Genomic DNA, 56,764 nt, shown 5'->3' with positions numbered 1-56,764 from the left:
CCGGCAGACCGCCGAAGAAAACCGCAACTACTACGGGCTGCGCCTGTGGGGCAATGTGGGCAAGCTGCGCACCGACTCGTTCGTGACCGTGCAGCGCGGCAGCTACGGCGGGCGCGACCTGCGTGCCTACATGGCCAGCACCTCCAATGCGTGGACGCTGAGCGACAACGGCTGGAAGCCGCGCCTGGGCTTCCATAGCGAAATCGCCTCCGGCGGCGGCGGCACCTCCGGCACCGGCACGCTGCGCAACAACAACTTCCTGTACGGCAATACGATCTACTTCAGCTGGGCGACGTTCTTCGGCCCGGTCAACCTGGTCACCGCCGCGCCCACGTTCACCTTCTCGCCCACGTCCAAGCTCACCGTGAACCTGGAATGGGAAACCCTGTGGCGCCAGACCACCAGCGATGCGATCTACAACAACCAGGCGCGCGCCTACGCACGCACGCAGAACACCGGCGAGCGCCGCATCGGCACCATGCCGCGCATCAACGCCACCTGGAACATCGACCCCAACTGGTCGGTGACCTTCCGCGCCGAACACCTGATGGCAGGGCCCGCGCTGGAAAAAGCCGGCTACGGCGATTCGACCTTCGTGATGGGCTGGTTGAATTTCCGGTTCTAAACAGGGGCATCACACTGATGTAGCGACTGACAACGCCGTCCGGGATCCGTTCCTGGGTGGCGTTGTCCGTTATGCAATCAGCGACGCGTGCTTGCCTGCCCTGGTGTCGCCTTCTGCAGCCGCAAATGTCACGGCTTGCCCTGCATCGCTGCTGCCTGTGCCACCTTGCTTGCCGCCAATGGCACCTGCAGGTTGGCGTGATCGCTGCGCGCGTAACGCGGCAGTTCTAGCGTCTTTCCATCTTCGCCAGCGGTGATGTCGCGCCCTGGTCGGATCAGCGTGGCGGGCAGTTGATCCAGGCGCTGCGCCAGCGTCTGTTGCTCGGCGGGATGCGCACGTAGCCACAGCACTGCCGAGGTCAGCCGCGTTGTCGCGGCCAGATCCTGCAACTGCCATTGATACTGCGCGCTATCCATATGCTCCACGTCGGCGAACAGGCAGCCGATTGCGTTGGCGATACAGGCGAAGGTCACTGTTGGCGCGGCGGGTATGGCACTGGTCGGCACCTTGCGGTCCTGCTCCACCTGCGTGCGCACGTCGGTGTGGCAGGCCCAGGTGTAATACGGCGCGGTCAGTGCACGGGTTCGTTCAACGTCCAGCAGCGGCGGCACCAAACTGTCGTACCAGCGCCGCTGGTCGCCGCCGGCTTCGACGACCGCGCGGTAATTGGCACTGACCAAGCGTGCTTCGCCGCGTAGGCCTCCACACAGGCTGGTCTCATCCATCGTCAACGGCGCAAATGCCGCTTGGCAACGCGCAGGTAACGGCTGGGTCGACGGCAGTTCGCTCAGCATGTCGGTGAACAGCTCGGCGTTACCGCGCAACATGGCTGCCCCGATCATCGTCGCGATCAGTGTGTCCTGACCGCGCAACAGCACGCGCGCCACCTGTGCGTCCGCACACACGCCAGACAACGCAGCCTGCTGGTGGCCCTGGACGAAGTCCAGCGCGTGCTGGGTCATCGGCACACTCAACCCCTGCAACTCCGGCAGCGGTGTGTCGGCACGGGTCGGAAACAGATTGCGGTAATAGTCACGCGATGACAGCGTGGCGGCGCGCTGCAACAGCGGTGCCTGTGACATCAGCGCATCGGCATAGGCTTGGGGCTGAGCGCGCACCTTGTCCAGGCAGTCTGGAGTGGACCAGTTGCACTTGGGCGGTGCGGCGGCTGGCCACGGCGGCGTGCGCGGATAGCGCGCTGCGTCGCTGACAAAACCGGCCGCAGTCCTGGCGTTCGCAAACCGCTGCAGATCGCGTTCCATCACGACGTCCTGTTCGGTAGCCGGGACGACATACGGCAGCAACCAGAGTGCAGCAAATAGATTCGAGCCTGCCGGCGGTGCGGCTGGTGGTTGATCGATCTGCGCCAACGCCTGGCGCTGCGCGTCAGGAATCGGCCAGCGCGCGGAGATCGCGTACAGGGCCACCAGCAGGGCGATCAGGATGCATAGCCCCAGCAGGGCCGACTTGAGAAATTTGGCGAGCATGCGCGGGCACCGTCCGTGGATGAGCTGCGCCATCTTAGAGCGGCCCGGACAGAGCTGCGAGTGGCATACGCCGATGCGCACTTGCCGTCTCCCCGGCGAACAAGGCGCGCCGCGCGCCTGCACCGGGCACGGCCGAATGCCTACAATGCGCGCATGTCCGAATCCCCCCCGCATTCCCGCCCTTCCCTGCAACGGGTCTTCCTGACCGGCTTGCTCACCCTGCTGCCGGTCTGGTTGACCTGGGTGGTGGTGAAGTTCGTGTTCTCGCTGTTGTCGGGCATCAGCAGCCCATGGGTGGTGCCGCTGTCCGAACGCATCGCCGCCTCGTTCCCCGATTATCTGGGCTGGATCAAGGCGCTGTGGGTGCAGAACACCATCGCGCTGATCGCCACCGTGGGCGTGATCCTGTTCGTCGGCATCCTGAGCCGGCGCGTGATCGGCCAGCGCCTGCTGCGCTGGTTCGAGGCGATCATGCGGCGCATCCCGCTGGCCAGCGTGGTCTACGACAGCGCGCGCAAATTGCTCGACATCCTGCAGACCCAGCCCGGCAGCACCCAACGCGTGGTGCTGATCGACTTCCCGCATCGCGACATGAAGTCGATCGGCCTGGTCACGCGGGTGATCAAGGAACAGGGCACCGGCCGCGAGCTGGCGGCGGTGTATGTGCCGACCACGCCCAACCCGACCTCCGGCTATCTGGAGATCGTGCCGGTGGAGCTGCTCACGCCCACCGACTGGAGCGTGGACCAGGCCATGAGCTTCATCATCTCCGGCGGCGCAGTGGCGCCCGACTCGGTTCCCTTCACCCGCACGGCGGATCGCTGACGCAATGACACGGCCGCGTACCCTCGACGATCGTGCGGTCCGCCTGTTCATTGCGCTGGCCGCGTTCTTTTGCGTCAACGCGGCATTGGCCGAGTTCATCGGCGTCAAGATCTTCGCGCTGGAAGACACGCTCGGCATCGCGCCGTTGAACTGGAACCTGTTCGGCCAGACCGGCTCGCTCAGCTTCACCGCCGGCACCTTGCTGTGGCCGGTGGTGTTCATCATGACCGACACCATCAACGAGTTCTTCGGCAGCCGCGGGGTGCGTTTCATCTCGTGGGTGGCGGTGGTGCTGATCGGCTACGGCTTCGTGTTCGCGTTTGCCGCGATCGCATTGGCGCCGGCAGCCTGGTGGGTCACTGCGGCGCAGGGCCAGGGCGTGCCCGACTACCAGGCGGCCTTTGCGGCGGTGTTCGGCCAGGGCCTGTGGACGATCGGCGGCTCGCTGGTGGCGTTCCTGTTCGGCCAGTTGATCGACGTGTCGGTATTCCATCGCATCCGCCGCGCCACCGGCGAAAAGCACGTGTGGCTGCGTGCCACCGGCTCCACGGCGGTGTCGCAACTGGTGGACAGCTTCGTGGTGATCTACATCGCCTTCGTGCTCGGACCGCAGCACTGGTCCATCGACCAGTTTCTGGCGGTGAGCACGCTCAACTACGTGTACAAGATGGGCTTTGCGATCGCACTGATCCCGCTGCTGTATCTGGCGCGCCGCGCCATCGGCGCATACCTGGGCGCCGAGCGCGCCGAGCAGCTACGCGAAGAAGCCGCCTCCGGCTGACAACGCGGAAGCCTGCCGGCCGCATCGCTGCAGGGCAACCATCGGCGCCCGGGGCGGCGGCATCGAACCGGCCCCTTGGTCTTGCGCGCAGCCCGCCCGCCGCCCGTTCGCTGCGCTTGCCGATCATGCGACGGCCGCAGCGGCCGCCCATCGAAATTTTGTTCAATCCGCGGCTGCGGTCGCCAGCCATGCTGGTGCGCCCCGCTACGGATTCCGCGCCATGGACCATCTTGTCGCAATGGCCAGCTTTGCGCTGGTGTGCTCGATTTCGCCCGGCCCGGTCAACCTGGTCGCGTTGAGCACCGGCGCCAGTGCCGGCGCGCGTGCCGGGCATGGCCACGTGATCGGCGCCACCGTCGGCTTCGTCGCGCTGCTGCTGTTGGTGGGCCTGGGACTGCAGCAGGTGTTGCTGCGCTGGCCGCTGCTCGGCCGTGCCTTGCATCTGGCAGGGGTGGGGTTCCTGCTCTACATGGCCTGGCGCCTGCTGCGCGACGATGGCGTCATCGAAACGGCCAGGCCGCGCACGGCCGCCTCGTTCTGGACCGGTGCGGCGATGCAATGGCTCAACCCCAAGGCCTGGTTGGCGGCGACCTCCGGCGTTGCGCTGTATGCAACGACAGGCACCACGCAACTGGCGGGCTTTGCGGTGGTGTATGCGCTGGTCTGCTACCCCTCGCTGGCGTGCTGGTTGCTGGCCGGCGCAGCGCTGCGCCGGCATGTGCAGGTGCCCAAACAGCTGCGGCGCTTGAATCGGGTGTTGGCTGCGCTGCTTGTACTGAGCGCGGTCTATCTGCTGATGGAACTAGGGACCGCATTGCGATAACGCCCCGGTGTCACCGCCCAGGCGCGTTTGAAGCTGCGCTGCAGGTGCGCCTGGTCGGCGTAGCCATGCGCATAGGCGACTTCGGCGATCTCTCCGCCACGCCGCAAGGCCTCGCGTGCACGCTGGAAACGGCAATCCAGCAGATACGCATGCGGGGTCATCCCGTGGGCCTGGCGAAAGCCGCGAATCAGCCGCGGCGCCGGCATCCCGGCCAGCGTGCACAGTTCGCGCAGCGATACCGCACGCGCGTGATGGGTCTGCAGATACTCGGCCACCCGTCGCATCGGCCCGGTATCGACCGCAAGCGCGCGACTCATCGGCTCCACATGCAGATGCAGCCGCGCCACGAACGCGATCAATGCACTCTCGCGTGCAAGCGCGTCGGCATTGCCATCGGTCAATACGGCATGCATGCGGTCGAAGGCGGCATAGGCTGCCGGGGTCTGGCACAGCGGTGCCGCCAGCAGGTGCACATCGGCGTTGGTGGCCAGGCCGAGTGCGCGCTGTTGTTCGCGCAGCCACGCCACGTCCAGATACAGCATGCGGAACGACCAGTCCTGCTGCTGATCCGGATTGCAGGCATGCACCTCGCCCGGGTTGATCAGGGTCAGCGACCGCGCGCCCACCTGCGCCCTCACGCGTCCATTGCGATAACGCGCAAGCCCGCGGTCGACCGCGCCCACCGACCATTGCTCGTGCGTATGCGCGGCATAACACAGGCTGCGGCTGTTGATCACCTGGCGCAGTTCGACAAAGGGCAACGCCGGATCGCGCCAGAAACCCTGCCCACCCTGCACGGGCACCTGCGTCCCGCATGTCGATTCATCGCTTGGCATGTACGCAAGCCTATCGCACTGCAGCATGCCTGCGCGCCGCAGGCATGCGCAGCGGGCTTCATGAATTCCAGGCGCGCCCCGTGTGCCCGATGGGTGGCCGGAACGGTGCGGATCGGGCAAGCTCCCCGCTCGCTTGTTCCCGGAGCCGGTAATGCCCCTCAGCTTTTCCCGCCTGCTGTCCCTGGCCCTGGCCGCCGTGCTGAGCCTGTCAGTGGCAGCGCCCGCCGATGCGGCCAAGAAGAAAACCGCCAAGGCACAGACCACGCAAACGCGCGCGAAGGCGAGCAAGGGCAAGAAGGCCACCAAGCCGGCCGCCAGAACCAGCAAGGCCGCCAAGGGTGGCAAGGCCGCCAGGCCCAGGCCACGTGCGGTGGCCGCCCCGGTGGTGCTGACCAAGGCGCAGCAGCTCAATTTGCTCTACGACCAGTACTGGGATGCCTCGCTCAAGCTCAACCCGCTGCAGGCCACCTTCCAGGGCGAGACCCGCTACAACGACCAGCTGCCCAACTTCCTGTCGCCGGCGTTCCGGCAGCAGTCGCACGACTTCACCGTGCTGTGGCTGGGCAAGGCCGAGGCGCTGGGGCCGGACGGCCTGAGCGGGCAGGACCTGCTCAGCTACCAGATCTTCGTGCGCGATGCGCGCAGCGCGCTGGCGGCCGAGCAGTTCCCCAGCTGGATGCTGCCGATCAACCAGTTCTACAACATCGCCAGCATCGCGGTGGTGCTGGGCTCGGGCACCGGCGCGCAGCCGTTCAAGACCGTCAAGGACTACGACAACTGGTCGCGGCGTGCGGTGGGCATCCCGGACCTGTTCGACCAGGCCATCACCAACATGCGGGCCGGCATGCAGGCCGGCGTGGTGCAGCCGAAGGTGCTGATGCAGAAGGTGCTGCCGCAGCTGGATGCGATCATCGCGCGCAATGCCGAAGACAGCCTGTTCTGGGGCCCGGTGCGCAACCTGCCGGCAGACATGCCCGAGGCCGACAAGCAGCGCATCACCGCCGAATACAAGCGCCTGATCGAAGTGCGGATCATGCCGGCGTACCGGGCGCTACGCGGCTTCATCGCCACCGAGTACCTGCCGGCCTGCCGTGACACCGACGGCCTGACCGCGCTGCCCAATGGCGCGGCCTGGTACGCCTACGACGTGCGCCAGAGCACCACCTCCGACCTGACCCCGGAGCAGATCCACCAGATCGGGCTGGACGAGGTGGCGCGGCTGCAGGGCGAGATCGCCGCGCTGGCCAAGCAGGTCCGGTTCCGCGGCAACCTGCCCAAGTTCTACAAGTTCATGCAGACCGACAAGCGCTTCGCGTTCCGCAACGAGACCGAATTGCTGGGCTATTACCGTGGCCTGCAGGGACGCGTGCAAGCGGCGGTGCCGCGCCTGTTCAATGTCCAGGGCATGCCGGCGCTGGAAGTGCGCGTGGTGGAACCGCAGCGTGCGCAGTCGGCCGCCAGCGGCTCGTACATGCGCCCCAGCGGCGACGGCAGCACGCCGGGGGTGTTCTACGTCAACACCTCCGACCTGGACGCGCGCAGGACCTGGGAAACCGAAAGCCTGTATCTGCACGAGGCCATCCCCGGCCACCACTTCCAGCTCGGGCTGCAGCAGCAGCTGACCGACCTGCCCAAGTTCCGCCGCCTGGGTGGCGAGACCGCCTACATCGAGGGCTGGGGGCTGTACGCCGAATCACTGGGCCGCGAACTGGGCCTGTATCAGGACCCGTACAACTACTACGGCTATCTGCAGAACGCGTTGTGGCGCTCGATCCGCCTGGTCACCGATACCGGCCTGCACAGCAAGGGCTGGACCCGCACGCAGGCGATCGACTACATGCTCAACAACTCGGCCATGACCCGCACCGATGCCGAGGCCGAGGTGGACCGCTACATGGCCATTCCCGGCCAGGCGCTGGCGTACAAGGTCGGCGAGATGAAGATCGCGCAGTTGCGCGAACAGGCGCAACGCGAACTGGGTCCGCGCTTCGATGTGCGCGCCTTCCACACCGAGGTGCTCAAGGACGGCTCGGTGCCGCTGGATATCCTGCAGGAGAAGATCCAGCGCTGGATCGCCACGCAGAAGGGGTGAGGCGAGCTGGCGTGGCATCACGGTCGTCAAGCAACCGCAGGTAACGCGCTCCGGACCAGGCGCGTCACCTGTGGGCGTGGCCCGAAGCGCAGGCGACCTGACGCGTCTGCCAGTGGCACACACGCGGCTGACAGGCTCGTCCGAGGCGCTGCCCTGCGATCAACGCCGCTGCCCTACCGGCTGCGTTTCAACCCGCCACGCGTGCGGCCGCCAGCGCGGCGATGTCGCGCGGCGTGGTGCGGCAGCAGCCGCCGATCAACCGCGCACCTGCGGCCAGCCACTGCGCATGCTGATCGGCCAGGGTGCACGCCTGCGCGGCGCCGGCGTGCCAGCGCTTGTCGCTGGCGTCGTAGTGTTCGCCTGAATTTGGATACACCACCAGCGGCAGCGTGGTCAGCGCGGACAGGCTTTGCAGCGCGGCGGTGACATCTTCCAGCGCAATGCAGTTGATGCCCACCGCGATCACCTGCGCGCAGGCATCCAGCGCCGGCACGACCTGCGCCAGCGGCGTGCCATCGCTCAAATGCGCCGCATCACGCAAGGTGAACGAGAACCACGCAGGCAGCTGCGGGAATTCCTCCAGCAGCAGCCGCAGCGCGACGATCTCGCTGGCCGACGGCAGCGTCTCGCAGGCCAGCACATCCACGCCAGCCGCGGCCAGCGCGGCGATGCGCGGGCGATGGAAGTCCATCAGTTGCGCCAGCGGCAGTGCATAGTCGCCGCGATATTCCGAACCATCGGCCAGGTACGCACCATACGGCCCGACCGACCCGGCCACCCATAACGGCGCGTCCTGCGGTTGCGCCTGCAGATGATCGGCGCGCGCCTGTGCAGCCAGGGCCACGCTGCGTGCGATCAGCGCCTGCGACTGCGCCAGGTCCAGCCCGCGCGCGGCAAAGCCCAGCGGCGTGGCCTGGTAGCTGGCGGTGATGGCGCACTGCGCGCCGGCAGCGAAATAGTCGCGATGCACCTGGTAGATCAGCTCCGGCTGTTCCATCAGCACGCGCGCCGACCACAGCGCATCGTTGAGATCGCAGCCGCGTTGTTCCAGTTCGGTGGCAAGTGCACCGTCGAGCAGCACGTAGCCGTCGTGCTGCAGCGCCTGGCTGAAAGGCGCCCCGGCGCGCGGCTGGCGGGGAAGAATCGTCATGGGTGTGGCCTCCTGCTGGCAAGCCATTGGGTGAGTGCATGGGCGCCGTAGCACAGCGCCACGAACGGGATGCCGCACCACAGCGCAATGCGCTGCTGCGGATCGAATGCCAGGCCGATGCAGGCCAGCAGGCAGAGCGCAAACCCCAGCAGCGGCGTCCACGGATACCACGGCGCGCGGTAGGCCAGGCTCTCCGGCGCGATGCCGTCGCGCAGCAACTGGCGTCGAAAGACGTAGTGCGAGGCGCAGATGCTCAGCCACACCACCACCACCGCAAAACCGGACACCGCCGAAATCGCCACGAACACGGTATCGGCCGCATAGACGCCGGTGAGCAGCGCCAACAGGCCGCCCAACATGCTCAGTATCAAGGCCGGCAACGGGATGCCGCGACGGGTCAGGCCTGCGAGCCGCGCCGGCAGCGTGCCCTCGTTGGCCAGCGACCACAACATGCGCGCGGCCGCATACAGGCCGGAATTGGCCGCCGACAGGATCGCGGTGAGGATCACCGCATTCAACACATCGGCCGCATACGGGATGCCCAGCAACTCGAACGCGCGCACGAACGGGCTGGTGTCCACTGCCGCCTGCTCGGCCGGCAGCAACGCGGCAAGCACCAGCACGGTGCCGACGAACAACACCACCAGCCGTACCAGCGTGGTGCGGATCGCCAGCGGAATCGCACGCGCCGGCTCCGCGGTTTCGCCCGCGGCCACGCCGATCAACTCGGTGCCGGAAAAGGCAAAGTTCACTGCCACCATCGTCATCAGGATCGGCAGCGTGCCTTGCGCAAACCAGCCGTCGGCGCGCAGGTGGCGCAATCCCGGCGCCGGCGACCCATCGGCCAACGGCAGCACGCCGATCACCGCCGCGCCACCGAGCACGATGAACAGCACGATCGTGATCACCTTGATCAGCGAGAACCAGAATTCGCCTTCGGCAAACCAGCGCGCCGAGACCGTGTTCAGGGCGAAGATCAGCGCGCAGAACAACAGACACCAAGGCCATGCCGGGGTGTGCGGGAACCAGTACTGCATGCAGAACGCCGCCGCGGTCAGGCTCGAGCCCAATGCCACCGTCCAGGTCAGCCAGTACAGCCACGCCACCACGTACCCGGTGGCCGGGCCGAGATACCGCGCGGCATACACATGAAAGGCGCCGGTCTGCGGCATCGCCACCGCCAGCTCGCCCAGGCATTGCATCACCAGGTACACCACCAGCGCGCCGATCAGATACGCGATCACCGTGCCCAACGCACCGGTGCTGGCGATGATGTAGCCGGTATTGAAGAACAGCCCGGTGCCGATGACCCCGCCCAGCGAGAGCATCACCAGATGGCGCACCTGCATGCTGCGCTGGAATTGCGGTGCGGCGGTGGACGACGGGTCGGGCATCGGCGTGTCTGATCGGTGGCAGCGCATCCTGCCATGCGCGCGCAGGCGAGCACAGCCATGCAGTGGCCAGGCGTGACGCACAACCAGGTATTGCGGGATGCCATGCGGCATGTCGCGCCCACGATCGGCCCACGTACGCTTCGCGCTCGGCCCGGCCGGCACGACACGCCCTGGCGCTACCGGGGGTATCCTCGCGACTGCTCATCCGGACTGTTGCCATGCCATACCATCTGCACACACGCACGGCGGCGCAGACGCAGCGCTGGAGCGCATCCCGGCTACCGGCACGTCTGGCAGCCCGGATCGCTGTCGCCGCGCCTCGCGCATCCGTGCCGGCCCCGCAGCAGCGCCCGTGTCCGCAACGCGTGCGAGGCGCCGCATGAAGCTGGCCGGCATCCACCACGTGGCGATCATCGCCGGCGACTACGCGGTCTCCAAGCGGTTCTACTGCGACATCCTGGGCCTGCGGGTGCTCGATGAGCATTACCGGCAGGCGCGCGATTCCTGGAAGCTGGACCTGGCGCTGCCCGATGGCGGCCAGATCGAGCTGTTTTCGTTTCCCGACGCACCGCTGCGCCCCAGCCGCCCGGAAGCCCGCGGCCTGCGCCATCTCGCCTTCCGCGTCGAGGATCTGGACGCGGCCGTGGCGCATCTCGCTGCGCACGAGGTGAGCACCGAGGACATCCGCATCGACGAATACACCGGCCGCCGCTTCACCTTCTTCGCCGACCCGGATGACTTGCCGCTGGAGCTGTACGAGGTCGGTTGAGCGCAGCGGACAGCAGGGTTCGGTCACATCCGCCGCACGGGCACGTCAAACAGGCGTAGTCGATCGTCGCTGTGACTTCCGGCGGATGCGGCGATACCGCAACGTCGTGAAGATCCAACCACCCCAGGACACAGGAACCGTCCATGCTGCAGATCCGCGCGCTGTCCAAGACCTACGCCAATGGCGTGCATGCGCTGCAAGGCGTCACCCTCGACATCCCTCGCGGCATGTTCGGACTGCTGGGGCCAAACGGCGCCGGCAAGTCGTCGCTGATGCGCACGCTGGCCACGCTGCAGGAGCCCGATTCGGGCAGCGTCAGCCTGACCGGCGCCGATGGCAGCAGCATCGACGTGCTCACCGACAAGGACGCGTTGCGGCGCCGGCTGGGCTACCTGCCACAGGATTTCGGCGTGTACCCGAAGGTGAGCGCGCTGGACATGCTCGATCACTTCGCCGTGCTCAAGGGGCTCACCGATCGCGGCCAACGCAAGGAGGTGGTCGAGCGGCTGTTGCAGCAGGTCAATCTGTGGGATGCGCGCAAGCGCAAGCTCGGCACCTATTCCGGCGGCATGCGCCAGCGCTTCGGCATCGCGCAGGCGCTGCTGGGCAACCCGCAACTGGTCATCGTCGACGAGCCCACCGCCGGGCTGGATCCGGAAGAGCGCAATCGCTTTCTCAATCTGCTGGCCGAAATCGGCGAAAACGTCGTGGTGATCCTGTCCACCCACATCGTCGAAGATGTCACCGACCTGTGCCCGACGATGGCCATCATGAACAGGGGCCAGGTGCTGCTGACCGGGCGGCCTGCCGATGCGATCGCCATGCTGCAGCAGCAGGTCTGGCGCAAACAGGTCAGCAAGCAGGCATTGCCCGATTACGAGGCACGCTTCACCGTGCTGTCCACGCGCCTGATTGCCGGCCACCCGGTGATCCACGTGTTCAGTACCGATTGCCCGGAGCCGGGTTTCGAACAGGTCGCTCCCGATCTGGAGGACGTCTATTTCCAACGCCTGCGCACGCAAGCGCTGGCCGCCTGACGGAGCGCTGCGATGATCCTGGCGTTCCTGCGCTTCGAGCTGCGCGAACAACTGCGCTCGCCCCTGCTGTGGCTGCTGGCTGCGTTGTATGCGCTGCTTGCGTTTGCCGCGCTGTCCAGCGACGCGGTGCAGATCGGCGGTGGCATCGGCAACGTGCTGCGCAATGCGCCTACGGTGATCGCCACACTGCTCGGACTTTTCAGCCTGCTCGGCCTACTGGTGACCACCCTGTTCGTCAGCAATGCCTTGCTGCGCGACTTCGACCTGGGCACCGCCGAGCTGGTGTTTTCCACGCCGGTAAGGCGACGCGACTATCTGCTCGGCCGCATCGGCGCGGCGCTGATTGCCGGCATGCTGATGTATGTGGTGATCGCGCTGGGCATGTTCGCCGCCCAGTTCATGCCGTGGATCGATCAGGCCCGGCTCGGGCCGGTCGCCGTACTGCCCTATCTGTGGTCGCTGCTGGTGCTGGTGCTGCCCAACCTGCTGTTCACCACCGCGCTGCTGTCGGTGCTGGCGGTGACCACGCGCAGCATCCTGTGGGTCTATATCGGTGTGATCGTGTTCTTCGTGCTGTACGGCGTGAGCCGTGCGCTGATGGCCGACCTGGACAATGTATGGATCGCCACGCTGTCCGACCCGCTCGGCATTCGCGCGTTGTCGCAGACGCTGCGCTACTGGTCGGTGGAGCAGCGCAATCACCAGCTGCCGCCGCTGACCGGTTACCTGCTCGCCAATCGCGCGCTGTGGCTGGGCATGAGCGGTATGTTGTTTGCCGCCACGTTCGCGCTGTTCCGTACCGAGCGCAGCGGGACGCGGCGGCGCCGTGGTGCGGCGTCGGTTGCGCCTGCTGATGCACCTCCCGCCAGCGCGCGCGTCACCACGACACGCCTGACGGTCACGCCCAGCTTCGGCGCGGCCACCGCATGGCGGCAACTGCTGCGCCAGATCCGTTTCGATACGCTCGGCGTGCTGCGCAGCGCGCCGTTCGTGGTGCTGCTGATGCTGGGCCTGGCCAATTTCATTCCGACCGCACTGTTCACTGCGCGCCTTTACGGTACCGCCGTGCTGCCGGTCACCTCCTTGATGCTGCAGGCGCTGCAGAACAGCTACAGCTTTCTGCTGATCATCGTGGTGCTGTTCTATGCCGGCGAACTGGTGTGGAAAGAACGCAGCAACCGTATCGACGGCATCACCGATGCCATGCCGGTGCCGGACTGGGTTCCCCTGCTGGGCAAGTTTGTGGCCTTGCTGGCGGTGATCGCCAGCTTCCAGCTCGCCGGTGCGGTGACCGCGATCGCGCTGCAGCTGGGCCACGGCTACACCAGCATCGAGCCGCTGCTGTATCTCAAGACGCTGGCGCTGGGCTCGGTACTGTATGTGCTGATGGGCGGCATGGCGCTGGCGCTGCAGGTGCTGAGCAACAACAAGTTCGTCGGCTATGCGTTGCTGATGCTGGTGCTGATCGGGCAATCGGCGCTGTCGATGCTCGACTACACCCAGAACCTCTACACCTTCGGCGGCTGGCCCAATGCGCCGTATTCGGACATGAACGGCTACGGGCACTTCCTGCCCGGCCAGTTGTGGTTCCAGGGCTATTGGGGCGTGTTCCTGCTGGCCCTGCTGTTGCTGTCTTCGGCGTTCTGGCCACGTGGCGTGGGCCATGGCCTGCGCCAGCGTGTGCGGCAGGCGCTGCAGCGCCTGCGCAGCCCGACCGGTGCGGCCCTGGCGGTCAGCCTGCTCGGCTTCGTGGCGGTCGGCGGCTGGCTGTACTGGAACACCAACGTCTACAACAGCTTCCTGTCGCCGGAACAGCGGCTGGACCTGCAGGCGCGCTACGAGCGCGATTACCGCAAATACAAGGATCTGCCGCAGCCGCGCATCATCGCCGTCGACAACCATGTCGACCTGCATCCGGAAACCCAGTCGGTGGTCATCGATGCCACCTGGACGGTGCGCAACACCCACCCCACGCCGATCAGCGAGGTGCACATCGGCATGCAGGGCCGCACGGGGGACCGCAGCCTGGTAAAGGTGGACCTGGGCGGGCAAACGCTGACCCTGCACGACGTGCCGGCCGGCTACCGCATCTATCGACTACAGCGGCCGCTGCAACCCGGCGAAGAGCGCGTATTCCGTTTCCACGTGGACCAGCATCCACATGGCCTCACCGCCGAGCAGGCACAGACCGAACTGGTCGCCAATGGCAGCTTTTTCAACAACACCTTGCTGCCTTGGTTCGGCTACAACACCCGGACCGAGATCAGCGACCGCAACGACCGCCGCAAGCGCGGCCTGGGCGAACCCACGCGTATGCCCAAGCTCGAGGACCAGGCCGCGCGCGCCAACACCTACGTCAGCGACGATGCCGACTGGCTCGACTTTGCCAGCACCGTCTGCACCGCGCCGGATCAGATCGCCCTGGCACCGGGCTATCTGCAGCAGGAATTCCAACGCGATGGCAGGCGCTGCTTCCGCTACGTGATGGACCGGCCGATGCTCAATTTCTACGCCTACCTGTCGGCACGTTGGCAAGTGCGCAAGGCGCGTTACAAGAACATCCCGATCGAGGTCTATTACGACTCCAAGCACCCGTACAACGTGCAGCGCATGATCGAAAGCGTGCAGAAGTCGCTGACCTATTACGAAGCCAACTTCAGCCCGTATCAGCATCGTCAGGTGCGCATCATCGAGTTCCCCGGCTACGCGCGCTTTGCGCAGTCATTCGCCAATACCATCCCCTATTCCGAGTCGATCGGCTTCATCGCCGACCTGCGCGACAAAGACGACATCGACTACGTGTTCTATGTCACCGCGCACGAAGTGGCGCACCAGTGGTGGGCGCATCAGGTGATCGGGGCGAACGTGCAGGGCGCCACCTTGCTGTCCGAATCGCTGGCGCAGTATTCGGCGTTGATGGTGATGGAGCGCGAGTACGGACGCGCCCATATGCGCCGCTTCCTCCGCTACGAACTGGATCGCTATCTGGAAGGCCGTGGTGGCGAAACCATCGAGGAGTTGCCGCTGTATCGCGTGGAAGACCAGCAATACATCCACTACCGCAAGGGCTCGCTGGCGTTCTACCGGCTGCGCGAGGAGCTCGGCGAGCAGGCGCTCAATCGTGCATTGCAGCGCTTCCTGGCGGCCAAGGCATTCCAGCAGCCGCCCTACACCACCTCGGCCGAGTTGCTGCAGGCCATTCGGGCCCAGGCACGCCCGGACCAGCAAGAACTGATCACCGACCTGTTCGAGAAGATCACCTTCTACGACAACCGCGTGGTCAGCGCGCAGGCGCGCAAGCGCCCCGATGGCCGTTTCGAGGTGACCGTGCAAACGCAGGCGGCCAAGTTGCAGGCCGACGGCACGGGCAAGGAGCAGGCGGTGCCGCTGGACGACTGGATCGAGGTGGCGATCTACGGTGCTCCGGCCGGCAAGAACGCACAGGCGCCGGTACTGGCCTTGCAACGGCAGCATGTCACCAGCGCCGCGCCCAGTTTCAGCATGACCGTCGACCGCCTGCCGATCGAGGCCGGCTTCGATCCGGACAACAAGCTGATCGATCGCGTGCCGGCGGACAACCGCAAGCAGGTGACGCTGCAATAGCGGGTGGTTGCTGCCGTGGCTGCTGATCGGTGATCGGCGAGGGCATGCGGGACACACAGCCGGCAGCGCAAGCGAGCCGAACAGCGCCATGACCGCTGACATGAGACATACCCGGCCCCGTCAGCGGACCTGGACCGGCAACGGCACCGGGCGCGCGTGGCATGAACGCATTCCGCAGCGCGCCTTTCCCCCACCATACTCCACGGTATACATTCCGGTCAGGCCGCCGACGGCGGCCACAGCAATCCCTGGGAGGGGACACATGCGCAAGACCTTCAAGACCCTGATGCTGGCCCTGCCGCTGGCCGCCGCCTCGCTGCTGGCCCAGGCCGCCGATTCGCCGGTGGGCCGCTGGAAAACCATCGACGACGAAACCGGCAAGCCCAAGTCGGTGGTGCAGATCGAGCAGCTCGGCAACGGTACGCTGAGCGGCAAGGTGGTCGACATCCTGCAGTCCAACCATGGGCCCAACCCGACCTGCGACAAGTGCGATGGCAACCAGAAGGGCAAGCCGATCAAGGGCATGACCATCCTGTGGGGCCTCAAGCCCGACGGTACCGCGGTGTGGAGCGGCGGCTCGGTGCTCGACCCGGCCAAGGGCAAGACCTACAAGGCCAAGGTCACCCTGACCGACGGCGGCAAGAAGTTGCAGATGCGCGGCTATGTGGGCGTTGAGGCATTGGGCCGCACCCAGACCTGGATTCGTGAATAGCTGGGATTGGGGAATCGGGAGCCGGGATTCGCAAGAGCGGGCGCCCTGCGGGGCGCCTTTTTTGTGCGTCGGCGCATCGTTGAGGGCTTGTCGTATTGGGCGGGATCCTCGGCTGCTGCCGCCGCAGCGATGGCCAAGGCCGCGCGTCTGGACCGGCACGTGGCCTGGTCCTGCCTTGACGAATCCCCAATCTCCCAGCCCCAATCCCGGCTCTCGACTAATGCGATAATCGGCTGTCCCCCGCATTACGCCTGCCATGACCCGCACCGCACTCGTCACCACCGCCCTGCCCTATGCCAACGGGCCGCTGCATCTTGGCCATCTGGTCGGCTACATCCAGGCCGACATCTGGGTGCGCGCGCGCCGCCTGCGCGGCGACAAGACCTGGTTCGTCTGCGCCGACGACACCCATGGCACGCCGATCATGCTTGCCGCCGAAAAGTCCGGGGTCACCCCGGAGGCCTTCATCGCCAGCATCCAGGCCAGCCATGAGCGCGATTTCGCCGCGTTTGGGGTGACCTTCGATCATTACGATTCGACCAATTCGCCGGTCAATCGCGAACTCACCGAGGCCTTCTACACCAGGCTGGAGGCCGCCGGTCACATCAGCCGCCGCTCGGTGGCGCAGTTCTACGACCCGGCCAAGGGCATGTTCCTGCCGGATCGCTACATCAAGGGCATCTGCCCCAATTGCGGCAGCGCCGATCAATACGGCGACAACTGCGAGGTCTGCGGCGCCACCTACGCGCCGACCGAGCTGAAGGAGCCCAGGTCGGTGATCTCCGGTGCCACGCCGGAGTTGCGCGACTCGGAGCATTTCTTCTTCGAAGTGGGCCATTTCGACGGGTTCTTGCGTGAGTGGCTGGCCGGCGATGTGGCACTGCCCGGCGTCAAGGCCAAGCTCAAGGAATGGCTGGACACCGAAGGCGGCCTGCGCGCCTGGGACATCTCGCGCGATGCGCCGTATTTCGGCTTCCAGATTCCCGGCCAGCCGGGCAAGTATTTCTACGTGTGGCTGGACGCGCCGATCGGCTACCTGTGCAGCTTCAAGACCCTGTGCGCGCAGATGGGCGAGGATTTCGAGGCCCATCTGGTCGCCGGCACGCAGACCGAGCTGCATCACTTCATCGGCAAGGACATCGTCAACTTCCACGGCCTGTTCTGGCCGGCGGTGCTGCACGGCACCGGCCATCGCGCGCCGACCCGGCTGCACGTCAACGGCTACCTCACCGTGGACGGCGCCAAGATGTCCAAGTCGCGCGGCACCTTCGTGATGGCGAGGACCTTCCTGGACGTGGGCCTGGAACCGGAGGCGCTGCGCTACTACTTCGCGGCCAAGTCATCCGGCGGCGTGGACGATCTGGACCTGAACCTGGGCGATTTCATCGCGCGGGTGAATGCGGATCTGGTCGGCAAGTTCGTCAACCTGGCCAGCCGCTGCGCCGGCTTCATCGGCAAGCGCTTCGACGGCAAGCTGGCCGACGCCCTGCCCGACCCGGCGCAGTACGACCGCTTCGTCGCCGCACTGGCGCCGATCCGTGAGGCCTACGAGCGCAACGATGCGGCCAGCGCGATCCGCCAGACCATGGCGCTGGCCGACGAGGCCAACAAGTACATCGACGACACCAAGCCGTGGGTGATCGCCAAGCAGGACGGTGCCGATGCGCAGCTGCAATCGGTGTGCACGCAGGGCCTGAACCTGTTCCGGATCCTGGTGGCCGCACTCAAGCCGATCCTGCCGCGCACCTGTGCCGAGGCCGAAGCCTTCCTGTCGGCACCGATGACCAGCTGGGACGACGTCGCGCGCCCGCTGACCGCGCACGTGATCCAGCCCTACACCGCCCTGTTCACCCGTATCGACCCCAAACTGATCGACGCCATGACCGACGCTTCAAAAGACACCATGGCCGCACCTGCGGCACCCGCTGCGACCACCAAGCCCGCACCGGCCAAGGCCGAGACGAAACCGGCGGCCGTTGCGACTCCCCAGTCCCCAACCGCCGCTCCCAGCCTCATCGGCATCGACGATTTCGCCAAGCTCGACCTGCGCATCGGCAAGGTGCTGGTGTGCGAATTTGTGGAAGGCTCGGACAAGCTGCTGCGCTTCGAGTTGGATGCCGGCGAGCTGGGCAAGCGCCAGATCTTCTCGGGCATCCGCGCCAGCTATGGCGAACCGGAAACGCTGGTCGGCCGCAGCGTGGTGTTCATCGCCAACCTGGCTCCACGCAAGATGCGCTTCGGCATCAGCGAAGGCATGATCCTGTCGGCCGGCTTCGACGGCGGCACGCTGGCACTGCTGGACGCCGATGCTGGTGCGCAGCCGGGCATGCCTGTTCGGTGAAGCGGGAATGGGGAATCGGGAGTCGGGAATCGTAGGAGCCAGAGCTGATTGTTGAGGGAGACCTGACACCAGTGCCTGGCCCGTCCCCTCATCCGCCCCTGCGGGGCACCTTCTCCCTGTGGGAGAAGGGAAAGCAGACGCCGCGCCGTTAACCAATCCCCACTCCCGACTGCCCAATCCCAGCCCCTCATGCACCTGGCCCTGTTCGACTTCGACCACACCATCACCACCTGCGACAGCTATGCGCGCTTCCTGCGCAAGGTGGCCACGCCCGCGCAGCTGGCGACGGCGAAGTGGCAGGTCGGCCCATGGGTGCTGGGGTATCGGTTGGGCATGGTGTCGGCTGCGGCGCTGCGCGCGCGGGTCACCCGCATCGTGTTCAGTGATCGCCTGCTGGACGAGGTGGCCGCGCACGGCGCCGATTTCGCGCGCACTGCATTGCCGGGCGTGCTGCGCGCCGAGGTGATGCAGCGCATCGACTGGCATCAGGCGCAGGGGCATGAAGTGGTACTGGTGTCGGCCTCGCTGGACCTGTACCTGCAACCGTGGTGCGCGCAGCATGACCTGTCGTTGATCTGCAACAAGCTGGAACACCACGCCGGCGTGCTGAGCGGGCGCTATGCGGAAGGCGATTGCGGCCCACGCAAGGCCGCGCAGATCCGCCTGCGCTATGACCTGTCGCAATACGAATGCGTGCATGCCTACGGCGACAGCCGTGAAGACAAGCCGCTGCTGGCGCTGGCACAGCAGCGCTGGTATCGCGGCAAGCTGCTGCACTGACATGCACACCGCAACGCCCGCCGCATCGCCCGACCTGGTCGAACGCCTCGACCGCCTGCTGCCGCAGACCCAGTGCGGCCAGTGCGGTTACGACGGCTGTCGCCCGTATGCGCAAGCGATGGCAGACGGCAAAGCGGATGTCGATCACTGCCCGCCCGGCGGCGATGCAGGTGCGCGTGCGCTGGCGCATGTCCTGCAGGTGCCCGCGCGCCCTTACGACCGCACGCGTGGCCTGCAGACACCGGCGCAGGTGGCGTGGATCGTCGAAGCCGACTGCATCGGCTGCACCAAGTGCATCCAGGCCTGCCCGGTGGATGCGATCGTCGGCGGCGCCAAGCACATGCATACGGTGATCGCGCCGCTGTGCACCGGGTGCGCGCTATGCCTGCCGGCCTGCCCGGTGGATTGCATCGTGCTGCGCGCAAGCGGCTAGACCGCTGGCCGGACGCGTGGCGCAGGTGCCAGGCGCGCCCCACCCGGAATCGGGGGTGCCACCTGCACCGCGATGTCTGCACTCCATGCGTGCCTGCACGACGCGTGCGTGCTCGCGGCCGGCCCCCTGAGCCGGCAGACTTGTGTCCACGCCCCGGCTTCCGCACCCGGCTGCGCCCTCGCCCTGGCCGCGCGCGCGCGGCCGGCGCGGCATCGGCAATCCCATGCATGCACCTGCGCTCCGGGCAGCGCCCAACGCCCCAAACCCGTGGCACTGGCCTCCAGGTACGACACCGCGTCAGGAACGTCCTGACGCATCCGGCGCATCCGCACTGCGGATGCGCTCGTATTGGTAGGCACTTCCATCGAGGAATCCGCCGATGCGTCCACTCGCCGCTGCCCTTGCCGCGCTCGCCAGCGTATGCCGGCCGGTTCCGCCGTTGCTGCTGGTGTTGGGCGGCTTGCCGCTGAGCGCGGCGGCAGTCACCCGTGTGGATGGCGATGCCTTCGATGGCGACAGCGGCGCGCTGCGCTATCGCGAGTCGCACTGGTTGCTCGACGATGGCGGGCGCGTCGTGCTGTATCGCTGCGCGGACGGACGCCCGTTTGCGCGCAAGCAGGTCGATGGCGGCGGCAGTTCGCCCGACTTCAGCCTGATCGACGGCCGCGACGGCTATCGCCAGGGCGTGCGTCAGCGCGACGGCGTGCGCGAGATGTTCCAGCAGGAACCCGGCAAGGCCGAGCAACGCACGCCACTGCCGGCCGACGACGGCCCGCGCGTGATCGATGCCGGCTTCGATGCATACCTGCGCAGCCACTGGGATGTGCTTGCCGGCACGCCGCAGCGCGTGGACTTCGTACTGCCAAGCCTGCAACGCCAGCTGGCATTCCGTGTCGAGCGCATCGACGATACCGGCGGCCAGCGCCGTTTTCGCCTGAGCCTGGATGCGTGGTACGGCGCGGCAGTGCCCGCGCTCGAAGTGCGTTATTCGATCGCCGACAAACGTCTGCTGCAATTCCGCGGCGTGGGCAATCTGCGCGACGAGCGCGGCCGCTATCCGCATGTGCGCATCGTTTTTCCGGACACCGCTGCGCGTGCGGTCAGCGCCGATGCGCTGCGCCAGGCGCGCGAGCAGCCGCTGGTCAAGAGCTGCAGCGCCCCGTGAACCAGGTCCGCGCCATCTTCACGTTCGACCACGCGCGGTTGCGTACAACGGCCCGGTCACCTCTTCCCCATACAGGACCATCGCCATGGCCAAGGCCTACCTCTGGATCAACGCAGTGCTCTACGTCGTGCTGGCGATCTGGTGCACGCTCTCGCCGGCCAAGACCGCCAATGCCGTGGGCTACACCCAGCTTTCGCCGGCCGGGCAATCGGAATACCTGGTCATCTATGGCGGCCTGCAGCTGGGCATGGCGTTCCTGTTCGGCTACTTCGCGTGGATCGATCAACCGCGCACCGGCCTGCTGGTCGCACTCGCGTTCTACCTGCCGATCGTGCTGTTCCGCAGCGTCTCCCTGGCGCGCCTGTGGCCCGTCTCCGCGCCCACGGTGGCATTGGCCGGCGTCGAGATCCTGTTGCTGCTCGCTGCCGTCCTGCTGTGGTTTCAGCAGCGCAAGTGAAGGACAGCGTCCGCCCAGTCCGGTAGCATCGCCCCCACCTCAAAAAACGCCCGACCGCATGAGTGCCATCCCTGGCCACGACGACGATGAAACCGGACGACTGCTGACCGCGACCGCGGGTGGCGACCGGCATGCCTTCGAAGCGCTGTACCGGCAGACCTCGCCCAAACTGTTCGGGGTGTGCCTGCGCATGATCCCGCACCGTGCCGAAGCCGAAGAGGTGCTGCAGGACGTGTTCACGCTGATCTGGCACAAGGCCGGGCAGTTCGATCCCACCCGTGCACGCGGGCTCACCTGGCTGGCGATGATCGCGCGCAACAAGGCCATCGACCACCTGCGCGCCAATGCCCCGCAACGCCGCAACGTGGCGCTGGACGATGCCGGCGAATTGCGCGCCAGCGATGCCTCGCCGCTGGAGCGCACCGAGCGCGCCAGCACGCGCCGACGCATCGACCACTGCCTGGCGGAGCTGGAACCGCCGCGCAGCGAATTGATCCGCACCGCGTTCTTCGACGGCATCACCTACGAAGAACTCGCCGCGCGCACCGACACCCCGATCGGCACGGTCAAGAGCTGGATCCGCCGCGGTCTGGCCAAACTCAAGGCATGTCTGGAACGATGAGCACGCCCTTTCCCATCGACCAGGAACCGCCGCGCGACGTGCTTGCCGGCGAATACGTGCTGGGCCTGTTGAGCGCCGACGAGCGCCTGGCTGCCGAACAACGCGTCGCCACCGACGGCCAGTTTGCGCAGGCAGTGACGCAGTGGCAGGAACATCTGGCGCCGTTGCTGGACGAGATCGCCGCCGTGACGCCGCCCGGCCAGGTCTGGGCACGCATCCGCCAGACCCTCGGCTTCGATACGCCATTGCACGCAGTGCCCCCCGCGCCGTCGGCAGCGCCGCCGGCAGGCGCGCCAACGACAGCGGTGTGGAACAGTGTGCGGTTCTGGCGCTGGGCAAGCGCCGGCGGCCTGGCCACTGCGGCCGTGTGCCTGCTGGCATTGTTGAACCTGCGCACGCCACCGGCACCGGTATCGCCGCCGCAGGGCACCGGCCCGGTGGTACAGACTCCGGTCACGCCGCCGGCGGCCACCACCGCGCCGGCGACCGGCATTGCGATGACCTCCACGCTGGCCACCGAAGACGGCCGCCCCGGCTATGTCGCATTGATGGATGCCGACAAGCACACCATCACGGTGACGCCGCTGGATCGCACCGCCACCGCCGACAAGGTACCCGAGCTGTGGCTGATCACGCCGGACGGCAAGGCGCATTCGATGGGCACCTTCGACGACCAGCGTGCACGCCGCGCGCAGATTCCCGACCAGCTGATGCCCATGCTCAGCAACGAGGCCATCCTGGCAGTGACGCTGGAGCCGCCGGGCGGTGCACCGGGCGGCGTCGCCACCGGTACCGTGGTGGCCAAGGGCGGCATCAGCACGCTGGCAATGGCGCCCTGATCCGGCGCGCCTGACGCCGCCTGCGACCACGTTGCAGGCGGCGTCAGGCGCGCAACAGCCTCATCTGCGTCACCCCTGGCTGGCGCGGTTCAATGTGTGCGCAATTGCGCGAATCGTTCGCACCGGCACGCCAAGCGCGCGCACGCATGCGACGATCGAACGCGCTGGTGCATCTGTTTACCGGCAGCGTCCGTAAAGGGTCACCACTACACACGGAGAACCACGCGTGCCGAGTACTGGCTTTGACCCACATGCCGCGCCGCCGCAGCCTGCCGACACCCGCCGACGTGGGTGGATCGCAGCGCGTACCGGCAGCCTGCGTCGTTGGGTGGATTCGCAAACCGACGAACCGCTGGACGAAGCACGCGCAGACCGTATCGACTGGCTGCGTGCCCTGCCCTTCATCGCGCTGCACCTGGCCTGCCTGGCGGTCCTGTGGGTCGGTGCGTCCTGGTTCGCGGTCGGCATGGCGGTGGCGTTGTACGCGCTGCGCATGTTTGCGCTGACCGGGTTCTACCACCGCTACTTCTCGCACCGCGCGTTCAAGACCTCACGCGTGCTGCAGTTCGTGTTCGCGGCCATCGGCGCCACCTGCGTGCAGCGCGGGCCGCTGTGGTGGGCCGCGCATCATCGCAATCATCACCGCCACACCGACACCGGCCGCGATCCGCATTCGCCGGCGCAGCACGGCTTCTGGTGGAGCCATACCGGCTGGTTCCTGACCCCGCGCAACTTCCGCACCGACTGGGAGGTCATCCCGGACCTGCGCCGCTTTGCCGAGCTGCGCTTTCTGGACCGCTTCGACATCGTGATGCCGGTGTTGCTGGCAACCGGGCTATACCTGCTCGGCGACTGGCTGGCGGTTGCCGCGCCCGCATTGAAGACCAATGGCGCGCAACTGCTGGTATGGGGCTTTGTGATCTCCACCGTGGCGCTGTTCCATGCCACCTTCACCATCAATTCGCTGGCACATCGCTTCGGCAGCCGGCGTTTCGACACCCGCGACGACAGCCGCAACAACTGGCTGCTGGCGCTGCTCACCTTCGGCGAAGGCTGGCACAACAATCACCACTTCTTTCCCGGCTCCGCACGCCAGGGCCTGCGCTGGTGGGAGTACGACCTCACCTGGTACGGGCTCACCGTGATGTCGTGGGTGGGCCTGGTCTGGGACCTCAAGCCGATGCCGACATCGCTCACGCGACGTGCCGAGCGGGTGAGCCGATGAGCGAGGGCAGGATTGCCGTGGTCGGCAGCGGGATCGCCGGCCTGGGCGCGGCGTGGCTGCTGTCGCGCCGCTACGAGGTCACCTTGTTCGAGGCCGCCGATTATCTGGGTGGACATACGCACACCCACGACATCCAGCTGGACGGCCAACGCTATGCGGTGGACAGCGGCTTCATCGTGTTCAACCCGCAGCACTATCCGCTGCTCACGCGCATGTTCGCCGAGCTGGACGTGGCCGCGCAGCCGACCACGATGAGCTTCTCGGTGCACGACGCGCGCAGCGGGCTCGAATACAATGCCGGCAGCCTGGGCGGGCTGTTCTGCCAGCGCAGCAATCTGCTCAGCCCGCGCTTCTGGGGCATGCTGGCCGACCTGCGTCGCTTCTATCGGCAGGCGCCGGCGGTGCTGCACAGCCAGGAGCGCTTCAGCACGCTGGGCGCGTATCTGCAGCGGCATGGGTATTCGGCGGCGTTTCGCGACCAGCATCTGGTGCCGATGGCCTCGGCACTGTGGTCATCGCCCTCGCAGCGCATCCTCGAATTCCCGATGGGCCAGCTGATCGGCTTCATGGCCAACCACCACATGCTGCAGCTCAGCGGGCGTCCGCAGTGGCAGGTGGTGCGTGGTGGATCCAGCAGCTACGTGCGTGCGCTGCGCCGGCGCTGGCAGGTGCTCGAGCGCCTGTCCACGCCGGTGCATGCGATCCGCCGCGCGCCCAACGGTGTGGTGCTCAGTTCCCTGCGTGGCGAAGAGCACTTCGACAACGTGGTGCTCGCCTGCCATGCCGACGACGCGCTGGCCTTGCTCAGCGACGCCTCCGCAGCCGAGCGGCAGGTCCTGGGCGGCATCACCTACCAGGACAACGACACCGTCCTGCACACCGACGCCAGCGTGCTGCCACGCGATCGCCGCGCCTGGGCGGCGTGGAATGCGCATGTACCGGCCGACCCGCAGGCGCCGTGCACGGTGAGTTACTGGATGAACGCCCTGCAGTCGCTCAACGCGCCACAGCCGTTCATCGTCAGCCTCAATCGCAACCACGACATCGCCCCGGACAAGGTGCTGCGGCGCATGCGCTACCGCCACCCGGTGCAGAACGCGGCCGCCCTCGCCGCGCAGACGCGCAAGGCCGAGATACAGGGCGTGCAGCACACCTGGTTTGCCGGCGCAGCCTGGGGCTTCGGCTTCCATGAAGACGGCCTGCGCAGCGGCGTGGATGTGGCCCATGGCCTGGGAGTGGACTGGTGATGCAGCTGCTGCGCGACGCCAGCCCCGATGCGATACCGCTGCCTCCGGGCGAGGACAGCGGTGCCGTCAGTGGGGTGGGCGCGATGCGCAGCGCGATCTATACCGGTTGGGTGCGGCACCGCCGGTTTGCGCCCAGGCCGCTGGCGTTTCGCTACCGGCTGTTCCTGATGTACCTGGACCTGTCCGAGCTCGATGTGGTGTTTGCGCGGCGCTGGCTATGGTCGGTGGGGCGCGCCAACCTGGCGCAGTTCCGGCGCAGCGATTATCTCGGTGACCCGGACATTCCGCTGGACCAGGCGGTGCGCGACTGCGTGCAGGCCCAGACCGGCGAGCGCCCCGATGGCGCGATCCGCCTGCTCACGCATCTGCGCTACTTCGGCCATGTGTTCAATCCGGTCAGCTTCTACTACTGCTTCGACCGCCATGGGGGCCTGCGCTGGGTCGTGGCGGAAATCACCAATACGCCGTGGCAGCAGCGCCACACCTACGTGCTGCCGGTCGCGCAGGCGCGCACGCATCGCCAGGTGCATGCATGGCGCTTCGACAAGCGCTTCCACGTCTCCCCCTTCATGGGCATGCAGCACCAGTACGACTGGCGTTTCAGCGTGCCCGAGGCGCAGTTGCGCGTGCATATGGACGTGCTGGATGCGCCTGGCGGCGACGCGCCGGGCGGCATCCCCGCGGCCGAGGCCGATGGCGCAGGCAGCGGTGCACGCCGCTTCGATGCCACCCTGGTCCTGCAGCGCCAGCCGCTCAACGCGCGCACCCTGGCACGCACGCTGCTGGCCTATCCCTTGATGACCGTGCAGGTGGTGCTGGCCATCCACTGGCAGGCCCTGCGCCTGTGGCTGCGCGGCAACCCGGTCCACGATCACCCTCATCCGCCTGTGCGAGAACCTCGATGAACGCCACGTCCCTGCCCGACACCGCTGCGCCGCGCGCGGCTTCCTGGACGGACCGCCTGTTGCGCAAGCGCCTGCTGGCCACGCTCGGCGAGCTGCACGATGGACAATTGCAGCTGCACGAAGCAGACGGCGTCACCACCCTCGGCAACGCCAGTGGTGCCGATGCGCTGCAGGTGCAGTTGCGTGTCATCGACCCCGGCTTCTATCGCCAGGCCGCGCTCAACGGCAGCGTCGGTGCCGGCGAGTCGTACATGGATGGGCAGTGGCACTGCGACGACCTGGTCGCGTTGATGCGCCTGCTGCTGCGCAATCGCGACCGCCTGGATGCGATGGAAACCGGCACCGCGCGGCTGGGCGGCTGGGCAATGCGCAGCCTGCATGCGTTCGCACGCAATACCCGCAGCGGCAGCCGGCGCAACATCGCCGCGCACTACGACCTGGGCAACCCGTTGTTCCGCCTGTTTCTCGACGAGAACCTGATGTATTCCTCGGCGATCTTCGTCGATGGCGAAGAGGCCCAGGGCGAGGCGGCCCTGGAGCGCGCAGCCACGCGCAAGCTCGAACGCATCTGCCAGAAACTGCAGCTTGGCCCGCAGCACCACGTGGTGGAAATCGGCACCGGCTGGGGCGGCTTCGCGCTGCACGCTGCACGCGCGCACGGCTGCCGCGTCACCACCACCACCATCTCACGCGAGCAGTTCGAACTGGCCACCCAGCGCATCGCCGCGGCCGGCCTGAGCGACCGGGTCACGGTGTTGTTGCGCGACTATCGCGATCTGGACGGCCGCTATGATCGGGTGGTGTCGATCGAGATGATCGAGGCCATCGGCCATCAGTATCTGGACACCTATTTCGCCAAGGTCGGCAGCCTGCTGGCCGACGACGGCCAAGCGCTGATCCAGGCCATCACCATCGAAGACCATCGCTATGCGCAGGCCTTGCGCTCGGTGGACTTCATCAAGCGGCATATCTTCCCCGGCAGCTTCATTCCCTCGGTGGCGGCGATGACCGGCGCGATCGCGCGCGCCAGCGACCTGCGCCTGTTCAACCTGGAAGACATCGGGCCGAGCTACGCGTTGACGCTGCGCGCCTGGCGCCAGCGCTTCATGGCGCAGCTGCCGCAGGTGCGTGCGCTCGGCTATGACGAGCGCTTCATCCGCATGTGGGAGTTCTACCTGGCCTATTGCGAGGCCGGTTTCCTGGAGCGCTCGATCGGCGATGTGCATCTGTGGCTGAGCAAGCCGGGCGCACGTCCGCCGCAGTTCGTGCCTGGCCTTTGAGCGGACGCATGCGGCAGCTCGGCAACTATCTGGGCCTGCAGGTGCTGTGGCTGGTGGCCGTCAGCGCGGCCGCGCAGGCGCGTATCTGGCCCACCCTGCTGGCGCTGGCGTTGTTTGCGCTGTATCAGCTGTGGCCGTCGCGGCGTGCGCCGGGCGATCCGCAGCTGCTGGTCGCCGCGCTGTCGCTGGGCCTGCTGCTGGATACCACGCTGGCGGCGGGCGGCTGGGTGCGCTACGCCGCGCCGTGGCCGGGCACGTTGCTGGCGCCGGCCTGGATCCTGGCGTTGTGGCTGGGCTTTGCGCTCACGCTCAACCATTCGCTGGCATCGGTGATGCAGCGGCCATGGCTGGCGGTGCTGCTGGGCGCGATTTTCGGTCCGTTTTCGTACTGGCTGGCACAACGCGGCTGGCAGGCGGTGGAATTCCGGCCGCCACAGCTGCAGGCGGTGGTCGCAGTCGGCATCGGCTGGGGCCTGGCCTGCGGCGTGTTGTCGCTGTATGCACGCCGCCTAGCGCGACCATCGCCTGACCATCCGAGGGGAGAACTGCAATGAATGCCTGGCCGCTGCTGCATGTGGGCGTGTTTGCGAGTGTGGTGATGGTGGTCGGCTGGCTGTGGCAACGCCGCAGCGGCAATGCCGGCCCGGTCGATGTGCTGTGGGCCGCGTGCCTGGCCCTGGCTGCGCCGTATTGCGCGTGGATGTCCGATGGCGCGCTGCTGCCGCGCGTGCTGGTCGCCGTGCTCGGCGGTGTCTGGGGCGCGCGCCTGGCGCTGCATCTGGGCGTGCGTGTGTTCGGCGACCCGCATGAAGATGGCCGTTATCGTGCCTTGCGCGAGCACTGGAACGGCGACCAACGCAAATTCCTGGGCTTTTTCCTGGCGCAGGCGGTCGTGGTGGTGCTGTTTTCGGTGCCGTTTCTGGCCGCTGCCAGCAACCCGGAGCCGGCCTGGAGCGTGTGGAGCACGCTGGCGATCGCGGTGTGGTTGATCGCGGTCGGTGGCGAAGCCCTGGCCGACCGGCAACTGTCTGCGCACAAGGCCAACCCGGCCAATCGCGGCGTCACCTGCCGCAGCGGCTTGTGGCGATATTCGCGCCATCCCAATTATTTCTTCGAGTTCGTGCACTGGTTCGCTTACCTGGCGCTGGCCGTCGGTGCCGGGCCATGGCCGCTCGCCCTGGCCGCGCTGGGGCCGGTGGTGATGTTCGTGTTCCTGTATCGCTTCACCGGCATTCCCTACACCGAGCAGCAGGCGCTGCGCTCGCGTGGTGAGGACTATGCGCAGTACCAGCGCAGCACCAGCGCGTTTTTCCCGCTTCCCCCTTCGTCCTGAGTCGCCTGGAGAGTCGTATGTCCACCATCACCGTTCCGCCCTCCTCGCTGCCCGAAGAATCCGTCGCGACCCGGCTGGCCGAATCCGGCGTGCTCCCCGACGCCGCATTGCGTTACGGCATCCGCCGCTTGTGCGCGCAACGCCTGCGCGATGAGCGCACCGGCGGTGCCGATGCCAGCGGCGAGCGCCAGCGTGCCTTCATCGACAGCCTGCGTGCCAGCGCGATCGCGATCGAAACCGATGCGGCCAATCGCCAGCACTACGAATTGCCGCCGCAGTTCTTCACCCTGTGCCTGGGCCGCCGGCTCAAGTACAGCAGCTGCTACTGGGACGCCACCACGCCGGATCTGGATGCGGCCGAAGAACGCATGCTGGCGCTGTACGGTGAGCGCGCCGAACTGGCCGACGGCCAACGCATCCTGGAGCTGGGCTGCGGCTGGGGCTCGCTGACCTTGTGGATGGCCGAGCGCTATCCCGGCACCACCATCACCGCGGTGTCCAACTCGCGTCCGCAGCGCGCGCACATCCTGGAGCAGTGCCGGGTGCGCGGATTGAGCAACGTGCAGGTCATCACCGCCGACGTCAACGCGCTGGCGCTGCCGCCGGGCAACTTCGACCGCGTGGTGTCGGTGGAGATGTTCGAGCACATGCGCAATTACCGCGAGCTACTGGCGCGCGTCGGCAGCTGGCTGGCGCCGGGCGGCAAGCTGTTCGTGCATATCTTCTGCCATCGCGACCTGGCCTACCCGTTCGAGGTGGCCGGCGAAGACAACTGGATGGGGCGGCATTTCTTCACCGGCGGGCTGATGCCGGCGGCCGATACCTTGCTGCATTTCCAGCAGGACGTGGTGATCGAACAGCGCTGGGTGCTGTCGGGCGAGCATTACGAAAAAACCGCCAACGCCTGGCTGGAGAACCAGGACCGCCACCGCACGCAGATCATGCCGCTGCTGAAGCAGACCTATGGCGAGGACGCGCAGCGCTGGTGGCAGCGCTGGCGGATGTTCTGGCTGGCCTGCGCCGAGTTGTTCGGTTACGACCAGGGTCGCGAGTGGGGTGTGGCGCACTATCGCTTCGTCAAACGCTGATCACCGCGCGCGGCCCGAGACGCCATCGCGGCCCGCATGGGTGAACGCGAATATCCCGGCTTTCCGGTCGTGCCGGCGCACCGGCAGGCGGGTTGGCGCCACGACCATGCCAGCGCGCCATCCGGGGGTTTGCACTGTCTGCTGGCAACGCTGCGATGCGATGCGCAACGCATGCGCAGACGATGCCATCGGCGCGCGCGATCGCCCCGCGACCGCGCGCCGCCCTGCGGTCAGCTCGCCGCAGCGGTGATCACAATTTCCACCTTCCATTCCGGCCGCGCCAACTTGGCTTCGACCGTGGCGCGCGCGGGGGTGAAGCCGTGCGGCACCCATTCGTCCCAGGCCGCGTTCATGCCGTCGAAATCGGCGATGTCGGCCAGGAAGATTTCCGCACGCAGGATCTTGGTCTTGTCGCTGGCCGCCTGCGCGAGCAGCTTGTCGATTTCGCCCAGCACCTGGCGGGTCTGCCCGGTGATGTCTTCGCTGGTGTCTTCGGCAACCTGGCCGGCCAGATAGCACACGCCGCCATGGACGGTCATTTCCGACATCCGCGGACCCGTTTCGAATCGCTGCAACATTTCAGACTTCCTACGGTTGATTGACCCGGGCATTGTCCCGCGAATGCGGCAAACGTGCAGCCCCGGCGCGCGGGTGCTGCGCCAACCACGCCCCCACCCGCACCATCCAGGCCACGATCAGCACGATGGCGCTCTTCTGGCTGATGCCCAGCGGCACGCTGCTGACCGTGACGTGGACCAGCAACACCGCAAATGCGCTCAGCCCCAGGCCAGACGCGGTGGTGAAGCGGCCCCGCCACACCCGGTCGCGGCGGAAATAGCACGATTGCAGCAACACCGCCGCGATCACGCACAGAAACGTCATGTCGGCCGAGAGCAGATGCACCAGCATGGCCGCGTCGGGCGCCAGCTCCGGCATCCAGCTATCGCCGATCGACACCATGCTCAGGCCCAGCGCCGCGCTCCAGAACAGCGCCACCACCGTGCGGCTGCGCGCGGGCGGCGCAAGTGCCGCCTGCAGGCCCGGCGCCATCCACGCCATCGTGGCAGCCAGCACGCAATAGGCCGTGCGTAACAGCAGGCCGTGGTCGCCGTGCAGATAGGCGCTGAGCTGTGCGTCGATCCAGTCCAGATCCCCACGCAGCCATTGCAACAGCAGAATCAATCCGATGAAGGCCATGCCCGTGCAGGCGGCGACTGCGCCGGCCTGCACGGCCCAGCGTGGCGGGCACGACGGCCCGGGCGACATCGCGGTGCCGGTGTGGTGTCGATCGTCCATCAATTGCCTGTCTGTGGTGCAACGGTCATCGTGTCCAGGTGGGTCGCCTGCGGCACGTGGTCGCGGCGATGCCCTATGATGCGCGCGGCCGTCCTGAGCCGACACCTGTCGGCGCGACCGAAGCCTGCATTCACCTCATTGGGCATCCACGCGATCACCCTGCATGTACCTTGACACCGACCGGCCCATGCAGACCAACCGCCCGCACGGCACGCACCATGCATGTGCCCTTCTTCCCCTCCAGCAGATCCCGTTTCCCTCATGACGGATACCTCCGTGTCTTCCCAAGCGCCGGCCAGCGGCTGGCGCCGCGCCTTGCCGGTGATCATCAGCCTGGCGATCCTGGCGATGGCGCTGCACGCGCTGTCGGGACAATTCACCGACCACGGCTATCGGCAGATCCGCCAGGCGTTCCGTGCCTTGGGTGCCGGCCAGATCGCGCTCACCTTGCTGCTGGGCTTGAGCAGCTACGCCTGTCTGGTGGGCTTTGACTGGGTCGGGCTCAAGCGCACCGGCAAGCGGCTGCACCCCGCGCGCGTGGGCATCACCGCCTTCATGGCGCACGCGGTGGGGCAGACGCTGGGCTTTGCCGCCCTCACCGGCGGCGCGGTCCGCCTGCGCGGCTATGGCAGCGTCGGGCTGACCCTGGCCGAGATAGGCCAGGTGGTGCTGATGAGCACACTGGGCTTCGTCTTCGGCGCCTGGGTGTTGCTTGGCCTGGCGCTGATGCTGGAACCGGAAGCGGCCGCGCGCGCACTGCCGATCACCGCAGAAGGCATCCGCATCGCCGGTATCGCCTTGCTGGTCGGCTACGTTGCGATGCTGGGACTGGTTGGCAGGCAGGGCCGCGAATTCGGGATTGGCCGTCATCGCTTCTGGTTGCCCGACCGCACCACGGTGCTCGGCGTCACCGCGCTGAGCGTGGTCGAGCTGGGCCTGGCGGCTGCCGCATTCTACGTGCTGCTGCCGCCGGACCCGGGTACCGGCTACTTCGGTTTCATCGGGATCTGGCTGGTGGCGGTGGTCGCCGGGCTGATCTCCACGGTGCCGGCCGGCTTGGGCGTGTTCGAGTGGAGCCTGCTCAAGCTGCTGCCGCATGTCACCCCGGCTGCGGTGCTGGCCGCCGCGCTGGCCTACCGGGTCACCTACTACATCGTGCCGCTGCTGATCTCGGTGGCGATGGCGGCAGCCTCCGGCCTGGGCGCACCGGTGCGCGCCAGCGCCAGCACCGCGCGCACCGTGTGGAAGGCCCTGCGCCCCTGGTTGCCGCAGATCCTGGCGTTGGCAGTGTTTGCGGTGGGCGCGGCGCTGGTCATCGACGGCACCTTGCCGACCCCGCGCGCGCGCCAGGAAGTGGCGCCGCTGCCGCTGATCGAGACCTCGCATCTGCTGGTCAGCCTGGGCGGCATGGTGCTGCTGCTGATCGGCCAGGGCCTGCAACGCCGCAGCCATGCGGCCTGGGTGCTGGCACTGGGCGTGTGCATCCTGCTGCCGCCGCTGTCGCTGTTGCGCGGCAGCCATATCTCGGTGTCGCTGTCGGCGGCGCTGGCCGCGGTGGCGCTGTGGGCGGCACGGCGCGAGTTCTACCGCCAGGGCGCGCTGCTGGACGAAGCCTGGTCGTGGCGCTGGCTGAGCAACCTCGGCCTGGTGCTGGTGGCCACGTTCTGGCTGTTGTTCTTCGTCTACAGCCATGTCGAATACAGCAACGACCTGTGGTGGGAATTCGCCACCTCGGCCAACGCGCCGCGTGCGCTGCGCGCGGCGTTGATCCTGTGCGTGGGCGTGATCGTGTTCGGCATGGCGCGCCTGCTGCGTGGCGGCCGCCGCCCGATGCCGGCCGCCGATGCGCAGACCCTGCAGACGCTGGCGCCGATCCTGGCCAGCAGCACCGACACCCAGGCCTGCCTGGCGCTGACCGGCGACAAGGCGTTCCTGCTCGACGAGCAGGGACGTGGGTTTGTGATGATGCAGCGTTACGGCGGCTCGCTGATCTCGATGGGCGACCCGGTCGGCACGCCCGAGGTCGCACGCGCACTGATCTGGCGCTTCCGCGAAGAGGCCGACCATATGGGCCTGCGCCCGGTGTTCTACCAGGTCGGCGAAAAATACTGGCAGACCTATCTGGACATGGGCCTGACCCTGGTCAAACTGGGCGAAGAGGCGATCGTGCCGCTGGAAGGCTTCACCCTGGAAGGCCGCGACCGCGCCGATCTGCGCCAGGCCTGGAACCGCGGCAAGCGCGGCGGCCTGACCTTCCGCATGCTGCAGCCCGAGCAGGTGGATGCGGTACTGCCGCGCCTGACCGAAGTGTCCGAGCAATGGCTGGAAGAAAAATCCGGCGAAGAGAAGGGCTTCTCGCTGGGCAGCTTCGATGCGGACTATCTGCGCCGCTTCCCGGTGGCGGTGGCCGAGGCGGAAGGCCAGATCGTGGCCTTCGCCAACGTGTGGCAAGCGCCGGCCGGCGGCGAGCTGTCGGTGGACCTGATGCGGCACAGCGCGCAGGCGCCCAAGGGCACGATGGATTTCCTGTTCATCGAGCTGTTCCTGTGGGGGCAAGCCAACGGCTATACGCGCTTCTCGTTGGGCATGGCGCCGCTGTCGGGCCTGGCCGAGCATCGCCTGGCCGGCCGCTGGAATCGCTTTGCCAGCCTGGTCGCGCGTCACGGCGAGCGCTTCTATGGCTTCAGCGGCTTGCGTCGCTTCAAATCGAAGTTCGCCCCGACCTGGCGCCCGCGCTACCTGGTCGCGCCGGGCGGCATGCATCTGCCAGCCGCATTGCTCGATGTCACCCGATTGATCTCGGTGGATCCCGGCCGCCAGGAGTAACACCACACAGGGCCTGCGGTTTTCATGCGAATGCGTCGGTCTATGGCGGGCGCCTGCACGTGTGCCTGCGCGTGTGCCTGAAGGCATTGCTTGTTGGTGAGCGGTAGCGATATTGGGAGCGTGGTGCCGCGTCCGGTGGCGGCATGGATGCCGCCACCGAGCCTACATGGACGTACTTGCGGCGTGTCCCGACACCGGATGCGGCGCCGCGCCGCCGACCGACTCCGCGCACCGATCAAACTGTGCACAAAATCTAGCGTTTCCATGCGAATGCTTCGGTCTGCGGCGGGCGCCTGCACGCGTACCGGCGTGGGACACGCCGCAAGTACGTCCGTGTAGGCTCTGGCGCGGCATCCATGCCGCTCAAGGTCCCACACCGGCACGCGCGCAGGCACCTCCGGTTGCTGTCGGTTGCGGAACGAAAAGCGAACGGATTGCTGGGCTACACGTCCTTCGAGTGCCCATCCTGGCCGTAGCAGCAGATAGATAACTCACCATGTGCGTTGGCGACGGAGTCCGCAGGCATCTACACGTGTTGAGCGCATTGCTTGCCGATCAGCGGTAGCAACGTTGGAAGCGTGGTGTCGCGTCCGGGGGCGGGACCGTGTGGCGGCATGGATGCCGCCACCGAGCCTACATGGACGTACGCGGCGTGTCCCGACACCGGATGCGGCGCCGCGCTGCCGACCGACTCCGCACACCGACCAATTGCACACTAAATCCGTCCGCTTCCTGCGAATGCTCCGGTCTGCCGAGGGCGCTTGCACGCGTACCGGCGTGGGACACGCCGCAAGTACGTCCATGTAGGCTCTGGCGCGGCATCCATGCCGCTCAAGGTCCCACGCCGGCACGCGCGCAAGCACCACCGGTTGCTGTCGGTTGCGGAGAAAAATGCCAAGCGCCCGCCGAGCTGCAGCGGCCGAACCGAACGGCGACGATCAGGTTGTTGACATGCGTCAGCCGGAAGTCGGCTGACGCATGGGCAAAAATGCACTGCTCGCTTATGGCTTCGACAGAGCGTGCAACTGCTCCATGATCACCTTGGCCAGGGTCGCGTAATCGCCCTTGAAGTGGTGATCGCCCGGTAGCGCGACCCGCTTGGCGGCCTGTGGCGGTAGGCTCGGGCAGAGCGCATCCTGGTCGTCCTGGCCGTAGATGCAGACGGTGGTGCCGGCGGGCAGTCGCTGCACTTCCGGCGCAATCGGCAGGCCATCGTCGTCCGAACCCAGCCAGTTGCTGACGTGGAATTCGTAATCGGCCAGCTTGCCTACCGACAACAGCGCGGTCATGCGCAGGTTCTGCTTGGTCTGCGCCGGCAGCGTGTTGATCGCGGCCGGCAATACGTCCGCGCCCTGCGAGAAGCCGATCAGCACCACCCGCTGGCGTTGCCAGCGCTGCGCATAGAAACGCGCGATGCGATCCAGGTCGGTCGCAAAGCCCTGCGGTGTACGCTCGGTCCAGAAGTAACGCAACGAATCCAGGCCGACCACCGGGATGCCTTGCGCGGCCAGTGCATCGGCCACCTCTTCGTCCAGGCCTGCCCAGCCGCCATCGCCGGAGACGAAGATCACGAAGGTGTCGTCGTCGCTGTCGCCGTCCGGCTTGGCCGGCACTTCCACCACCGGCAGATCTTCCAGCCCGCCCGGCGGTGGCGGCAAGGCCACGCCCTTCTGCTCGCCCAGCGAGCGTGCCGCAGCGCGCAGGCCCGGCAGGATGTCGCCCCGCGCCGAACGCGTAAAAGTGCGTGCCTGCGGCACCTGCTTGAGGAAGCTGTCTTCGGCGGCGGCCGGGCAACGCTTGTCCTGGCTCCCGGCAAGCACCCAGGGAATCTGCAACGGCACCGGCAGCAGCGTGTTGCTGCCCGGGCGTACGCCCGGCTGGCAGATCGCCTGATCGGATACCGTGGCCGGGCACAGCCCATCGGTCAGCACGCCGGCCAGCACATGCGGCTTGGCTTGCGCCCCGATCGCATAGGCCAGCGCGGCCCCCTCGCCGTCGCCGACCAGCAGCGGCAGGCTGTAGGTGGGCACGTGGTAGAAGGCCTGCACGTAGCGCGAGAAATTCTCCACATCGCCGACCGAGAACGCGCAGGTGCCGCCGGCCTTGCGCAGCACCGCATACAGATGCGCGGTATCCACCATCGCCACCATCGCGCCATCGGCACGCAGGCTTTCCGCCTGCGTCTGCCGCTTGACGTTGTTGCCGGTGCCGGTCAGCCAGATCACCACGCGCTGCGGCTCGCCCTTGGGCATCAGCACCGGCACCTGCTCGAAGCGGCCGTGGCTCACTGGCTGCGTCGTCTGCGCAGCCGCCATGCCCGATAGCGTCAACATCGCCGCGCCGCAGAGCGCGCTCCACATCTCAAGTCGTCGCATGTCGCACCATCGGAAAGAGTGGTTCAAAGATAATCGCTCCGGGCGGCCACGCGAAGCGCGGCGCTTCGCTTATCGCGCATGTGCCTGCTGCCGCGCTTCCCAGGCGGCCAACGCCTGCCGGTAGCGCGCCAGTTCCTCCGCGTACAGATCGTGCACGCACAACGGGCAACCGCTTTCGCAGCACTCGTTGGGTGCAGGCGGCTCGGGCGGCTGCGGGCGTGGATCATGATCGGGAGCGACGCGGTCGTGCATGTGCGCATTGTAGCGTGCGCCACCAGCGCGCCCGGATGAACCGCCTGGCCCCGTGTGCCGGGTCAGCGCCCCAGCCGCCGCCGCAGATTGGCCCGTGCCGCAGCGTCGTAGCGCGCATGAAAGTCGTCGCTCAGAAAGATGCGCGGACGCTCCAGCAGGCCGGCCAGGAACCGCCTGCGATTGAGCCGGAACAACAGGCTGGGCACATGCCCGCGGTATTCGACGGCAATGGCCTGGTCGTAGGCATCGAACACCGCCGCCGGTGCGGCCAGGATCGCCATGTCGCAATCCAGGAACAACGCCGCTTCGGCATCCACATCCGACGGCTGCAGTTGTCCGTGGCGTGCGGTCAGCAGGATCAGGTGCTGCACGCGCTGCAGATCCACCGACACCTGCGGCCACCAGCGCGGGATGCAGTCCGCCGCCCACCTGGCCGATTCCGCCTCGTTGTCGCTGCGCCCGGGTTGATACACCGCATCGTGGAACAGCACCGCCAACCAGACTTCGACCGGCTGCTGCCAGCCCGGCCCGGCGGCGACCTCGGCGTAATGCTGCAGCAGCGCGCGCACATGACCGAAGTGGTGATAGGCGCGCGGCGGCGTGGCATAGGCCTGTTCGAGCGCGGCCAGGTGCTCGGGCTGCAATGGCAGTGGTATGGTGGTGGCGTCCATGCACGCAGGCTACCGCGGACGCACCTGCCCGCGCATCAGCGCAGCGACCACTGCCCTTCGAGCTGGTAACGCGACTGGCCCAGAAAGCTGCGCACCAGCGCGAACTCGCGCACCGTCCACGCCAGCGCCTCGCAGCGCCGTTGCGGCAACGACTGGTTGCAATACAGCAGCGTCATATGCGGCGTGTACTGCGCATCGCCGGCAATGCCCGCATGCGCCAGTTGCCGGCCCAACGCGCCCTGCAGTTCGTACAGCCCGCGCACCTTGTCTTCGCCACGCAGCACGCACGGCAACTGCGAACGTCGTCCCCCGAAGGTGCCCACCCGATCGAACTCCACCGCGAACGCGTCCATTGCCACGCGCCCGGCCGCCTGACTGGCACGGCTCACCAACGACGGCGGCAAGCCGCCCGCGTAATCACCCAGATGATGCAGGGTCACATGCAAGCGTTCGCGCGCCAGCGGCCTGCCATCGACCTGTCCACCATGCAGCAGCCCATCGGCAATCGCCGCGGCGCGCTGGGCAGTCGATGCATCGGCCATCACCGCGAAGAACAGGCGCTCGGTGGTCTTCTCCTCGCCAAGGCCAAGCGACAGCTGCGCCTCGGCCGAGGACAGGTACAGGAACTGCTGTTTCATGGGCTGATTCCACGACCGCGTACGCGGACCTGCCGGAAGAAGGGCGGCGGATACTAGCAGACCAACTGCGTGCGTGACACGCCTTCAACATCCACGCCACGACGTGGAACGCGCGCAATGCGTGGAACAAGAACAGTGTCACTGGCTGCGCGTGGCACAAAAAGAAACGGGCAGCTCGCGCTGCCCGTTTCCGCCTTTATCGGTTCACTCCACAAGCTGCATCACAGGGATGCGCCTGGGTCACGCGCGCAGGTTATGCGGCGCTCTTCATCGCATGCTTGCGGTTACGCATCACGTCATGACAGGCGCGCACTTCCGGCAGCAGACGCAGTGCGGCGTCGCGTGCGGCGGCCGGGGTGTCCTGATCGGCGATGGTTTCATCGAATGCCTTCAGCAAACGATCTTCGGACTCTTCCAGTTCGGCCACATAGCCATACTTGGTGTCGCCCAGGGTTGCGCGCACCTTGCCGTAGAACTGCTGCATGCTGCCGACCATGGTGCCGCTGGTTTCCGGCTTGCCACCGACCGAGGCGACGACGCTGCTCAGGTTGCTGACGATGTCGGACTTCACACCGGCGATGCGGCGGAACAGCGTTGCAAGTTCCGCATCGCCCACCTTGGCAGCAGCTTCTTCGTAGAAGTCCTTGCCGTCGCGGGAAATGGCGATGAGGTCGTTGAGGCTGTGCTCGGTCTTGCTCTGAATGCTCATGTGTCGCTCCTGGTTACGATGGGCCAGCGCTGCGCGAGTCGAAAAGGCGCTTGCGCTGGCTTTCGGGGGATGAGGCAATCAATGGATCGATTGCATGCATTGCGTTGTGTACGGCCTTAGCTTGGCGGGCCACCCATAATCGAGATGTGAGTGCGGTGGCGATTGTCCTCACGCGATCATGCAGGCAATGAATGGCGATTCATCGATGCCAAGAATGAGTCAAGCTATTTCGGCTGCCGGCTCGCCCACATGTTGTCGACCAGATTGGGATACGGCCGGCCAGCCTCCTCCGCACGCTGTCTGGCAGCGGTTTTCTGGGCAGCGGTCAGCGGCGTGGACGCGGACCTCCCCTTGGGCTTCGGGCGCTTCCATGGAGGTGGGATGAAGTCGGTCATGGCGCTGTACGGTCCGCTCGCAATGAAGCATGCAGTCTCGATGTCGGGCCGTGAGTCGGCCGTGGATGGAGCCCTGCATCCTGGATGTGCAACTGCATCGCGACGGGTACGACCGCTATCCATGCTGCCACTCATCACGGCAACGGCAGCATGTGGCAGAGCAGGCCGGATAACCGCCTGCGCCACCGCGCCCAAGCCGCTGCGCTTCAGCAGCTCGCCAGCGCCGTCCGCTGCCGGCGTTCCTGCCAGACCGCCAGGGCATACACCAGCAAACCGCCCAGCGCAGTGGCCGCGCCCACGTAGCCGGTCGAGGTCCAGCCCCACCCGGCCGTGATCGCCATGCCACCCAACCATGGGCCCAGCGCGTTGGCGGTATTGAACGCGGCATGGTTGGACGCCGCCGCCAGGGTCTGCGCCTCTGCGGCCACATCCATCAGCCGCGTCTGCAGTGCAGGTGCCAGCGCACCCATGGTGCCGACCGCCACGATCGACACGAATACCCACAGGCCCGACTGCGCGGCCAACGGGAAGGTCAACATCACCACCACCGACCACACCAGCAACACCGGTACCGCACGGAACTGCATGCGATCGAACAGCCAGCCGCCCAGGATGCTGCCGAGCACGCCGCCGACACCGAACGCCACCATTGCCAGCGGAATCCGCGCCGGCGCCACGCCGGTCACTGCGGTCAGGGTGGGCGCCAGATAACTGAAGACGCAGAACATGCCGGAAAAACCCACCGCGCCGATCGCCAGGGCCAGCCACACCTGCGGCTGGTTGAAGGCCCGCAGCTCGCGCAGCGGCTGTTGGCGCGGCTCGTCCGGCGCGGGCGGCAAGCGTGATGCCACTGCGGCGACCGTGCACAACGCAAGCACCGATACCGCCGCGTAGGCCCAACGCCAGCTCACGATCTGGCCCAGCCAGGTCGCCAACGGATTGCCCACCAGCAAAGCGATGCTCAGGCCCAGCAACACCCGGCCCACCGCAGTGGCGCGCTGATTGGGCGGGCTGATCGACGCGGCGACCAATGAAGCAACGCCGAAGTAGGCGCCATGCGGCAAGCCGGCGATAAACCGGCACAGCAACATCGTGTGGTAGCTCGGCGCCAGCGCACTGGCGAGATTGCCCAGCGCGTAGAACACCATCAACAGCAGCAACAAGGTGCGCCGCGGCCAGCGGGCGCCGACAATCGCCAGCAACGGCGCACCGACCACCACACCCAATGCATAGGCGCTGATCACATGGCCGACCTGCGGCTCGCTGATCTGCAGGCCCTGCGCGATCTGGGTCATCAGCCCCATGGTGGAAAATTCGCTGATGCCGATCGCAAAGCCACCCATCGCCAACGCAAACAGGATCAGCACGTAATCGCGCCGGGACACACGCGGCGTTGAAAGATCGGTATCGGACATGCCCGACTCCAGGATGACGGGGCGGCTTATTATTGTGCAACGCAGCAATCGACGAAAGCGCGGCGCCTGCTGCGATTCAGCGCCAGGCCCCAGCACATCACAGTTTGGCCGATCCCGTCGCGACAGAAGACGCTGTGTCCTATCGCTATCGCTCGAATCCGCTTTGGTCCGCCACCATCGCTAGGGGGCACTCGCGATCGGCGCGGTGTCGCGCACGGCGCGTGATCCACACCCAATTGGTTGCTGATGTCCACATCCACTGAATCCCCATTGTTCTCACCGGTGCGCCTGGGCGCGCTGGATCTTGCCAACCGCGTGATCATGGCGCCGCTGACGCGCAATCGCGCCGTCGCCGGGCAGGTGCCCTCGCCGCTCGCCGCCGAGTACTACGGCCAACGCGCCAGTGCCGGATTGATCGTGGCCGAAGGCACGCAGATCAGCCCGCTGGGCCAGGGCTATCTGGATACGCCCGGCATCCACACCGCCGCGCAGGTCCAGGGCTGGCGTGCGGTCACCGATGAAGTGCATCGTCGTGGCGGCAAGATCGTGTTGCAGCTGTGGCATGTGGGCCGCGTCTCGCATACCAGCGTGCTGCCGCCAGGCGAATCGCCGGTGGCGCCCAGCGCCATCCGCGCCGAGGGCAAGACCTACACCAAGGATGGCTTCCAGGATGTCTCCGAGCCGCGCGCGCTGGCGCTGGACGAAATCCCCGCCTTGATCGAGGACTACCGCATCGCCGCGCGCAATGCCATCGACGCCGGCTTCGACGGCGTGGAAGTCCATGCGGCCAACGGCTACCTGCTCGACCAGTTCCTGCGTGACGGCTCCAACCAGCGCACCGACGCGTACGGCGGCGACATCGAAAACCGGACCCGCCTGCTGACCGAAGTGATGCAGGCCATTGCCGACGAGATCGGTGCCGAGCGCACCGGCGTGCGGCTGTCGCCGGTCACTCCGGTGTACGGCATGCACGACTCCGACCCGCAGCCCTTGTTCGAACGTGCGGTTGAGCGTCTCAACCTGATCGGCGGGCTGGCCTTCGTGCACGTGATCGAAGGCGCAACCGGCGGTGCGCGCGACAACGTCGCCTTCGACTACGCCGCGCTGCGCGCCAGGTTCGACGGCGCCTGGATCGCCAACAACAGCTACGACAAGGCTCTGTCCGAGAAAGCCCTCGACAGCGGCTACGCCGATGCGATCGCCTTCGGCCGTCCCTTCATCGCCAACCCGGACCTGGTGCGTCGCCTGCGCGAGAACGCCCCGCTGGCCGATGTCGACCAGGCCACGCTGTACGGCGGCGGTGCCAAGGGCTATATCGACTACCCCGCCCTGCCGGACTAAGAGCGCTGCAGCACTACCGCGCCGCCGCCGGGCGGGGGCGGCCGGTGCGCGGAACCGGCATCACGTCGGTTCCTCCGCGCCGTCCGCACCCATCTGACAACGGCTCGCTATGTTCATCAGCCGCTGTAAGGCACACCGGTTGCGCTCGGCATCAAGCGAGCGCAGCCGCTGCGGCAGATCGGTCCGTCCATGCATGCAGCGCGGCCCCAGGCCTCGGGCAGCCCCGTGCGTCTTGCATGCGCCAAGCGCCCTGCTGCCGGATCGCGATGCGGCGGCCATCGGGCACCTGCCCACTCAATCATTGAACCAGCGCGCAACACCACGCGCTTGTGCGTGTTACGCAACAGGCTGGCGACGACGCATACGTATCCATGGCAACGCGCTTGCAACGCCGATGCCTTCGCACCGTCGCACTATCGGCAGCAACCACATGACGCGCGCACCCGGCCCCGCTAGGATCATGCCGACACTGTTTTCTGGACTGCCGATGCGGCCCCTGTTCACTGCTGTTCTCTTCTGCACGTTGCTGATCTGCGGGCAAGCGTCTGCCGTGCCGTTCTGGGGCGCGCGCCAGTCAAGCCCTGCGGAAACGGCGCCGGCCGACCTCAAGCCGGGCGAATGGATCTGGGGCGGCGTCAGCAAGGGCTGGGGACCGATGGCGGTGATCGTCAGCCTCACCGAGCAACGCGCCTATGCGTATCGCAACGGCATCCTGATCGGCATTTCCACCATCAGCTCCGGCAAGCCCGGGCACGAGACACCGACCGGTGTGTTCACCATCCTGCAGAAGGACAAGGACCACCGCTCCAATCTCTACAACGCCGCGCCGATGCCGTATCAGCAACGCCTGACCTGGGACGGCGTGGCCCTGCACGCAGGCGGCCTGCCCGGGTATCCGGAATCGCATGGCTGCGTGCACCTGCCGTCGGAATTCGCGCGGCTGCTGTTCGACAACTCCAACATGGGCATGGTGGTGGTGGTTGCGCAGGCCGGCGTGGATGCCGACGCGGTGGTGCATCCACGCGCGCTCAGCCCGATCGACCCCACCACCGGCGCGCAGCGTGCGTTGCTGCCGCTACCCAACGGCCAGACCTTTGCGTGGCAACCGGAACTGGCGCCCACCGGCCCGATCTCGATGCTGGTCAGCAGCAGCGATCAGCAGCTGGTGGTGTATCGCAACGGCGTGGAAATCGGACGCGCGCAGGTGGCATTGCGCGCACAGACCGGTGCCGCGCCGCTGGGCACGCAGGCGTTCATCGTCGGCCAGGGCTTCCTGCCTGGCGAGGTGCCTGGCCTGCCCGGTCAACGCATGCCCAACTGGATGCGCATCGGCATCCCCGGCAGCAATGCCGCGGCAGGACAGCCGCTGGATGCCGCCACCATCGCCCGGCTGCAGGTACCGCCGGCATTCCTGGCAGGCCTGCTGCCGCTGTTGACGCCTGGCGTGGTGCTGGTCGCCACCGATCAACGCATCCTTCCCGAAACCACCGGCGGCAAGCTGCAGGTGCTGGATTCGGATCCGCCCGAGGCGCCCTGAGCGCAGGCTGCGCCGCGTTATCGCGCCGGCGAGTTGCAAGCTGCGCGTGAGGTTGCGCGCGCACATGCTTGCAGCCCAGCATCGGCAGGCACTCGTATGCGCTGGCGGTGCCGAGCGCTGGCCGCCCGCCCGGCGCTGTTGAGCGCGCGACCCGACGCGCGTTGCTGCGATTGTCAGCGCGACCTGCCTGGCAGATGATGCAGACATCCCTCATTGCCAAGGATGTGCGTGATGCGTTTACTCACTGCGGTTCTGCTCGGCAGCACGCTATTCGGTTACGCGTCCTCCACGGCAGCGGCCGAGCCGCTGCGCCCTGCCGCACCGAACGCCGAGTGCCTGGATGCGCGCAAGGTGACGGAACTGCATCAAGCCGATCCGCGCACGCTGGCGGTGGCCGAACAAGGCGGACGGCTGTTCCGCATCAGTCTGGCGCAGGACTGCCCGCAGCTGGCCGCACGCGCGGATGCGCGCCTGCTGGCGGCGCACGGCTGGGTCTGCAACGGTGCGCCGGCATACGTGAGCTCGGGCCAGCAGCACTGCGCGGTCAGCCAGATCGCCAGCTTGAGTGCGCGCGAGTACGCCAGCGCGGCGCGGCAACGCGACAGCATTATCCCGACCCTGGACGGGGTCAGCGTGCGCGAAGCGCGCCGGCGCAATTTCGCCGGCTCGTCCAGCTACTGCTTCAACCCCAGCATGCTGCGTTCGTGGTCGGAAGACGGCCAGGGGCTGGTGGTGGAAGTGTCGCCACGTCACCCCGGCACGCATCGCCACTACCGCGTCGAACTGATGGACAGCTGCCGCGAACTCAGCGGCGCGCCGCCGATTCGCTTCGTCTCCGGCATGGGCTTGAACGCGATCTGCGGCAATCCCGGCGACAAGGTCGATGTGCTCGACGAAATGGCACTTGCCGGCGCAGCTGCCGGATCCGGCCAGCAGGGCGACTTGAGCACCACCCGCGGCGGCCTGGCTGCGCGGATGCGCCAGAGTTGCATGGTCGCGGCGGTGTATCCGCGCGACTGAGCGTGCCGCAACGTAGGAGCGCGCTTGCGCGCGAGGGAGCGTTATCGATGCGCCCCATCGCGCGCTAGCGCGCTCCTAACACACGCTACATGCGGCGCCCCCGCAACAGCCTCAGGCCTTGCGCAGGAAACAGGTCTTCAACACCAGCCCCTTGATCTTTTCCGAATTGCCTTCGATGTGCTCGGCATCGTCTTCGACCAGGCGGATGTTGCGGATAAGCGTGCCCTGCTTGAGCGGAATCGACGAACCCTTGACCTTCAGGTCCTTGATCACGGTCACCGTGTCGCCGGCCTGCAGCAGGTTGCCGTTGCTGTCGCGCACCACCGTCGTGGTCGCGGCGGATTCGCCGGCGCTCCACTCGAAGCCGCAGTCTGCGCAAATCCACAACGCGCCATCGGCATAGGTATTGTCCAGGCCACATTGCGGGCAGGCGGGAACGGGAGACATGCGATTCCTGAGAGTTGAAACGGGTGTGAATTGTAGCCTCCCTGCCGCGCGATCACGTCTCCGGCACGGCACCAGCGCGATAGTGCGGCGCTTGTCGAATGCCCTGCAGGTCGCGCGTGTCCAACCCATCGGTTCCCCAAGCCCCCGGCGCTGCGCCAGGACCCACCGAGCCCGCGGCTGGCGAACCGGGCGCGGCAAAAAAAACCGGCTCGCATCTGGTGGTCTACGTCGCGCTGGCCGGCAACCTTGCCATCGCGGTCGCAAAATTCATTGCCGCAGGGATTTCGGGCAGCTCGGCGATGCTCAGCGAAGGCGTGCACTCGCTGGTGGATACCGTCAACGAAGTCCTGCTGCTGTACGGCCTGCGCCGCGCAGCGCAGGCACCGACGCCGACCCATCCGTTCGGATACGGGCGCGAGCTGTACTTCTGGAGTTTCATCGTTGCGCTGCTGGTGTTCGCGATGGGCGCAGGCGTGTCGCTGTACGAAGGCATCGTGCATCTGCGCAACCCCGAGCCGGCCAAGAGCCATCTGGTCGCCTACATCGTGCTCGGCGTGTCGATCGTGTTCGAAGGCATTTCCTGGGTGGTGGCGCTGCGCGAATTCCGCGCCAAGAAGGGCCGCATGGGGTATTTCCAGGCATTCCGGCAGAGCAAGGACCCCAGCACGTTCACCGTGCTGCTGGAAGACAGCGCCGCCTTGATCGGCTTGTTCATGGCGGTACTGGGCCTGGCCGGCGCGCAATTGCTAGACATGCCCGAGCTCGATGGCATCGCCTCGATCGGCATCGCCTGCGTACTGGCCTTCACCGCATTCCTGTTGGCGCGCGAAACCAAGGGCCTGCTGATCGGCGAACCCGCGCATGCGCACGTCACCGAATCGCTGCTGCGCATTGCCGCCAGCGATCCGGACGTGCGTGCCGCCAATGGCGTATTGACCATGCAGATGGGCCCGAACCAGGTGGTCGCCGCCCTGAGCGCCGAGTTCGAGGACAGCCGCACCACCCCGCAGATCGAGGCCTGCGTCGGGCGCATCGAAGCGGCCGCCAAACGCCAGCACCCCGAACTCACCGCGCTGTTCATCAAGCCGCAGACACCGGAAACCTGGCATGCGCGGCGTGTCCAGATGGAACAGGGTGCCGAGAAGGAATAGCGCGCTGCAGGCCGTGGATTGCGCGCGATGCGATGCGATCCGATGCGGCCAACCGCTGCACAGTAATGCGCATGGCGCTGCTGACGTTCGAGCACCGATGCAGCGCCAGGAATGGGCCGCATCGCAGAGCTGACATCGTCACCACCAAGCTGATCCTCGCCATAACCGCCGCCGCGGCTGCGGTTGCATCGCCCGGGGCGATTGCCTACGGTAGGCGGGCACCAACTCCTGGCGTCGTGAGTCAGCCGACGCATCCCACTCGATCATCAGCATGGAGGTTTCCGATGGAAATCAGCCAGGGTCGCGTTGCGACCATTCATTACACCCTTTCCGACGACAGCGGACAGGTCCTGGACCGTTCGACGCCAGACACACCCCTGAGCTATCTGCACGGCGCCGGCAACATCGTGCCCGGCCTGGAACAGGCGCTGGACGGCAAGCGCAGCGGCGAGACGCTCACTGCCGACGTGGTGCCCGAACAAGGCTACGGGCCGCGCCACGCGCAGCTGATCCAGCAGGTGCCGCGCGCGGCATTCCCGACCGATGTCGAGGTCGTGCCGGGCGTGCAGTTCGAGGCGCGCACGCAGCAGGGCCCGGTGCTGGTCACCGTCACCGAGGTCGGCCCGGAACAGGTCACCGTCGACGGCAACCATCCGCTGGCCGGGCAGACCCTGCACTTTGCGGTCGAAGTCGTCGACGTGCGCGAAGCCACCACCGAAGAACTGAACGAAGGCCAGGTCGCCAGCGTCGCTGCCTGACCCTGCGTGCCGCGTGCCGGCGGGCATGCGGCACGTCGCTTGCTGCGACGTCCGAACGCAGGGCGATGGGCGTCGCCGGCGGCAGAAGTAGTAAAGTGCGCGGCCCGCTCACAGGCCCGTCCGCATGAAACTCGGCATCGACTTCGGTACCAGCAATTCCGCCGCCGCGGCAATCGTCGATGGCCAGGTGGTGCCGGTGCGCTTCGGCGAGGCCTTGCAGTTCCGCACCACGGTGTATTTCCCCGACACGATGCGCGACCCGGACGATTTCAGCCTGACCCCGGCGCTGGAATACGAGGTCGAACGGCTGATCGACTCCGGCCGTCGCGACGCGGCCGCGGCCGGCCGCACCTCCAGCACCGAGAGCCTGCGCCGCGACGCGATCCGCATCGTGCGCCGCCAATGGATGGAAGAGCAGGTGCGCGAGCCGCGCAGCTCCGCCGCCCTGCTGCAGAACGCGGTCTACGGCGACGAAGCGCTGGATGCGTACTTCCTGGAAGGCGAAGGCAGCCTGGTGCAGAGCCCCAAATCGATGCTGGGCTACAACCTGCATCCGCGCGCGCGCCAGACCATCACCGGCATCGCCACGCACGTGCTGGAGCACATCCGGCTCACCGCCTCGCGCCAGTTCGACATCAACATCCGCAGCGCCACGCTGGGCCGCCCGGTGCAGTTCCGCAGTTCCATCGGCGAGGCCGGCAACGCGCAGGCGCTGGAAATCCTGCAGACCGCCGCGATCGCCGCCGGCTTCGACCAGGTGGATTTCCTCGAAGAACCCGCAGCGGCCGCGATGCACTACCACGTCAGTCACGACAGCCGCCACGACACCGTGGTGGTGGACATCGGCGGCGGCACCACCGACATCGCCCATGCCAGCGTCGGCGGCAGCACCGCGCCGCAGGTCCACCGTGCCTGGGGCATCGCGCGCGGCGGTACCGACATCGATCTGGCGCTCAGCCTGGCCGCCTACATGCCGCTGTTCGGCCGCGGCATCACCCGCGTGCCCACCCACCACTACGTGGAAGCGGCGATGGTGCAGGACATGACCCGCCAGCGCGAATTCCGCCTGCACAAGTACCAGGACGTCCCCGCCCCGTTCGACAAGCGCCTGCAGGCGCTGCAGGACACCGGCAATACCGCACGCCTGTACCGCGGCGTGGAAGCCTGCAAGATCGCACTCAGCGAACGCGACCGGCATCAGGCCGCACTGGACTTCATCGAACGCGGGCTGGACGTGGAGGTGCAGGCCAGCGCGCTGGTTGCGTCTGCTTCCAACTATCTGGGCGAACTGGAAGGCTTGCTCGCACAGGTTCGTGCCGACCTGGCTGCGCCGCCCGCGACACTGTTCCTGACCGGCGGCATGTCGCGCGCCGGCTATATCCGCGACACGGTGGCAGCCGTGTTCCCGGAATCGCGCCTGGTGCAGGGCGACCCGTCCTTTGGCGTGGTGCAGGGCCTGGCCTGGGCAGCGGCCGCCGGGGCCCGCCCGTCGGGCGGTTAAGGCAACCTGCGCTCGCATCCCTTATAATGCACGGTTGCTGCATGATGCTTAGCCGTCTTGTCAGCAAGGCACGCTTGCCGTGCCACCGCGATTGCGCACCGAACGCGACCGCACCTCTCGACACCGCTTCCGCGCGCGCCACCCTATCCGCACGCGGTGTCATTGCACTTCCCCGCTACAGGAGGCCACATGGCACGTCCCGCGACCAAGCAGAAATCCCAGCCCAGCATCGCTCGCAGCGAAGGCAAGTCGCAGCCGCTCAGTCGTGAGCGCATCGCTGCCGACATCGCCGCGTTCCGCAAGACCGGCGGCCGGATCGAAGTGCTCACCACCAACTTCGGCCCTGCGCGTAACGACGGCGACAAGATCGCTTAAGCGTTACCCGCAATCGAAAAGCGTTGAACCGACGTGCCACCGCAAGGTGGCACGTTCGTTTCCGGCCCTGGGCGTTGCGGGCGTCCGGCATCGTCATCGATGCGCCCTCGACCCACATGCGATGCCAGCCCGATGGCGCCATCGCCGGTCCCCAGCGGCAACGCCGCGGCGATATGCGCGATCCCGCAAGCCATCGCTGCAGCCATGAGTGCGCCCTGCCGTCGCCACCGCTGCGCGCACATTCACCCCGCGCACCGGCCGCGCAACGACGGCCCCGTTACAATGAGGGTTCTCCAAGAACCTGCACGATGTGATGTCCGCGTCCGACGCTTTGCCCACGATGATCCGTAGCCTGCTGCCGCACTGGAACCCGCAGTGGCTGACCGTCGCCGTAGTGACGGTGCAGATCGTGTTGATCCTCGGCGTTGCCGCACTGGTTCGGCTGCTGCTGCGGCAAGTGCTGCGACGCCTATGTACGCGCTACAGCCTGCCGGCGGAAATGATGATCGGCATCCGTCGCGTGGGCAGCTTCGTCATTTCCGTCACTGCGGTGCTGACGGTACTGAACGTGCTGGGTGTCTCCAGCGGCACCTTGTGGACGGCGTTCACCGGATTTGCGGCAGTTGGTGCAGTGGCGTTCTTCGCGGCATGGAGCGTGCTGTCCAATATCTTCTGCACATTCCTGATCATCACCACGCGCCCGTTCCGCCTGCACGACCATATCGAACTGCTGGAAGGCGGCGACAAGCCCGGCCTGAAGGGCCGGGTGATCGACATCAACGTGATTTACACGACCCTGGAAGAAACCGGCGACCACGCCGGTAGCGTGCTGCAGGTGCCCAACAGCCTGTTCTTCCAGCGCACCACGCGGCGCTGGCGCGAGACCAGCCACTTCAACCCCAACTGAGCGTAGGCGCCAGCAGTGCCCGATAACACCTGGCCGGCAGCTCCCAGATGCGCGGTCGGCGCATCAGCTGCCGCGGCGTACCAGCGGCAAGGGCCGTCCGTAGCACCGGCCGCGCCCGCTTTTGCGCCTAGCCCAGTCGTCGGTTGGCCGCGCTGGAACGCCCCTCATGGCAATCAACGCAGCTGGCTGTCCTTGCTGCCACGACGGTTGTAGCCGCCTTGCGCGGCCTGCTCCTGGTCATGCGCCTGCTGACAATTCACGCATAAATGCACCCCCGGCACCGCCTTGCGGCGTGCCTCGGGAATGGGGGCATCGCATTCTTCGCAATGCGTCAGGCTCGGGCCTTGCGGCAGCTGGCTCCGCGCGCGCTTGATCGCATCCTCGACGGTCGCATCGATCTGGTCCTGCACCGCCCCATCACCTGCCCATCCGGTCGCCATGATCGCCTCGGCTTGTCTGCTCAGAATTGGAATATGGGCATGCGCACTGGCAAATCCAAGCCACACGTGCACAGTGCGCTCAAATCAGGTGCTTTAGCATCCGCTCATCCGCACTCTTCGAGGAAGTCGCAATGGAACAACCCGTCCACCCGTTCTCCGAACTATTTGCGCAGTTGGGCCTGCCATCGGACGAAGTCAGCATTCGCGGCTTCATCGATGAACACTCCCCGCTGCCGGGCGACATGCGTCTGGAAGAGGCGCCCTTCTGGACGCCGGCACAGGCGCAGCTGTTGCGTGAAGAACGCCTCGACGATGCCGACTGGATCGTGACCATCGATCAACTCAATATTGCGCTGCATACCACTGCCGAGAACACCGGCGTCTGATCTGCGCACGCGAGCAGCGATCGCCCTGCACTCGACCTCGCTCGCGGCCTCGCTGTCGTTATCTCGGTTCAGCAGATGGCAGGAACAAAAAAGGAGCGGCCAGTGGCCGCTCCTTCTGCTTTCCGGGTGATGCGGCCGGCACGCAAAGCGCACGCCGCAGCCACGCCCTGCGGGTCAGGTCACCTTCTTGGCGATCGTCATGCCGAGCACGAACAGCACGATGGCGATGATGATGCCGGCCCAGAACAGGAACTTGGCAATCCCCATCGCAGCGCCTGCCATGCCGCCAAATCCGAGCGCACCGGCAATCAGTCCGATGATGGCGAAAATAATGGCCCACTTGATCATGTTTGTTGTCTCCTCATCCGGCACGGTGCCGTGTTCAGTCGTGTGCTTGCGCGGTCGTGCCGCAAAACATGCGCTGCACGCTACGCATCCGGATGTGCCGCATTCGTGAATACGCCTGACACACGACGCCACATTCGTGCATGCACAGTCGCCAGCAGCACCCGCATCGGCGATCATGCGCACTTCGCAGCAATCGATTGGCATGGACACTCTTCGCTACCTCGCCGGTTACCCGCCCGCCGTGCTGGATCAGGTACGCGAGCTGATCGCGCAGGACAAACTCGCACTGGTGCTGGCACGCCGCTACCCGGATCGCCACACGATCCGCAGCGACCGGCAGTTGTACGACTACGTCAAGGCCATGAAGGAGCGCTACATGCGCTCTTCGCCCACCGTGCACAAGGCGCTCTACGACAACCATCTGCAGGTGGTGAAGCATGCACTGGGCACGCACACGGCGATCTCGCGCGTCCACGGCAGCCGCCTCAAGGCCAGCCGCGAGATCCGCATCGCCTCGGTCTTCCGCGACGCGCCCGAACCGTTCCTGCAGATGATCGTCGCCCACGAGCTGGCGCACCTGAAAGAAGCCGACCACAACAAGGCCTTCTACCAGCTGTGCAACCACATGCGCCCGGACTACCACCAACTGGAGTTCGACCTGCGCCTGTATCTGACCCAGCTGGCGCTGTCCACGGACGCCTGATCGCGCACCGGCAAGCGAAGGCAGCGCGGCCAGGTCGCCGCCCGTCCGTGGCGGCCGGTTGCCAGGCCGGCAAGCACCATCTGCACCGATCACCGGCACTGCTGCCCTCCACCTGGCCTCGGGCATCATCCGCGCCCGCCCGAGGCCAGGCACGACAGGGGTGCCGGCCTCTCCTAGAATGCGGCCATGCAGGCACCGTCCCTCCAGCAGCTCACCGATGCCGCGCAGACCGCGCAACCTGCAGCAATGACGGCGTTGGCACATGCGTTGGTGCGCATGGGGCAGGCCGAGCAGGCGCTGGACTGGTACACGCGTAGTGCAGCCGCAGGCGATGCCAGCGCGCAGATCGAAGCCGGCCGCATGCTGGCCTACGGTGTCGGGTGCGAGGTGGACGTGGCCCAGGCGCTGACCCACTGGCAGCAGGCCGAACGCCAGGATGTGGCGGCAGCGCGCTATCTGTTGGCGACCCTGGCCGTCACCGACAACCCTGTGGCGCTGGACGTGCAGGCAACCTCTCGCCTACGGGCCGCAGCCGCTGCCGACCATCCGCCTGCGTTGCGCGCGCTGGCCATCCAGCATGGCCGGATCGATCACCCCACGCAGCAACGCCGCTGCGTTGCCTTGCTGGAGCGCGCGGCCGCAGCCGGCGATGCAGTGGCGGCCGCGCTGCTGGCCGGGCGCCTGCTGCGTGGCGAAGGTGTCCCGCCGCAGCCCGACGCCGCGGCCCAGCTGCTGCGGCAATTGCAACCGCTGGGCATTGCCGCGCCGCCTGCCGTGCGGATCACGCCCCCGGATCCGGGCGGCGACGGTCAGCGCATCGGTTTCGCTGCCCGACACATCGCCACGCGCCGCCATGACGCGCCCATGATCGAAGAAATCTCCGGCGTGCTGTCTGCCGACGAGTGCCGCTTGTTGATGTTGCTGGCGCGACCGCACCTGCGCGCCTCCGAGGTGGTCGACCCCGACGATGCCAGCACACGCCGCGCGCCGATCCGCACCAGCCGCGGCGCCACGCTGGATCCGATCCTCGAAGACTTTGCCGCGCGTGCGGCGCAGGCGCGCGTGGCGGCCTGCGCGCAGCTGCCGTTGACCCATGCCGAAGCGCTGTCGGTGCTGTGCTACGCGCCGGGTGAGCAGTATCGTGCGCATCGCGACTACCTGCCGCCCGGCACGATCGCCGCCGACCGCCCCGCTGCCGGCAATCGCCTGCGCACCGCCTGCGTCTACCTCAACGACGTCGACGCAGGTGGCGACACCGACTTCCCGGTCGCGGGCGTGCGTGTGCGTCCACGTGCCGGGTCGGTGGTGTGCTTTGACAATCTGCACGCCGATGGCCGCCCCGACCCCGACTCGCTGCACGCCGGCCTGCCGGTCAGCGCAGGGACGAAATGGCTGGGAACCCTGTGGTTTCGGCAGCGGCGCTATCGGCATTGGTGAACAGATTCATACACCAGCCCCCGCCGACGTGGTTTAAAATGTTGCAGCGCGACGTGATCGGACAGGGTCTGCAGACGTCGCGTTTTTGTTTCCCATTGCACGGGTTCCGGCCCGGCCTCAGGGAAGGCACATCACGCAGCCCCCGCGGAGCCTTCGATGCTTTTCGAAACCCTCGACACCACCGGCCACGAGCAGGTGATCTTCTGTCACAACCGCGACGCCGGCCTGAAAGCGATCATCGCCTTGCACAGCACCCGTCTCGGGCCTGCGCTGGGTGGCGTGCGCATGCGCCCCTACCCCAATAGCGAGGCGGCGCTCAACGATGCGCTGCGGCTCAGCCGCACCATGACCTACAAGAACGCGCTGGCCGGATTGAATGTGGGCGGCGGCAAGGCGGTGATCATCGGCGACCCCAAAAGCGACAAGAGCGAAGCGCTGTTTCGCGCGTTCGGCCGCTTTGTCGACACCCTGGGCGGACGCTACATCACCTCCGAGGACGTCGGCACCGACGTCAACGACATGGAACAGATCTATCTGGAGAGCGAGTACGTCACCGGCGTGCACCAGGTGCACCGCGGCTCCGGCGACCCGGCCCCGTTCACCGCCTATGGCGCGTTGCAGGCACTGATGGCCTCGCTCAATCGCAGGCTCGGCCACGAGGAAGTCGGCAAGGCCAGTATCGCGATCCAGGGCCTGGGCCATATCGGCATGGAGCTGGTGAAACTGCTCAAGGAACGCGGCGCCAAACTCTATGTGGCCGACCTAAATCCGGCGCTGGTGGACCGCGCGGTGGCCGAATACGGCGCCGAAGCGGTGAGCATCGAGGAGATCTACCAGGTGCCGGCCGATGTGTTCGCACCGTGCGCGCTGGAAGGGGCGATCAACGAAGACACACTGCCGCGGCTGAAGGCCAAGATCATCTGTGGCACCGCCAACAACCAGCTTGCCAGTGCTGCCATCGGCGAAGAGCTGCACAAGCGCGGCATCCTGTATGCGCCCGATTACGTGGTCAATGCCGGCGGCGTGATGAATGTGTCGCTGGAGATCGACGGCTACAACCGCGAACGCGCGATGCGCCTGATCCGCAGCATCTATCACAACCTGGAAAAGGTGTTCGACCTGTCCACCCGCTTGGGCGTCGCGCCGCAGCAGGCAGCCGACCAGATTGCCGAGGCGCGGATCGAGGCCATCAGCAAGCTCAAACTGCCGCTGGGCCGCACCGCACCGCGCTTTCTGCACAAGCTGCGCGGCGAGTGATCCACCTGCCCAGGCACGTTGCCTGGACAGGTGCACCACCGATCACACACCAACGTTCACCCATGCAACGCGCCGATCAGAAATCGGCGCTATAGCGCAGGCTCAGCGCGCGATCGTCACCGCGCTCGCCCACCCGCTGGTCATAGCCGAAACGCAACTGGCTCTGCTGTCCCAACGGCGCGGCCGCGGTGATGCCGAACAGCCCACCCGAGCGCGCCGGCTGCATGCCGCGCAATGGCGCCCATGCATCCACGCCGATGAAGCTGGCATCGAGCATCAGACCTTCGCTGCTCAACGCCTGCTGCCATTCGGCATAACCGCCGAGCTGCACGCCGCGCCAGCGATAGGCCGAACGCACGCCGGCCAGCACCTGGGTGCGCGAGGACGTGCTGGCATCGGCACGCAAGCCGAAGCCGTCGCCACCGCTTTCGCGGAATCCTTCGCTGCGCAGGCGCACGTAATCCAGGCCCATGTAAGGCGTCAGGCTGGCGCGCGCGCCGCCCAGGCGATACCCGGTTTCCAGGTTGCCGCTGAGGTAATTGCCGCTGTAGTCGCTGAAGGCATTGCTGCGCTCTTCGCCCAGTTGCAGGCTGCGCTCGATCTGCCGGTTGACGTTGCCGAAACCCAGCTGGCCCAGCGTGTACGCCGTCCCCAGCGTGGTGCCCCAGTACAGCTGCCCCTGCACCTGCCGGTCGCGCCCGCGTGCGCCGTCCAGATCGCCCAGGCTGCTGGAGCGCGTTTCGCCGAAGGCAAAACCGGTGACTGCGCCGGACGCCAGGCGCAGGTCGTTGCCCATCATCCACCCCGAAGTGGCGAATCCCGCGGTGGTCACCCCACCCTCGCCCGGCCCGCCCAGCGCACGCTGCCAGACGCCCAGCAGGCGCGACTGCTGCGATACCCCATCGAAATGCGCGGCCAACGCACGCCTGCCCAGATCGATGGTGTCGAAGGTCATCGCTGCCGACTCGGCATGCGCACGGCCGGACAGACTCCGCAGCGAATCGGCGGCAGCCCTGGCATCCGGTGACTGCTGCAAGGCCGCTGCGGCGCGGATAAAGCCGCTGCTGATGCCGCCAGTGCCCTGCAGCTGTTGCGCATCCACCTGCTGGAATGCCTGCTCGACACGGATTGCCGAATCCATCGCCGCCGTGCCGGTCATGCCCAGCGTGGCGGCAACGGCGGTGGCATTCAAACTGCGCAGGGCAAGGTAGGCCGTATTGCTGTCGTAGGTCAGCGAGGCATCCAGAAAGGTCACGGCCGCGCCGCGGCTGAGCGTATCGAAGGTGCCCTGCAGCCCGCTGCTGGCCTGCAACAGCGTGTAGGTGGTGTTGTCGACCACGTAATCGCGGCGACCGAGCACCTGCAGATCGCCGGCAATCGTCGCGGTCCCGATCACGTTCACCCGGTCGCCCACGTTCAGGGCCAGGCGACCGTCGCTGGCCTGGGTGTAGTTGCCCGCGATCGACAGCGTCGCACTGTTGACCTGTAACGTGCCGGCATTATCGACGCGTCCGCCGATCCTGCCTGCGCCGATCAACGCCGCACCATTGGCAATGCCCACGCGCGCACTCTGCAGGCTGGCCGTCTGCAAGGTGCCCTCCAGCACCTGGGTGTCGCCGTTGAACGTATTGGCCCCACTGCTCAACACCAGCGTGCCGGTGCCGCGTTTGGTCAGGCCACCTGTGCCACTGATGTCGTTGGCCCAGGTGGAACGCAAGGTGTTGACGGTGACATCCACCGTGCCCCAATCCAAGCGCGCCGGCCCCAGCACCGCCTTGCCGACATTGAGCAGGCCGTAGCCGAAGGTCGGGTCGACACCGGCCGCGCCCAGATCGGTCGCCGTTCCCAATAGCGTCTGCCGCACCAGGTCGTTGTTGAAGTACGGAAACGCCTGCCACACCAGCGCAGCCGCACCGGACACCAGCGGTGCGGCAAACGAGGTGCCGCTGCCATAGAAATAACGGAGATTGCTGGCGGTGGCATCGGGGTCGAGGAACATCGAGGTGCCCGGCGCCACCAGGCAATAGCGCATCGCCACGCCGCAGGCATTGGAATACGACGCCAGCTGCGTGGGATTGGCGGTATCCAGTGCGCCGACGACCAGCCAGCCGCGCTCCAGATCGGCGGCCGGCAGCGTGCCGTTCGGGCCCACCTGGCTGGGCAGCGCGGCGGTATCGGACGGTTGCGATCTGGATTCGTTACCCGACGCGAACACCACCAGCCCATCGTTGCCGATGACGAACGGCCGGTATTCCTGCGCGATCTGGTTGGTGACGGCCGGGTCGTTCCAATACAGCCCGCCCCACGAGTTGTTCATGATGCGCACGCCTGCATTGACCAGATCGGCATGCACCGGCGCCAGGCCAAGCGGACCATCGACCTGGTTGCCTTCGCCGCTGCCATCATCGTCCGGCGCTTCGTCGTTGATGATGCGGGCGGACACCAGGCCCGCGCCGCTGGCGATGCCGCCCGGCCACTGGCCCACTGCGCGCCCGGCCGCCAATTGCGCCACGACGGTGCCGTGGCCCACCACATCGCCAGCGGCGACGTTGTTCGTGCGCGGATCCACATAGATGAAGCTGTCGCTGACCCGCCCCTGCAGGGCCGGATGATTGGTATTGATGCCGGTATCGATCACGCCGATGCGATATCCCGCGCCGGTGAACCCCAATGCCTGCGCGGCGCGTGCGTTGGTCAGCGTCAAATGCGCATCGATTGCAGGTTCCGGCG

52 protein-coding genes and 1 other RNA gene (1 of these 53 cut by a window edge) are annotated in these 56,764 nt (G+C 66.9%); 37 read left to right on the top strand and 16 right to left on the bottom strand.

Annotation, left to right across the window (positions count from 1 at the left end):
* On the top strand, positions 1-625 hold the final stretch of the coding sequence (locus tag EO174_RS03460) for an alginate export family protein (protein ID WP_053045252.1). The gene continues 935 nt to the left of window position 1, outside the view; only the last 625 of its 1,560 coding nucleotides appear in the window; the start codon falls outside the window, past its left edge; its stop codon occupies positions 623-625.
* 128 nt (positions 626-753) lie between these two features.
* Here EO174_RS03460 and EO174_RS03455 read toward each other — a convergent pair whose 3' ends face one another.
* Positions 754-2,112 (bottom strand): hypothetical protein, encoded by a 1,359-nt coding sequence (locus EO174_RS03455; RefSeq protein ID WP_104583464.1) that lies wholly within the window; start codon positions 2,110-2,112, stop codon positions 754-756.
* Positions 2,113-2,265: 153 nt separating this feature from the next.
* Between EO174_RS03455 and EO174_RS03450 the strand changes: the two genes are divergently transcribed.
* The 3 genes from EO174_RS03450 (at position 2,266) to EO174_RS03440 (ending at position 4,541) form a co-directional block, all read left to right on the top strand.
* Positions 2,266-2,937: a DUF502 domain-containing protein gene (locus tag EO174_RS03450; protein WP_126942252.1), complete on the top strand. Its 672-nt coding sequence runs from the start codon at positions 2,266-2,268 to the stop codon at positions 2,935-2,937.
* A 4-nt stretch (positions 2,938-2,941) separates the two neighbouring features.
* On the top strand, positions 2,942-3,718 hold the full coding sequence (locus EO174_RS03445) for a queuosine precursor transporter (RefSeq protein WP_104583407.1): 777 nt from the start codon (positions 2,942-2,944) through the stop codon (positions 3,716-3,718).
* Between the two features lie 220 nt (positions 3,719-3,938).
* Positions 3,939-4,541 carry a LysE family translocator gene (locus tag EO174_RS03440; protein ID WP_164739655.1) on the top strand — a complete coding sequence of 201 codons (603 nt, stop codon included), beginning with the start codon at positions 3,939-3,941 and terminating at the stop codon, positions 4,539-4,541.
* On the opposite strand, the gene EO174_RS03435 is transcribed toward EO174_RS03440, so the two are convergent.
* On the bottom strand, positions 4,505-5,377 hold the full coding sequence (locus EO174_RS03435) for an AraC family transcriptional regulator (protein WP_164740069.1): 873 nt from the start codon (positions 5,375-5,377) through the stop codon (positions 4,505-4,507). The genes EO174_RS03440 and EO174_RS03435 overlap by 37 nt on opposite strands.
* Before the next feature lie 151 nt (positions 5,378-5,528).
* Between EO174_RS03435 and EO174_RS03430 the strand changes: the two genes are divergently transcribed.
* Positions 5,529-7,469: a DUF885 family protein gene (locus tag EO174_RS03430; protein WP_126942248.1), complete on the top strand. Its 1,941-nt coding sequence runs from the start codon at positions 5,529-5,531 to the stop codon at positions 7,467-7,469.
* 187 nt (positions 7,470-7,656) lie between these two features.
* On the opposite strand, the gene mmuM is transcribed toward EO174_RS03430, so the two are convergent.
* The gene (mmuM, locus tag EO174_RS03425) at positions 7,657-8,619 is read right to left on the bottom strand and encodes a homocysteine S-methyltransferase (protein ID WP_119132362.1); all 963 of its coding nucleotides are present in this window, start codon (positions 8,617-8,619) and stop codon (positions 7,657-7,659) included.
* Positions 8,616-10,013: an S-methylmethionine permease gene (gene mmuP / locus EO174_RS03420; RefSeq protein WP_126942245.1), complete on the bottom strand. Its 1,398-nt coding sequence runs from the start codon at positions 10,011-10,013 to the stop codon at positions 8,616-8,618. Before mmuP ends, mmuM begins: the two co-directional genes overlap by 4 nt.
* 379 nt (positions 10,014-10,392) lie before the next feature.
* Between mmuP and EO174_RS03415 the strand changes: the two genes are divergently transcribed.
* The 18 genes from EO174_RS03415 to EO174_RS03330 all read left to right on the top strand — a co-directional run bounded on the left by EO174_RS03415 (position 10,393) and on the right by EO174_RS03330 (position 29,849).
* Positions 10,393-10,782, top strand: coding sequence for a VOC family protein (locus tag EO174_RS03415; protein WP_104583413.1), 390 nt, complete (start codon positions 10,393-10,395; stop codon positions 10,780-10,782).
* Positions 10,783-10,925: 143 nt separating this feature from the next.
* Positions 10,926-11,819: an ABC transporter ATP-binding protein gene (locus EO174_RS03410; protein ID WP_126942241.1), complete on the top strand. Its 894-nt coding sequence runs from the start codon at positions 10,926-10,928 to the stop codon at positions 11,817-11,819.
* Between the two features lie 12 nt (positions 11,820-11,831).
* Complete coding sequence (locus EO174_RS03405; protein WP_126942238.1) at positions 11,832-15,422, top strand: M1 family aminopeptidase; 3,591 nt, start codon at positions 11,832-11,834, stop codon at positions 15,420-15,422.
* A gap of 262 nt (positions 15,423-15,684) precedes the next feature.
* Entirely contained in the window at positions 15,685-16,134 is a 450-nt protein-coding gene (locus EO174_RS03400) for a DUF2147 domain-containing protein (RefSeq protein ID WP_104583415.1), read from the top strand.
* Between the two features lie 256 nt (positions 16,135-16,390).
* On the top strand, positions 16,391-18,475 hold the full coding sequence (gene metG / locus EO174_RS03395) for a methionine--tRNA ligase (protein WP_126942235.1): 2,085 nt from the start codon (positions 16,391-16,393) through the stop codon (positions 18,473-18,475).
* Between the two features lie 189 nt (positions 18,476-18,664).
* Positions 18,665-19,255 (top strand): HAD family hydrolase, encoded by a 591-nt coding sequence (locus EO174_RS03390; RefSeq protein WP_126942232.1) that lies wholly within the window; start codon positions 18,665-18,667, stop codon positions 19,253-19,255.
* A 1-nt stretch (position 19,256) separates the two neighbouring features.
* Positions 19,257-19,688 (top strand): Rnf electron transport complex subunit RnfB, encoded by a 432-nt coding sequence (rnfB, locus tag EO174_RS03385; RefSeq protein WP_104583418.1) that lies wholly within the window; start codon positions 19,257-19,259, stop codon positions 19,686-19,688.
* Positions 19,689-20,067: 379 nt separating this feature from the next.
* Positions 20,068-20,853, top strand: a complete 786-nt coding sequence (locus EO174_RS03380) for a hypothetical protein (protein WP_126942229.1) — start codon at positions 20,068-20,070, stop codon at positions 20,851-20,853.
* An 85-nt stretch (positions 20,854-20,938) separates the two neighbouring features.
* Positions 20,939-21,310: a DUF4345 family protein gene (locus EO174_RS03375; protein WP_126942226.1), complete on the top strand. Its 372-nt coding sequence runs from the start codon at positions 20,939-20,941 to the stop codon at positions 21,308-21,310.
* Between the two features lie 58 nt (positions 21,311-21,368).
* Positions 21,369-21,932: a sigma-70 family RNA polymerase sigma factor gene (locus EO174_RS03370; protein WP_104583421.1), complete on the top strand. Its 564-nt coding sequence runs from the start codon at positions 21,369-21,371 to the stop codon at positions 21,930-21,932.
* On the top strand, positions 21,929-22,771 hold the full coding sequence (locus tag EO174_RS03365) for an anti-sigma factor (RefSeq protein ID WP_164740068.1): 843 nt from the start codon (positions 21,929-21,931) through the stop codon (positions 22,769-22,771). The genes EO174_RS03370 and EO174_RS03365 overlap by 4 nt, the downstream gene beginning before the upstream one ends.
* Before the next feature lie 226 nt (positions 22,772-22,997).
* On the top strand, positions 22,998-23,996 hold the full coding sequence (locus tag EO174_RS03360) for a fatty acid desaturase (protein WP_126942220.1): 999 nt from the start codon (positions 22,998-23,000) through the stop codon (positions 23,994-23,996).
* Complete coding sequence (locus EO174_RS03355) at positions 23,993-25,243, top strand: FAD-dependent oxidoreductase (protein ID WP_119129002.1); 1,251 nt, start codon at positions 23,993-23,995, stop codon at positions 25,241-25,243. The genes EO174_RS03360 and EO174_RS03355 overlap by 4 nt, the downstream gene beginning before the upstream one ends.
* A complete protein-coding gene (locus EO174_RS03350) occupies positions 25,243-26,148 on the top strand; it encodes a DUF1365 domain-containing protein (RefSeq protein ID WP_126942291.1) in 906 nt (301 codons plus the stop codon). The genes EO174_RS03355 and EO174_RS03350 overlap by 1 nt, the downstream gene beginning before the upstream one ends.
* Complete coding sequence (locus EO174_RS03345; RefSeq protein ID WP_126942217.1) at positions 26,145-27,428, top strand: cyclopropane-fatty-acyl-phospholipid synthase family protein; 1,284 nt, start codon at positions 26,145-26,147, stop codon at positions 27,426-27,428. Before EO174_RS03350 ends, EO174_RS03345 begins: the two co-directional genes overlap by 4 nt.
* An 8-nt stretch (positions 27,429-27,436) precedes the next feature.
* Positions 27,437-27,982 (top strand): DUF2878 domain-containing protein, encoded by a 546-nt coding sequence (locus EO174_RS03340; RefSeq protein WP_126942214.1) that lies wholly within the window; start codon positions 27,437-27,439, stop codon positions 27,980-27,982.
* Positions 27,979-28,761 (top strand): DUF1295 domain-containing protein, encoded by a 783-nt coding sequence (locus EO174_RS03335; RefSeq protein WP_126942211.1) that lies wholly within the window; start codon positions 27,979-27,981, stop codon positions 28,759-28,761. The genes EO174_RS03340 and EO174_RS03335 overlap by 4 nt, the downstream gene beginning before the upstream one ends.
* Positions 28,762-28,778: 17 nt before the next feature.
* Entirely contained in the window at positions 28,779-29,849 is a 1,071-nt protein-coding gene (locus EO174_RS03330; RefSeq protein ID WP_126942208.1) for a cyclopropane-fatty-acyl-phospholipid synthase family protein, read from the top strand.
* A 230-nt stretch (positions 29,850-30,079) separates the two neighbouring features.
* On the opposite strand, the gene EO174_RS03325 is transcribed toward EO174_RS03330, so the two are convergent.
* Complete coding sequence (locus EO174_RS03325) at positions 30,080-30,427, bottom strand: RidA family protein (RefSeq protein WP_104583431.1); 348 nt, start codon at positions 30,425-30,427, stop codon at positions 30,080-30,082.
* Between the two features lie 10 nt (positions 30,428-30,437).
* A complete protein-coding gene (locus EO174_RS03320) occupies positions 30,438-31,145 on the bottom strand; it encodes a DUF998 domain-containing protein (protein ID WP_126942205.1) in 708 nt (235 codons plus the stop codon).
* 261 nt (positions 31,146-31,406) lie between these two features.
* Between EO174_RS03320 and mprF the strand changes: the two genes are divergently transcribed.
* Positions 31,407-33,971, top strand: a complete 2,565-nt coding sequence (gene mprF, locus EO174_RS03315; RefSeq protein WP_126942202.1) for a bifunctional lysylphosphatidylglycerol flippase/synthetase MprF — start codon at positions 31,407-31,409, stop codon at positions 33,969-33,971.
* Between the two features lie 1,001 nt (positions 33,972-34,972).
* Here the strand turns inward: mprF and EO174_RS03305 are convergent.
* The 6 genes from EO174_RS03305 to EO174_RS03275 form a co-directional block, all read right to left on the bottom strand.
* A complete protein-coding gene (locus EO174_RS03305) occupies positions 34,973-36,346 on the bottom strand; it encodes an AcvB/VirJ family lysyl-phosphatidylglycerol hydrolase (protein WP_126942196.1) in 1,374 nt (457 codons plus the stop codon).
* Positions 36,347-36,415: 69 nt separating this feature from the next.
* The gene (locus EO174_RS03300) at positions 36,416-36,598 is read right to left on the bottom strand and encodes an oxidoreductase-like domain-containing protein (protein WP_104648309.1); all 183 of its coding nucleotides are present in this window, start codon (positions 36,596-36,598) and stop codon (positions 36,416-36,418) included.
* Between the two features lie 62 nt (positions 36,599-36,660).
* Positions 36,661-37,269: a hypothetical protein gene (locus EO174_RS03295; RefSeq protein WP_126942193.1), complete on the bottom strand. Its 609-nt coding sequence runs from the start codon at positions 37,267-37,269 to the stop codon at positions 36,661-36,663.
* 35 nt (positions 37,270-37,304) lie between these two features.
* On the bottom strand, positions 37,305-37,907 hold the full coding sequence (locus tag EO174_RS03290; RefSeq protein ID WP_126942190.1) for a 2'-5' RNA ligase family protein: 603 nt from the start codon (positions 37,905-37,907) through the stop codon (positions 37,305-37,307).
* A 253-nt stretch (positions 37,908-38,160) separates the two neighbouring features.
* Entirely contained in the window at positions 38,161-38,616 is a 456-nt protein-coding gene (locus EO174_RS03285) for a PA2169 family four-helix-bundle protein (protein WP_016903501.1), read from the bottom strand.
* A gap of 601 nt (positions 38,617-39,217) precedes the next feature.
* Positions 39,218-40,426, bottom strand: a complete 1,209-nt coding sequence (locus tag EO174_RS03275) for an MFS transporter (RefSeq protein WP_164739067.1) — start codon at positions 40,424-40,426, stop codon at positions 39,218-39,220.
* A gap of 246 nt (positions 40,427-40,672) precedes the next feature.
* Between EO174_RS03275 and EO174_RS03270 the strand changes: the two genes are divergently transcribed.
* From EO174_RS03270 to EO174_RS03255, 4 genes are all read left to right on the top strand, one after another.
* Positions 40,673-41,767, top strand: coding sequence for an alkene reductase (locus EO174_RS03270; RefSeq protein ID WP_104583441.1), 1,095 nt, complete (start codon positions 40,673-40,675; stop codon positions 41,765-41,767).
* Positions 41,768-41,826: 59 nt separating this feature from the next.
* Positions 41,827-41,889: non-coding RNA, sX9 sRNA (locus EO174_RS03265), on the top strand.
* 359 nt (positions 41,890-42,248) lie between these two features.
* On the top strand, positions 42,249-43,304 hold the full coding sequence (locus EO174_RS03260) for a L,D-transpeptidase (protein ID WP_126942288.1): 1,056 nt from the start codon (positions 42,249-42,251) through the stop codon (positions 43,302-43,304).
* 231 nt (positions 43,305-43,535) lie between these two features.
* On the top strand, positions 43,536-44,324 hold the full coding sequence (locus EO174_RS03255) for a hypothetical protein (RefSeq protein ID WP_241235879.1): 789 nt from the start codon (positions 43,536-43,538) through the stop codon (positions 44,322-44,324).
* 111 nt (positions 44,325-44,435) lie between these two features.
* Here the strand turns inward: EO174_RS03255 and EO174_RS03250 are convergent, their stop codons facing one another.
* The gene (locus tag EO174_RS03250) at positions 44,436-44,771 is read right to left on the bottom strand and encodes a zinc ribbon domain-containing protein YjdM (protein WP_047130753.1); all 336 of its coding nucleotides are present in this window, start codon (positions 44,769-44,771) and stop codon (positions 44,436-44,438) included.
* A 98-nt stretch (positions 44,772-44,869) separates the two neighbouring features.
* On the opposite strand from EO174_RS03250, the gene EO174_RS03245 reads away from it, so the two are divergent.
* From EO174_RS03245 to EO174_RS03225, 5 genes are all read left to right on the top strand, one after another.
* On the top strand, positions 44,870-45,922 hold the full coding sequence (locus tag EO174_RS03245) for a cation diffusion facilitator family transporter (RefSeq protein WP_104583444.1): 1,053 nt from the start codon (positions 44,870-44,872) through the stop codon (positions 45,920-45,922).
* Between the two features lie 284 nt (positions 45,923-46,206).
* Positions 46,207-46,680, top strand: a complete 474-nt coding sequence (locus tag EO174_RS03240; protein WP_047130752.1) for a peptidylprolyl isomerase — start codon at positions 46,207-46,209, stop codon at positions 46,678-46,680.
* A gap of 124 nt (positions 46,681-46,804) precedes the next feature.
* Positions 46,805-48,181 carry an Hsp70 family protein gene (locus tag EO174_RS03235; protein WP_115676434.1) on the top strand — a complete coding sequence of 459 codons (1,377 nt, stop codon included), beginning with the start codon at positions 46,805-46,807 and terminating at the stop codon, positions 48,179-48,181.
* A gap of 189 nt (positions 48,182-48,370) precedes the next feature.
* Complete coding sequence (locus EO174_RS03230; RefSeq protein ID WP_010366034.1) at positions 48,371-48,556, top strand: hypothetical protein; 186 nt, start codon at positions 48,371-48,373, stop codon at positions 48,554-48,556.
* A gap of 313 nt (positions 48,557-48,869) precedes the next feature.
* Complete coding sequence (locus tag EO174_RS03225; RefSeq protein ID WP_164740067.1) at positions 48,870-49,463, top strand: mechanosensitive ion channel family protein; 594 nt, start codon at positions 48,870-48,872, stop codon at positions 49,461-49,463.
* Between the two features lie 173 nt (positions 49,464-49,636).
* Here the strand turns inward: EO174_RS03225 and EO174_RS03220 are convergent, their stop codons facing one another.
* Positions 49,637-49,903: a DksA/TraR family C4-type zinc finger protein gene (locus tag EO174_RS03220; protein ID WP_115676432.1), complete on the bottom strand. Its 267-nt coding sequence runs from the start codon at positions 49,901-49,903 to the stop codon at positions 49,637-49,639.
* Between the two features lie 131 nt (positions 49,904-50,034).
* Between EO174_RS03220 and EO174_RS03215 the strand changes: the two genes are divergently transcribed.
* On the top strand, positions 50,035-50,289 hold the full coding sequence (locus EO174_RS03215; protein ID WP_104583448.1) for a DUF2789 domain-containing protein: 255 nt from the start codon (positions 50,035-50,037) through the stop codon (positions 50,287-50,289).
* A 174-nt stretch (positions 50,290-50,463) separates the two neighbouring features.
* On the opposite strand, the gene EO174_RS03210 is transcribed toward EO174_RS03215, so the two are convergent.
* Positions 50,464-50,637, bottom strand: coding sequence for a DUF1328 domain-containing protein (locus EO174_RS03210; protein WP_003489471.1), 174 nt, complete (start codon positions 50,635-50,637; stop codon positions 50,464-50,466).
* Positions 50,638-50,812: 175 nt separating this feature from the next.
* Here EO174_RS03210 and EO174_RS03205 point away from each other — a divergent pair, with 175 nt between their 5' ends.
* The 3 genes from EO174_RS03205 to EO174_RS03195 all read left to right on the top strand — a co-directional run bounded on the left by EO174_RS03205 (position 50,813) and on the right by EO174_RS03195 (position 54,034).
* Positions 50,813-51,340, top strand: a complete 528-nt coding sequence (locus tag EO174_RS03205; RefSeq protein WP_104583449.1) for a M48 family metallopeptidase — start codon at positions 50,813-50,815, stop codon at positions 51,338-51,340.
* A gap of 186 nt (positions 51,341-51,526) precedes the next feature.
* Positions 51,527-52,777: a 2OG-Fe(II) oxygenase gene (locus tag EO174_RS03200; protein WP_126942181.1), complete on the top strand. Its 1,251-nt coding sequence runs from the start codon at positions 51,527-51,529 to the stop codon at positions 52,775-52,777.
* Between the two features lie 156 nt (positions 52,778-52,933).
* Entirely contained in the window at positions 52,934-54,034 is a 1,101-nt protein-coding gene (locus EO174_RS03195) for a Glu/Leu/Phe/Val dehydrogenase dimerization domain-containing protein (protein ID WP_104583451.1), read from the top strand.
* Positions 54,035-54,110: 76 nt separating this feature from the next.
* On the opposite strand, the gene EO174_RS03190 is transcribed toward EO174_RS03195, so the two are convergent.
* Positions 54,111-56,764 (bottom strand): S8 family serine peptidase (locus EO174_RS03190; protein ID WP_126942178.1); only part of this gene is annotated, 2,654 nt, incomplete at its 5' end.

This window comes from Xanthomonas sp. BRIP62418, from assembly GCF_003993495.1.
GTDB classification, from domain to species: domain Bacteria; phylum Pseudomonadota; class Gammaproteobacteria; order Xanthomonadales; family Xanthomonadaceae; genus Xanthomonas; species Xanthomonas euroxanthea.
Note: the sequence above shows the minus strand (reverse complement) of the source record. Positions and strands in the feature narration are given on the sequence as shown.

What these genes read in the sequence shown, in the direction of transcription:
- EO174_RS03455 (WP_104583464.1), bottom strand. Translation starts at nt 2,112, where the DNA reads ATGCTCGCCAAATTTCTCAAGTCGGCCCTGCTGGGGCTATGCATCCTG.
- EO174_RS03450 (WP_126942252.1), top strand. Translation starts at nt 2,266, where the DNA reads ATGTCCGAATCCCCCCCGCATTCCCGCCCTTCCCTGCAACGGGTCTTC.
- EO174_RS03445 (WP_104583407.1), top strand. Translation starts at nt 2,942, where the DNA reads ATGACACGGCCGCGTACCCTCGACGATCGTGCGGTCCGCCTGTTCATT.
- EO174_RS03440 (WP_164739655.1), top strand. Translation starts at nt 3,939, where the DNA reads ATGGACCATCTTGTCGCAATGGCCAGCTTTGCGCTGGTGTGCTCGATT.
- EO174_RS03435 (WP_164740069.1), bottom strand. Translation starts at nt 5,377, where the DNA reads ATGCCAAGCGATGAATCGACATGCGGGACGCAGGTGCCCGTGCAGGGT.
- EO174_RS03430 (WP_126942248.1), top strand. Translation starts at nt 5,529, where the DNA reads ATGCCCCTCAGCTTTTCCCGCCTGCTGTCCCTGGCCCTGGCCGCCGTG.
- mmuM (WP_119132362.1), bottom strand. Translation starts at nt 8,619, where the DNA reads ATGACGATTCTTCCCCGCCAGCCGCGCGCCGGGGCGCCTTTCAGCCAG.
- mmuP (WP_126942245.1), bottom strand. Translation starts at nt 10,013, where the DNA reads ATGCCCGACCCGTCGTCCACCGCCGCACCGCAATTCCAGCGCAGCATG.
- EO174_RS03415 (WP_104583413.1), top strand. Translation starts at nt 10,393, where the DNA reads ATGAAGCTGGCCGGCATCCACCACGTGGCGATCATCGCCGGCGACTAC.
- EO174_RS03410 (WP_126942241.1), top strand. Translation starts at nt 10,926, where the DNA reads ATGCTGCAGATCCGCGCGCTGTCCAAGACCTACGCCAATGGCGTGCAT.
- EO174_RS03405 (WP_126942238.1), top strand. Translation starts at nt 11,832, where the DNA reads ATGATCCTGGCGTTCCTGCGCTTCGAGCTGCGCGAACAACTGCGCTCG.
- EO174_RS03400 (WP_104583415.1), top strand. Translation starts at nt 15,685, where the DNA reads ATGCGCAAGACCTTCAAGACCCTGATGCTGGCCCTGCCGCTGGCCGCC.
- metG (WP_126942235.1), top strand. Translation starts at nt 16,391, where the DNA reads ATGACCCGCACCGCACTCGTCACCACCGCCCTGCCCTATGCCAACGGG.
- EO174_RS03390 (WP_126942232.1), top strand. Translation starts at nt 18,665, where the DNA reads ATGCACCTGGCCCTGTTCGACTTCGACCACACCATCACCACCTGCGAC.
- rnfB (WP_104583418.1), top strand. Translation starts at nt 19,257, where the DNA reads ATGCACACCGCAACGCCCGCCGCATCGCCCGACCTGGTCGAACGCCTC.
- EO174_RS03380 (WP_126942229.1), top strand. Translation starts at nt 20,068, where the DNA reads ATGCGTCCACTCGCCGCTGCCCTTGCCGCGCTCGCCAGCGTATGCCGG.
- EO174_RS03375 (WP_126942226.1), top strand. Translation starts at nt 20,939, where the DNA reads ATGGCCAAGGCCTACCTCTGGATCAACGCAGTGCTCTACGTCGTGCTG.
- EO174_RS03370 (WP_104583421.1), top strand. Translation starts at nt 21,369, where the DNA reads ATGAGTGCCATCCCTGGCCACGACGACGATGAAACCGGACGACTGCTG.
- EO174_RS03365 (WP_164740068.1), top strand. Translation starts at nt 21,929, where the DNA reads ATGAGCACGCCCTTTCCCATCGACCAGGAACCGCCGCGCGACGTGCTT.
- EO174_RS03355 (WP_119129002.1), top strand. Translation starts at nt 23,993, where the DNA reads ATGAGCGAGGGCAGGATTGCCGTGGTCGGCAGCGGGATCGCCGGCCTG.
- EO174_RS03350 (WP_126942291.1), top strand. Translation starts at nt 25,243, where the DNA reads ATGCAGCTGCTGCGCGACGCCAGCCCCGATGCGATACCGCTGCCTCCG.
- EO174_RS03345 (WP_126942217.1), top strand. Translation starts at nt 26,145, where the DNA reads ATGAACGCCACGTCCCTGCCCGACACCGCTGCGCCGCGCGCGGCTTCC.
- EO174_RS03340 (WP_126942214.1), top strand. Translation starts at nt 27,437, where the DNA reads ATGCGGCAGCTCGGCAACTATCTGGGCCTGCAGGTGCTGTGGCTGGTG.
- EO174_RS03335 (WP_126942211.1), top strand. Translation starts at nt 27,979, where the DNA reads ATGAATGCCTGGCCGCTGCTGCATGTGGGCGTGTTTGCGAGTGTGGTG.
- EO174_RS03330 (WP_126942208.1), top strand. Translation starts at nt 28,779, where the DNA reads ATGTCCACCATCACCGTTCCGCCCTCCTCGCTGCCCGAAGAATCCGTC.
- EO174_RS03325 (WP_104583431.1), bottom strand. Translation starts at nt 30,427, where the DNA reads ATGTTGCAGCGATTCGAAACGGGTCCGCGGATGTCGGAAATGACCGTC.
- EO174_RS03320 (WP_126942205.1), bottom strand. Translation starts at nt 31,145, where the DNA reads ATGGACGATCGACACCACACCGGCACCGCGATGTCGCCCGGGCCGTCG.
- mprF (WP_126942202.1), top strand. Translation starts at nt 31,407, where the DNA reads ATGACGGATACCTCCGTGTCTTCCCAAGCGCCGGCCAGCGGCTGGCGC.
- EO174_RS03305 (WP_126942196.1), bottom strand. Translation starts at nt 36,346, where the DNA reads ATGCGACGACTTGAGATGTGGAGCGCGCTCTGCGGCGCGGCGATGTTG.
- EO174_RS03300 (WP_104648309.1), bottom strand. Translation starts at nt 36,598, where the DNA reads ATGCACGACCGCGTCGCTCCCGATCATGATCCACGCCCGCAGCCGCCC.
- EO174_RS03295 (WP_126942193.1), bottom strand. Translation starts at nt 37,269, where the DNA reads ATGGACGCCACCACCATACCACTGCCATTGCAGCCCGAGCACCTGGCC.
- EO174_RS03290 (WP_126942190.1), bottom strand. Translation starts at nt 37,907, where the DNA reads ATGAAACAGCAGTTCCTGTACCTGTCCTCGGCCGAGGCGCAGCTGTCG.
- EO174_RS03285 (WP_016903501.1), bottom strand. Translation starts at nt 38,616, where the DNA reads ATGAGCATTCAGAGCAAGACCGAGCACAGCCTCAACGACCTCATCGCC.
- EO174_RS03275 (WP_164739067.1), bottom strand. Translation starts at nt 40,426, where the DNA reads ATGTCCGATACCGATCTTTCAACGCCGCGTGTGTCCCGGCGCGATTAC.
- EO174_RS03270 (WP_104583441.1), top strand. Translation starts at nt 40,673, where the DNA reads ATGTCCACATCCACTGAATCCCCATTGTTCTCACCGGTGCGCCTGGGC.
- EO174_RS03255 (WP_241235879.1), top strand. Translation starts at nt 43,536, where the DNA reads ATGCGTTTACTCACTGCGGTTCTGCTCGGCAGCACGCTATTCGGTTAC.
- EO174_RS03250 (WP_047130753.1), bottom strand. Translation starts at nt 44,771, where the DNA reads ATGTCTCCCGTTCCCGCCTGCCCGCAATGTGGCCTGGACAATACCTAT.
- EO174_RS03245 (WP_104583444.1), top strand. Translation starts at nt 44,870, where the DNA reads ATGCCCTGCAGGTCGCGCGTGTCCAACCCATCGGTTCCCCAAGCCCCC.
- EO174_RS03240 (WP_047130752.1), top strand. Translation starts at nt 46,207, where the DNA reads ATGGAAATCAGCCAGGGTCGCGTTGCGACCATTCATTACACCCTTTCC.
- EO174_RS03235 (WP_115676434.1), top strand. Translation starts at nt 46,805, where the DNA reads ATGAAACTCGGCATCGACTTCGGTACCAGCAATTCCGCCGCCGCGGCA.
- EO174_RS03230 (WP_010366034.1), top strand. Translation starts at nt 48,371, where the DNA reads ATGGCACGTCCCGCGACCAAGCAGAAATCCCAGCCCAGCATCGCTCGC.
- EO174_RS03225 (WP_164740067.1), top strand. Translation starts at nt 48,870, where the DNA reads ATGTCCGCGTCCGACGCTTTGCCCACGATGATCCGTAGCCTGCTGCCG.
- EO174_RS03220 (WP_115676432.1), bottom strand. Translation starts at nt 49,903, where the DNA reads ATGGCGACCGGATGGGCAGGTGATGGGGCGGTGCAGGACCAGATCGAT.
- EO174_RS03215 (WP_104583448.1), top strand. Translation starts at nt 50,035, where the DNA reads ATGGAACAACCCGTCCACCCGTTCTCCGAACTATTTGCGCAGTTGGGC.
- EO174_RS03210 (WP_003489471.1), bottom strand. Translation starts at nt 50,637, where the DNA reads ATGATCAAGTGGGCCATTATTTTCGCCATCATCGGACTGATTGCCGGT.
- EO174_RS03205 (WP_104583449.1), top strand. Translation starts at nt 50,813, where the DNA reads ATGCGCACTTCGCAGCAATCGATTGGCATGGACACTCTTCGCTACCTC.
- EO174_RS03200 (WP_126942181.1), top strand. Translation starts at nt 51,527, where the DNA reads ATGCAGGCACCGTCCCTCCAGCAGCTCACCGATGCCGCGCAGACCGCG.
- EO174_RS03195 (WP_104583451.1), top strand. Translation starts at nt 52,934, where the DNA reads ATGCTTTTCGAAACCCTCGACACCACCGGCCACGAGCAGGTGATCTTC.